Source organism: Actinocorallia populi (genome assembly GCF_002995495.1).
Classification (GTDB): Bacteria; Actinomycetota; Actinomycetes; order Streptosporangiales; family Streptosporangiaceae; genus Actinocorallia; species Actinocorallia populi.
Window position 1 is genome coordinate 508,235 of the sequence record NZ_PVZV01000002.1, and the last position, 56,718, is coordinate 564,952.

Genomic DNA, 56,718 nt, shown 5'->3' on the forward strand with positions numbered 1-56,718 from the left:
CGGCGTCATCAAGGCCCGCGCGGCGGCCGAGCTGCGGGTGCTGGCCGAGCTGACCGGCGCGCCGGTCGTCACCACGCTGATGGCCCGCGGCGCCTTCCCCGACAGCCACCCCCTGCACATGGGCATGCCGGGCATGCACGGCACGGTCGGCGCGGTCGGCGCGCTGCAGAAGTCCGACCTCATCGTCGCGCTGGGCGCCCGGTTCGACGACCGGGTCACCGGCGACCTGAACTCCTTCGCGCCGCACGCGGCGATCGTCCACGCCGACATCGACCCGGCGGAGATCTCCAAGAACCGGCAGGCGGACGTCCCGATCGTCGGCGACGCCCGCGAGGTGCTCGCCGACCTGATCGTGGCGGTCCAGACCGAGCACGCGGCCGGCCGGATCGGCGACTACACCGCCTGGTGGCAGCAGCTCAACGCCTGGAAGAGCACGTACGCGCTCGGCTACGACACGCCGGAGAACGGCGAGCTGGCCCCGCAGTACGTCATCGAGCGGCTCGGCGAGATCGTCGGCCCGGACGCGCTGTACTGCGCGGGCGTCGGCCAGCACCAGATGTGGGCCTCTCAGTTCATCTCCTACGAGAACCCCGGCCAGTTCCTCAACTCCGGCGGCGCGGGCACCATGGGCTACGCGGTCCCGGCCGCGATGGGCGCCAAGGTCGGCGCCCCCGGCAAGACGGTCTGGGCGATCGACGGCGACGGCTGCTTCCAGATGACCAACCAGGAGCTGGTCACCTGCGCGATCGAGGGCATCCCGATCAAGGTCGCCCTGATCAACAACGGCAACCTGGGGATGGTCCGCCAGTGGCAGACCCTCTTCTACGACGGCCGCTACTCCAACACCAAGCTGCACTCCAAGCGCATCCCCGACTTCGTGAAGCTGGCCGACGCCTACGGGTGCGAGGGCATGCGGGTGGAGTCGGCCGGCGAGGTCGACGCGGCGATCGAGAAGGCGATGGAGATCGACGACCGGCCCGTGGTCATCGACTTCGTCGTCCACGACGACGCGATGGTCTGGCCGATGGTCGCCGCAGGATCGAGCAACGACGAGATCAAGTACGCGCGCGATCTGGCGCCGAAGTGGGAGCACGAAGACTGATGAGCCGTCACACCCTCTCCGTCCTTGTCGAGAACAAGCCCGGGGTCCTGGTCCGCATAGCGGGCCTTTTCGCCCGGCGCGGGTTCAACATCGACTCGCTGGCCGTCGGCCCGACCGAGCACCCGGAGATCTCCCGGATGACGATCGTCGTCGACGTGCAGCAGGAGCTGCCGCTGGAGCAGGTCACCAAGCAGCTCAACAAGCTGATCAACGTGCTGAAGATCGTCGAGCTGGACCCGGCCGCCTCGGTGCAGCGGGAGCTGGTGCTGATCAAGGTGACGGCCGGCCCGGACGTGCGCTCGCAGGTCCTGGAGGTCGTGCAGCTGTTCCGCGCCAAGGTCGTCGACGTGGCGCCCGACGCGGTCACGATCGAGGCCACCGGCAACCGCGACAAGCTCGACGCGCTGTACCGTTGCCTCGAGCCGTACGGCATCAAGGAACTGGTCCAGTCGGGTGCGATCGCGGTCGGCCGCGGCGCCCGCTCGATCACCGACCGTTCGCTGCGCGCGCTCGAATCGCGCAGCGCGTAACCACCAGAAAGGCAGACAGCCCCACCATGGCTGAGATGTTCTATGACAACGACGCGGACCTGAGCATCATCCAGGGTCGCAGCGTCGCCGTGATCGGCTACGGCTCCCAGGGACACGCGCACGCCCTGTCCCTGCGCGACTCGGGCGTCGACGTCCGGGTCGGCCTCCCCGAGGGCTCCAAGTCCCGGGCCAAGGCCGAGGCCGACGGCCTGCGCGTCGTCACCCCGCGCGAGGCGGCCGCCGAGGCCAACCTCATCATGATCCTGGCGCCGGACCACCTGCAGCGCGGCATCTACGAGAACGACATCCTGCCCGAGCTCGCCGAGGGCGACGCGCTGTTCTTCGGCCACGGCCTGAACATCCGCTTCGGCCTGATCGAGCCCCCGGCGGGCGTCGACGTGGCCATGGTCGCCCCCAAGGGCCCCGGCCACCTGGTGCGCCGCCAGTTCGAGGCCGGCCGCGGCGTCCCGGTCATCGTGGCGGTGGAGAAGGACGAGTCCGGCAGCGCCTGGGCGCTGGCCCTGTCCTACGCCAAGGGCATCGGCGGCCTGCGCGCCGGCGGCATCAAGACCACCTTCAAGGAGGAGGCCGAGACCGACCTGTTCGGTGAGCAGGCCGTCCTGTGCGGTGGCACCGCCGAGTTGATCAAGACCGGTTTCGAGGTGCTGGTCGAGGCCGGCTACCAGCCCGAGGTCGCCTACTTCGAGTGCCTCCACGAGCTCAAGCTGATCGTCGACCTCATCTACGAGGGCGGCATCCAGAAGATGTACTGGTCGGTGTCCGACACCGCCGAGTTCGGCGGCTACACCCGCGGCCCGCGCGTCATCACCGCCGACACCAAGGCCGAGATGAAGAAGATCCTGGCCGAGATCCAGTCCGGCCAGTTCGTCAAGGAACTCGTCGAGGAGTTCGACGCGGGCCAGCCCAACCACCTCAAGTACCGCGAGGACCTGGGCGCCCACCCGATCGAGCAGGTCGGCGGCAAGCTCCGCCCCATGTTCGCCTGGCTGAACGACTGACCGTCGCGGCCTCTCGACCGCCCGTTCACCCCCGGTGGGTGAGCGGGCGGTCGTCTTTCGGGCGGACGGGGAAGAGTCCCGCGATCAGGGCGGCCGGCAGCGGGACGGCCACGAGCGTGCCGAGGAACAGCTGCCAGGGGAGGGCGACGAGCGGGCCGGGGTCGCTCCCGTCCATGGCCTCGCCCGGAGGCAGGTCGGTGAGGGTGATGGCCACGGCGATGCCCGAGGCGCTGCCGGCGAGGACGCCCAAGGCGCAGCCGAGGAGACAGACGAAGCCGGCCTGGTACATCGGGAACAGGCGCCGGACGCCGGGTTTCGCGCCGGCGGCGGCCAGGACGTCCAGACCGGGGCGGGCGCCGGCGGCCGCCGGCCGGGCCGCGGCCAGGGCCGCGCCGAGCACCAGCAGCAGGGCCGCGGCGCCGGACACGAGCAACTCGGTGGAGAGGCGGGTCTCCTCCGCACCCCGCTCGGTGTAGAGGTAAGAGGTGTCGTCGCGGATTTCCGTCATCTCGCGCTTCAACCTCCCGGACTGCTCCACGCTGACCGGAGTGCCGATCAGCAGCGCGCCGGGGCCGGTCTTCAGCCCGGTGCGGGCCGCCGCCTCCGGAGGGAAGATCGCGGTGGGGACGCCGCGCAGGCCCGTGGTGGCCCGTACGGCGGGGAGGTCGAAGGTCCGCACGATCTCCGGTGGGTCCTCCTCATGGAACCGGGTGAGCTCGAAGCGGGCCAGACCGTCCCGCACGACGCCCGGGCGGAAGACCACGACCTTGCCCTCGGCCAGGGCCGAGGCGACCGCAGGGTCGTCCCCGACCAGGATCCGTGCCGTCTTCGGATCCGCGATCAGAACCTGGTCGTGCATCCCGCCCTTGAGGCCGCACGGGCCGCTCATGCACAGGGTGTAGCCCTCGACGGGGCTCAAGAGGCTCTGGTCCGTCTTCTGCAGGTACTCGTCGAACCCATCGGCCTGCGCGGTGGGGACGCCCGGCAGTTCCCGCTCGATCACCGCCCGGACCTCGGGAGCGGTCCGGGAGGTCAGCCCTCCGACGATCGTGCTCCCCATCGGGTAGAGGCGGGAGTGCAGCGCGTCGTGCCGCATCTCGCTGATCCCGGCGATGGTGACGGCGGTGAAGCCCGCAGTCGCCGAGAGGACCACCGCGACGGCGGGGACGGTCCGGCCCCGGTTGCGGGCGGCGTCCCGGACGGCGAGCCGCGGGGCGGGCGGCAGCCGCCGTGCGGTCTTCCCGGCGACGGCCACGGCCGCAGGGGTGATCATGATGAAACCGAGGAAGAGGAGGAGCAGCCCGAAGAGCATGCCGAGCACCTGACCGGCATCCACCACCGGGCCGGCATTGAAGAAGACGGCAGCCAGGCCGCCGAGGACGCAGACCAGGCCGAGCACGTTCATGATCATCCTTCGGGGGGCGGAAGGCGGGAGAGGGCGGCCTTGGGGGGCGGGGCTCCGGCGATGGTCTTCCGTCGCCGCGTGGTGGTTCCGGGAGCGCCTCCGCCCGTGCACGGCCACGAACATACCGAGGAGCGGCTGCAGGGAGGGCGACGAGAAAAGCCGGGGCCGCTCCCGTCACCGATCTCGTCCGGAGACAGGTCGGTGACGGGAGCGGCCCCGGTTCGGACGGCCGCCGTGGTCAGGTGGCGGCGCGTTCGGGCAGGGTCTCTTCGCCGCGCACGGACAGGGCGGTCACCGCGGACGCCACCAGGGGGACGCCGGCGAGCACGGCGAGCAGGAACAGCCACGGTATGTCGATGATCACTCCGTGGGAGGGGACGCCCTCATTCGATCCGGTGGTGGTCAGTGGATAGGCCACCGCGATGCCCGGACCGGCGCCCGCCAGCAGGCCCAGCGCGCAGCCGAGGACCGCGATGTAGCCGGTCTGCGCCATGAGGAGCAGGCGGCGGGTGACGGGCCGCGCGCCGACGGCGGTGAGCGTCGCCAGGTCCGGCCGGGAGTCGGCGGCGGCGAGCCCGGTGGCGATCAGCGCCCCGGCCAGCACCAGCACGGCGGCCATGACGCCCAGTATCAGCAGCGGCAGGGCGAACGACTCGTTGAAGCCGCGCTCGGTGTACACCTCCAGGCCTCCGCTGATCTGCTCGATCTCCGCGGTGAGCCGACTCTGCTCCTTCTCGCCGAGGGGGGCGTCGACGACCAGCGCGAAGGGCGCGGATTCCAGCTCGGCCTCTTCGAGGGCCTTCGGCGGGATCAACACACCGGGAACGCCTTCAAAGGGCTGCACCTGCACAGCGGGCAGCTGCACGGTGCGTTCTTCTCTCTCGATGCCGTCGTACTGGTCGGCGGTGAAAGCCGCCTGACCGTCTCGTACCGCGCCGGTGGCGAAGACGACGACCTTGCCTTCGTCCAGCGCTTCGGTGACGGCCGGATCGTCACGGCCCAGCAGCAGCCGTGCCCCCGCCGAGTCGGTGATGACCTGGTTGTCACCGCGGGGGCCGGGATGGAACCGGGAGAGGTCGCAGGCCTCCTTTCCGCACAGCATCCACAGGAGCGTTCCCACTCCGTACCCTTCGACTATCGCGTGCCCCTGCCGGGAGCCAGGGGGCTCATAGGGCATGTACCCGACGCGGGCGGTGCTGCGGGAGGGCAGCATCCGCTGCACGGCGGCCTCCACCCGCTGGGCCTGCTCCTCCGAGACCAGCGGCTTGACGGTGGTCTGGCCCGCCTGCAGCCGCGGCCGGTATTCGACCCGCTCCTGGTCGAAGTCGCTGGCACCGCCGATCGCCAGGGCGGTCAGCGCGGCCGTGACCGCCATGATCGCGGCGATGGCGGGCGCGGTGCGCACCCGGTTGCGGTCGGCGTCGCGGACGGCCAGGCGCAGCGGCAGCGGCAGCCGGTCGGCGAGCCGGGCGGTCAGCGCGATGACGGCGGGGGTGGCCAGGACGAAGCCGATGATGAGCAGCGCCGCGCCGATCGCCGCGCTGAACTCGCGCAGGTCGTCCATGCCCAGCGGGATCACCGCGCCGCCCGCGGCGATCAGGAGCACCCCCAGGACCGGCAGGCCGCGCCGGGGCGACGGCGCGTTCCGGTGCCCGGAGAGGACCTCGGCGGTGTCCGTGCGGGACGCCTGGCGTGCGGGGGCGTAGGCGGCGGCCAGCCCGCTCAGCACGGCGGTGAGGACGATGGCGGCCATCCAGAGCCAGGGTGTCTCCCAGGGCGCGAGGTCCCCCCGGGGGCGGGTCTCGGCCAGGACCAGCCGTCCCGCCCAGCCGAAGAGGAGGCCGAAGCCGGTGCCGACCAGCCCGCCCAGACCGCCGAGCAGCAGGCCCGAGCAGAGCACCACGGCCCGCAGCTGGCCGGGGGAGCCGCCGGCGGCCGAGACCAGTGCCAGCAGCCGGCGCTGGCGGCGCAGCCCCACGGCGAAGGCGGGACCGGCCAGCAGGACCGTCTCCAGCACCACCATCGCGATGATCAGCGCGTTCACCGCGGTTCCCGCGGCGCCCCCTCCCACGAGCCGGGAAGTGCCCAGGAGCAGCGGGAGGGCGGTGAAGGCGGCGACCGGGAGGGCGATCATCGCGATGATCAGGGCGGAGCGCGGCCGGGAGTTCAGGGCGTCGCGCCAGGCGAGGCGCAGCGCCGCGCGCAGGCCGTTCATCTGTTCTCCAGAAGGATCTCGGGTCCGGGGGCGGGCTCGGTGGAGTCGACGGCCAGGCCGTCGCGCAGGAAGACCACGCGGTCGGCCCAGGCCGCGTGCCGGGACTCATGGGTGACCATCAGACACGCCGCGCCGGCGTCGCAGCGGGCGCGCAGCACCCGCATGATCTCCTCGCCGCCCCGGGAGTCCAGGGCTCCGGCGGGTTCGTCGGCCAGGATCAGCCGCCGTTCGCCGACCAGGGCGCGGGCGATGGCCACGCGCTGGCGCTGGCCGCCGGACAGCTCTTCGGGGAAGCGGCCCGCCTCGCCGACGAGCCCGACCTCGGCCAGCGCGGACATGGCGTCGGCGCGGGCCCTGCGGGTGCGCACGCCGTCCAGCTCGCGGGGGAGCATGACGTTCTCCGCGGCGGTGAGCGACGGGATCAGGTTGAGCTCCTGGAAGACGTAGCCGACGGCGCGGCGGCGCAGCGCTGCCCGCGCCGAGACGTCCATGCCCGTCAGGTCGGTCCCGGAGACGACGACCCTGCCCCGGGTGGGGGTGATCAGCCCGCCCGCCAGGTTGAGCAGCGTGGACTTGCCGGAGCCGGAGGGGCCCATCACGGCGACGAACTCGCCGGGCAGGACGGTCAGGGACAGGCCGCGCAGGGCCTGGACGAGGCCAGCCCCGCTGCCGTGCTCGCGGTGGACGTCATCGAGTTCGAGCACGCTCATCGGTCTCCTCGTCTACGGGGGGTGCGGCGGCGGGCGCCGGGGCGGGCGGAGCGGCGTGCAGCAGGGAGGCCTCGCAGTGGTCGAGCCAGCGGATCTCGGCCTCCGCCTGGAAGATCATCGAGTCCAGGACCAGGGGCCAGGCCGGTCCCTCGGCGGAGGACTTGAGGCGGGTCAGGTCGCGCATGGCGCGCAGGGTGGCCGAGCGCTGGGCCTGGACCACGGCGCGGACGTCGACGCCGGGGCTGGTCAGGGCGAGCGCGAGTTTGACCGCGAGTTCGTCGCGGGGCCGCTCGGTGCGGGTGAGGGGGGTGGCGAACCAGTCGCGGACCTCGGCGGCGCCCTTCTCGGTGAGGGTGTAGACCGAGCGGCCCTCCTCGTCCTGGCCCCCGCCGAGGACGAGGCCGTCGCGCTCCAGGCGGCCGAGGGTGGAGTAGACCTGGCCGATGTTGAGCGGCCAGGTGCTGCCGGTCGCCGCCTCGAACTCCGAGCGCAGCTGGTAGCCGTAGCGGGGCCCGCGGGAGAGCAGGGCCAGCAGGCTGTGGCGGATGGACATGCATACTGAGTATGCATACCGAGTATGCACGCCGCAAGGACTCTCGATTTTCGGTCCGTGTCGCTCCGGTGTTGCGGGTGTCCGCGGCAATACGGTTCAGGGATCTGGAAAGTCCCGGGGAGCCCGCAGAAGTGACCACACCCACCCGTAAGCCCGTTCTCAGCCTCACGCGCGACCTCCTACGCGTCTACGACCAGCGGTTCCTCCAGGTGGAGCAGCCCGTGCGGCGGCAGGTGGTGACGGCGACCAAGGGCATGCTCTGCGGTCTGCTCACCGCCGACCTGCGCCAGGAGCTCCCCGAGCGGGAGCGGCTGCGCGCCTTCTGCATCGAGAACGAGCTCTTCGACGAGCTGGAGCGGCTCATCGCGGACGAGGCCGCCGGGCGCAGGGAGGGCGCGGTCGTCGTCGGCGGCCGGGTCTACGCGGTCTACCCCTACCTGCGCGGGGTGCCCCGCCAGGACGCCGACATCACCGCCGAGGTCGGCGTCGAGCACCGCCTGGAGTCGATGGCCTGGAGCAAGGGGCTGCTGAAGGTCAGGGGATGGGCGAGAATCGCCCGAATCCAAGCAAAAGATCCGATGGTCCGGCTGCTCGCGAGCGACGGCAGGCAGGAGCTGCCGGTCGAGACCGAGCCCGACGGCGACGGATTCGAGGCGCTGCTGGACCTGCCCGAGCGCGGCTCCTGGACGGTCCACGTCGAGGTGCGGACGCTGGGTCTGCGCAGGTCGGCGCCGTTCGGCACCCACCTGGCCGAGGGGTTCCGGCTCCCCCCGGAACGCGAGGGTGCGTCCTTCGATCTCGACGAGGGGCTGCGGATCGCGTACGGGCCCCGCGAGGCGGTGAGACCCCGTCGTTCCTGGCGGTTCTGGCGTGGAGGTCAGGCGTGAGCCCCCGGCGGGGATAGACTTTGACGCGGGCGCGGCACGAGGGCGTGGCGGCCTCCAACCTGCAGAGACCTCTCACCCCAAGGAACCCCACGTTGAGTAAGCCAGTCGTCCTCGTCGCCGAAGAGCTGTCCCCGGCCGGTATCGCCGTCCTGGAAAACGACTTCGAGGTCAGGTACGTGGACGGTGCCGACCGTGACGCCCTCCTCCCGGCGGTCGCCGACGTCGACGCTCTGATCATCCGTTCCGCCACCAAGGCCAACGCCGAGGTGTTCGAGCACGCCAAGCGGCTGCGGGTCGTGGCCCGCGCCGGCGTCGGCCTCGACAACGTCGACGTCGAGGCGGCCACCAAGGCCGGCGTTATGGTCGTCAACGCGCCGACCTCCAACATCGTCACCGCCGCCGAGCACGCCATCGCGCTGCTGCTGGCCACCGCCCGGAACGTTCCGCAGGGCCACGCCGCGCTCAAGCAGGGCGAGTGGAAGCGCTCCAAGTACACCGGCGTCGAGCTGCAGGGCAAGACCGTCGGCGTGCTGGGCCTGGGCCGCATCGGCGTCCTGGCGGCCCAGCGGCTCGCCGGGTTCGACATGGAGATCATCGCCTACGACCCCTACATCCAGGCCGCCCGCGCCGCCCAGCTCGGCGTGCGCCTGGTCTCCCTGGACGAGCTGCTGCAGCAGTCGGACTTCATCACCGTCCACCTGCCCAAGACCAAGGAGACCCTGGGTCTCATCGGCGACCGCGAGCTGCGCCTGGTCAAGCCCGAGGTGCGCATCATCAACGCCGCGCGCGGCGGCATCGTGGACGAGGCGGCGCTCGACCTGGCGCTGACCGAGGGCCGCGTCGCCGGCGCCGGCCTGGACGTGTTCTCCAGCGAGCCGTGCACCGACAGCCCGCTGTTCAAGCACGACAACGTGGTCATCACCCCGCACCTGGGCGCCTCCACCCACGAGGCGCAGGAGAAGGCCGGCACCCAGGTCGCCAAGTCGGTGAAGCTGGCCCTGTCGGGCGAGTTCGTGCCGGACGCCGTCAACGTCCAGGGCGGCGCCGTGGCCGAGGACCTCAAGCCGGGCCTGCCGCTGACCGAGAAGCTCGGCCGCATCTTCACCTCCCTGGCCCAGGGCGTTCCGGTGCGCCTGGACGTGATCGTCCGCGGCGAGATCACCGCCCACGACGTCAAGGTGCTGGAGCTCGCCGCGCTCAAGGGCGTCTTCAGCGGGGTCGTCGAGGAGTCGGTGACCTTCGTCAACGCGCCGCTGCTCGCCGGCGAGCGCGGCGTCGAGGTCTCGCTGACCACCAGCGAGGAGTCCCCGGTGTGGCGCAACGTCATCACCGTCAAGGGCACCATGGCCGACGGCGAGGTCATCTCGGTCTCCGGCACCCTGTCGGGCCCGCGCCACCTGGAGCGCGTCGTGGAGATCAACGGCTTCGACGTGGAGCTCACCCCCGCCCCGCACATGGCGGTCCTGGGCTACGTCGACAAGCCGGGCGTCATCGGCGTCATCGGCAAGCTGCTGGGCGACCGCGGCGTCAACATCGCGGGCATGCAGGTCGGCCGCGACGCCAAGGGCGGCAAGGCGCTGACCGTGCTGACCGTCGACTCGGCGATCGCCCAGGACGACCTGGAGACCATCGCCGCCGAGATCGGCGCCGGCCTGGTCCGCCAGATCGAGCTCGCCGACTGAGGCGCCTCACGGCACCCGCACGGGTAGGCTGAACGCAGCCAGTACACGGACACCCTTCCGGCTTCGCCGGGAGGGTGTTTCCTTTTGCTCCGGTCCTTCCCTTTTCTCGGTGATCTCCGGAGAGGTCCGTGATCGACTCACTAGAGTGAGGCGCTCTCGGGGACGCGGAGCGAAAGGCAGGTTCATGAGTTTCGAAGTGAAACCGTCGGCCATTGCGAACTTCGGCGCCGATATGAAGGCCCTGTCCACCGACACCACGACGGCGAAGACCTATGTGCAGAACCACCTGGACATCACGGCGGGCGACGCCAGGATGTTCTTCACCGCGGCGGGCCAGGTGGAGCAGCTGCGGACCACGATCCTGAACACGCTCACCAGGCTGGAGCAGCTCGGCACCGCCTGCTCCACCGAGCTGGCCAACACCGCCGACATGTACCGCAAGGCCGACCTCGCGGCGATCCGCGAGATGGACCGGGTGATGGCGCGGACCGAGGTCACGCCCGAGCCGCCCCCGGCGAACCCGGCGGCAGGGCTATCCGAGCTTCCGGGCGCCAGGCTCACCGAGCCGGCGCCCAAGGACCCCATCCCCAAGGTCGCCGACATGTTCCTGTCCTGCGCCGACTACATCAGCCCCAGCCACTGGTTCCTGTGGGCGATGGGCAAGGTCTGCGGCGTCAACCCGGCCGAGTGGATCGCCAAGGAGCTCGCCGGGGACTGGGAGAAGCTCTCCAAGGCGGGAGCGGCGCTGGAGAACCTCTCGGAGTTCCACACCGTCTACGCCCGCGCCCTGGACACCGAGGCGGACAAGATGTTCGCGAGCTGGAAGGGGAACGCGGCCGACGCCTGCGACGCCTACTTCGACGACTTCGAGCAGCAGGTCCAGACCCTGGTGTCGCCGACCAGGAACGCCGGGTCGCAGTGCCAGTCGCTCGCCTACGGCATGTGGGGGATGGCCAAGAGCATCGTGAGCCTGCTCGAACTGCTCGCGGACGAACTGCTGTACATCGCGGTCGTCGCGGCGGCGGGCGCGGCCAGCTCGACGTTCAGCGCGCTGATCGGCCCGACGATCGCGCTGGGGGTCATCGCCTGGCGGATCAGCCGGGCCATCAAGATCTGGAAGCAGATCCTGGTGACGCACGGGGCCGCCTGGACGGCGGTGACGGGCTTCAGCGGCGTCATCGCCGGCTACATGGGCGGGATGAACGGGATGGAGACCCAGCGGCTGCCCGGATCGGGCTACGACCACCCGGCGGTGAACGCGTGAACGACGACGACCCCCTGCTGGGCTTCACCCGCGGTGACGTCGCCAAGGCCAAGATCCTGCGCGACTCGTTGCGGACGCTGCGCGAGAACAGCCAGGACCCCGCCTTCCGCAAGCTGATGGACGACGTGCTCGCCGGCCGAGCCACGTTGCGCCAGGCCACCGGTACGCAGGTGTTCGACCGGGAGGTGACTCCGCTGGTGATGAAGACCGCGGAGCGGATGGAGGAGCTCTCCGAGGAGGATATGGAGCGGCTGGCCGCCGAGGGCGAGGCCGTGGAGGCCGAGATCAACGCGCGTTACGAGGGGCGGGGCCGGTGAGCGAGGGGCCCGCGGAGTTCTCGCTGATGCAGGCCTCCTGGGCCGGGCGGTTCTTCCGGCGCGAGCTGGTGTTGTCGGTCCGGGGCGTGACGTTCAACGGCGAGCTCCTCGTCCCGGCCGAGCAGATCATCGCCTTCGGGCTGGTCCCGGTGCCGGGGCGGCCGTTCCAGGGGTTGCATTTGTGGCACAAGGGGCCATTGGCTCAGGAATTGCCAGGTTTTCTGCGCAGGGGAAGAAAAGGGCTCTCCGAGGGAGAAATACGATTGTTCTGGGTGGCGGACGACCCCGGGGCCTCCGGATTCCGTACGCGCGCCCATGTGGAACGGCTCAAGCAGTTCGTCCTGGCCGCCGGGATCGGCCGATGGCAGGACCAGTAAAAGCTCTGACCTGGGAAAAGGCAGGTCGATGAGCTGGTCTGAGAGCGTGTCGAAGGGTTTGTCGGTGATCGAAAAGGAGAGTTGCAAGCCCTAGGGTCGGGAAATCCGAACCGCTGCCGCGGGACGGGCGTCAGAAGATCCGAAGCCGTCGGAGCCGGTGCAGGGCGTGGACCCGAAGAGACAGCGGAAAGTTGAGGGCTGGTCGTGACGCGGTGGGGAATCTACGCTCCTGGTGTGGGAACGGCATGGCCATTCGCCGGGCGGGACGCCGAGGCGTCCGCCATCAGGGAAGCGCTCCTGGACCGGCGCGGACCCGGAGCGCTGGTCAGCGGCGCCCCCGGCTCGGGCAAGAGCCGGCTGCTCGCCGAGGTCGCCCTTGAAGGCGCGGGCGGGCTGCCGGTCCTGGAGGCGCGGGCCGGGCAGGCGCCCGCCGTGCCGTTCGGGGCCTTCGCCCATCTGCTGCCGATCCGCACCCCGGTACGGGAGACGGCGGCGGCGGTGGAGGCCGTCCTGGCCAAGGCAGGTCCCGGCGACTTCCTCCTGGTGGCCGACGACGTGCACGAGCTCGACGAGCGCTCGGCCCTGCTGCTGCACGCGCTGGCCGGGACCGGCCGGATGCGGCTGCTGGCGGCGGGGGAGTGCCTGCCCGAGCCGCTGGCCGCACTCACCCCCGTCCCGGTGGTGCTGGCGCCGCTCACCGACGTGACCCTGTTCGAGGAGGTCGACGAGCCGACCGCCGCCTACCTGGCCGAGGCGGCGCAGGGCGACCTGCGCCTGCTGTACGAACTGGTGCGCGTCGGCCGCTCCACCGGGGCGTTCTCCGACGGCCACTGGCAGGACCCGCCCGCGCGCACCGGCGAGAAGGCGGCCTCCCTGGAGGAGGCGCTGGCCCAGGCCGCGCTGCTGGCCGCGCTCGGCCGCGCCGGGGAGGCCGAGGAGCTGCTGGCCACGGCCCCGCGCCGGCCCGAGGACCGGGCCAGGGCGACCTTCGCGCGGGCCAGGGCCGCCAACCTCGCCTACGGGCTCGGCCTGGCCGAGGACGCCGACCGGGTGCTGGGCATCGCGCTGGAGACGGTCTCGCGGCCCGCCGAGCGCCGCCGGGTCCTGGCCCAGCGCGCCGAGTTCGCGCTGCACCGGGCCGACTGCCGCCAGGCGCTGGACCTGGCCGACGACGCCGCCTCGACCGGCGGCGCCCGGCCCGCGTCCGACGCGCGGATCGCCGCCGTCCAGGCCGTCACCGCCGCGCTGACCGGCCAGGCCGCCGCGGCGCTGGACAAGGTCCGCGCCGGGCTGCGCGAGCTGGACGCCTGGCTCCCGCGGGCGCCCGAGTGCGTCCCGCTGCTGGAGTTCGCCCGCGCCGGGGTGTGGCTGTCGGTCGGCGACCTGGACGCCGCCGGGGAGGAGGGCGCCCCCGCCGCCGACCCCGTCGCGCACGCCGCCGCGCAGGCGCGGGTGCTGCGGGCCCGCGGCCAGATCCACGCGGCGCTGCGCGAGGGCTGGGACGGCGCCCGGCTGCTGAGCCGGGGCCACTCGCTGTTCGCCGGACCGTGCCTGGGCGAGCTGGCGCACGCCGCCGCCCTCGCCGGGGACCTGGCCACCGCCCGCGACGCGCTGGCCGAGGCCGACCGGCGGGCCCTGCCGACGATGCGGGCGTTGTGGTTCCCGGTGGCGCTGGCCCGGCCGTGGCTGCTGGTCGCCCAGGGCGCGGTCGGCGCCGCGGTGCACGGGCTGCTGGACGCCGCGGCCGCCGCCGAGGCGCTGGAGCTGCGCCCGTACGCGGTGGCGGCGCTGCACGACGTGGTGCGGCTGGGCGCGGCCGGGGTGGTCGCCGACCGGCTGGGCCGGCTCGCCGAGGACTCCGAGGGCGATCTGGCCGCGCTGTGCGCCCGGCACGCCGAGGCCGCCGCGACCGGCGACTGGTCCGGGCTGATCGGAGTGTCCTTCGAGTTCGAGGGGCTGGGCATGACCCTGCACGCGGCCGAGGCCGCCGCCCAGGCCGCCGAGGTGCACTGGGACAAGCAGCAGGCCGCCGCGGCCGGCACCCGCGCCTGGGTGATGGTGCAGCGCTGCGACCAGGTGCGCACCCCGGCGCTGCGCACCGCCGCGGTGCCCGACCTCACCCGGATCCAGTACGAGATCGCCGAGCTGGTCGCCGGCGGCGCGTCCGAGGCGGCGATCTCCGAGCTGATGTCCCTGCCGGTCCGCACGGTCGCCGACCAGCTGGTGGAGATCTGCGCCAAGCTCGGCGTCTCCGGGCCCGAGCGGCTGGCCGTGCTGCTGGCGCCCGAGCCGTGATCCACCGCTTTCGTCCTGACATGTGAGATGGATGCCCGATGTGTGAGACGGATGCACTACGATGCCCCCATGGCTTCCCGCAACATCCGACTCGGCGTCATCGCAGGTGACGGTATCGGCCCCGAGGTCGTGGCCGAGGGTCTCAAAGTCCTTGACGTGATCGCCGGTCAGTACGACCTGGCGATCGAGAAGACCGCCTACGACCTGGGCGCCGCGCGCTGGCACCGCACCGGCGAGGTGCTGCCCGAGTCCGTGATCGAGGAGATCCGCGGACAGGAGGCCATCCTGCTGGGCGCCATCGGCGACCCGACCGTGCCCTCCGGGACGCTGGAGCGCGGCCTGCTGCTGCGGCTGCGCTTCGAGCTCGACCACTACGTGAACCTGCGTCCGGTCAAGCTGCTCCCCGGCGTGAAGTCCCCGCTGGCCGACGTCACCCCCGACGACATCGACATGATCGTCGTCCGGGAGGGCACCGAGGGCCCCTACACCGGGGTCGGCGGCGTGCTGCGCAAGGGCACCCCGCACGAGGTCGCCACCCAGGAGAGCGTCAACACCGCCTTCGGCGCCGAGCGCGTCATCCGCTACGCCTTCCAGATCGCCGCCACGCGCCCGCGCAAGAAGCTCACGCTCGTCCACAAGGACAACGTGCTGACCTTCGCCGGCGACCTGTGGCAGCGCACCCTGAAGAAGGTCGCGGCCGAGTTCCCCGACGTCGCCACCGACTACGTCCACGTCGACGCCGCCACCATGTTCTTCGTGAACAACCCGCAGCGGTTCGACGTCGTGGTCACCGACAACCTGTTCGGCGACATCATCACCGACATCGGCGCGGCGATCGCCGGCGGCATCGGCCTGGCCGCCTCCGGCAACGTCAACCCCGACCGCTCGGTGCCGTCGATGTTCGAGCCGGTCCACGGCAGCGCCCCCGACATCGCGGGCCAGTCCAAGGCCGACCCGACGGCCACCATCCTGTCGGTCGCCATGCTGCTGGACCACCTCGGCCTGCCCGAGGCGGCCCGCAAGATCGAGAAGGCGGTCGGCGCCGATCTGACCGAGCGCACCGGCCCGCGCGCGACCCAGCAGGTCGGCGACGACATAGCAAAGCGAGTAGCCGGGTAGGGCGGCAGCCACCCCGGTGAGTGACGGGTGCGCCGCGAACCGACGCGGCGTGCCCGTTTTTTGTGTGCACCGCGTCGCCGCAACGTGAGTTAGAGCACACAATGGAAAGAAGCCGGTAGGGTCTTTACCGGTGATCCGGGAGAGGTACAGACATGATCGAATTCGAGATCCAGCTCGTTGAGCGGCGCAAGAGCGCGCAGGAGCGGGAGGCCGTGCTGGCCGACCCCGGCTTCGGGCTGAACTTCACCGAGCACATGATCACGATCGAGTGGGACAGGGAGCGGGGCTGGCACGACGCGCGGCTGCGGCCGTACGGGCCGCTGTCCCTCGACCCGGCCACCAAGGTCTTCCACTACGGTCAGGAGCTCTTCGAGGGGCTCAAGGCCTACCGCCAGCCGGACGGCGCGATCGTCAGCTTCCGCCCCCAGGCCAACGCGGCGCGCTTCAACACCTCCTGCGACCGGATGGCCATGCCCCGGCTGCCCGAGGAGACCTTCGTCAAGGCGCTGGAGCTGTTGTGCGACGCCGACCGCGACTGGGTGCCCACCCGTGAGGGCCACAGCCTCTACCTGCGGCCGTTCATCATCGCCACCGAGACGGGCATGGGCGTCAACTACCCCTCGGCCAGGTACCTCTTCTGCGTGATCGCCTCGCCGTCGGCCTCCTACTTCTCCGGCGCGGTCAAGCCGGTCTCGGTCTGGCTGTCGCGCGACTACACCCGGGCGGCCCCCGGCGGCACCGGGTTCGCCAAGTGCGGCGGCAACTACGCCGCGGCGTTCGTCGCCCAGCAGGAGGCCGTCGCCAAGGGCTGCGACCAGGTCGTCTGGCTGGACGCCGCCGAGCACCGCTGGGTGGAGGAGATGGGCGGCATGAACCTCTTCTTCGTCTACGGCTCCGGCCCCGACGCGCGCCTGGTCACCCCGCCGACCACCGGCACCATCCTCCCCGGCATCACCCGCGACTCCCTGCTCAAGCTCGCCCCCGAACTCGGCGTCCCGGTCTCCGAGGAGCCGATCAGCGTCGAGCAGTGGCGCGACGACGTGGCCTCCGGCGCGCTCACCGAGGTCTTCGCCTGCGGCACCGCCGCCGTGATCACCCCCGTCGGCCGCGTCAAGGGCGAAGAGGGCGAGTTCACCATCCCCGAGCAGGGCGGCCCCGTCACCATGCGGCTGCGCGAGGAACTCGTCGGCATCCAGTACGGGCAGCGCCCCGACCCCTACGGCTGGATCACCGGGCTCGCCTGAGGCGTCGGTCCGCGGTGCGGAGGCGGGCCGGGAGCTCCCGGTCCGCCTCCGCCGGACCCGTCCGGCGTCCTTCGCGGCGCCGGCCCGCGAGCCGGTGCCGCTCGCCGTACCTCGCGCCCCGCCCGCCGTTTTTCGTGTCCCAGATCACGTGACCGGCATGTGACGGACGTATCGCGGGTGTGGCACACTGAGCCTGTTATGAGCACCGGCCTGATCATTATCAGACGGCGCGTCGGCTAAAGGGCATCGCCGGCGCGCAGACCTCTCACGTCCGTGGGGGGTCTTTTTGTTTCGCCGGGCTCTTCGCAAAGGGGCATCTCCATGAGCGACGGTTTCCACGTCTACGACACCACCCTGCGGGACGGGTCACAGCAGGAGGGCCTGAACCTCAGCGTTCAGGACAAGCTGGTCCTCGCCCGGCACCTGGACTCGCTGGGCGTGGGCTTCATCGAGGGCGGCTGGCCCGGCGCCAACCCCAAGGACACCGAGTTCTTCAGGCTGGCCCGGACCGAGCTGGACCTGAAGCACGCGCAGCTGGCCGCGTTCGGCGCGACCCGCCGGGCCGGCCTGAAGGCCGCCGACGACCCTCAGGTGGCCGCCCTGCGCGAATCACGTGCCCCGGTCGTCACCCTGGTGGCCAAAAGCCACGACCGGCACGTGGAGCTGGCCCTCCGCACGACGCTGGAAGAGAACCTCGCGATGATCCGCGACACCGTCTCCCACCTTCGCGCGGAGGGCCAGCGCGTTTTCGTCGATGCCGAGCACTTCTTCGACGGGTTCAAGGCCAACCGCGCCTACGCGCTGGAGGTCGTCCGGGCCGCCGCCGAGGCGGGGGCCGACGTCGTCGCGCTGTGCGACACCAACGGCGGGATGCTGCCGGACGAGCTCGCCGACGTCGTGCACGAGGTCGTCGACCTCGGCGCCCGGGTCGGCATCCACTGCCACGACGACTCCGGCTGCGCGGTGGCCAACTCGCTGGCCGCGGTGCGGGCCGGCGCCACGCACGTCCAGGGCTGCGCCAACGGGTACGGCGAGCGGTCGGGCAACGCGAACCTGTTCACCGTCATCGGCAACCTCCAGCTCAAGCGCGGCATGCGGGTCGTCGCCGACGAGCAGCTCGCCGAGATGACACGGATCGCGCACGCCGTCTCCGAGGTCACCAACGTGACGCTCAGCTCGCAGACCCCCTACGTCGGCCACTCGGCGTTCGCGCACAAGGCGGGACTGCACGCCTCGGCCATCAAGGTCGACCCCGACCTCTACCAGCACATCGACCCGATGGTCGTCGGCAACGACATGCGGATGCTGGTCTCGTCCATGTCGGGGCGGGCCTCGGTCGAGCTCAAGGGCAAGGAGCTGGGCTACGACCTGTCCGGCCAGAAGGCGGCCGAGGTCGTCTCCCGGGTCAAGGACCTGGAGTCCCGCGGCTACACCTTCGAGGCGGCCGACGCCTCCTTCGAGCTGCTGCTGCGCGAGGAGCTCGCCGGAGCCCGCACCTCCTACTTCACCGTCGAGTCCTGGCGGGTCATCGTCGAGCAGCGCCCCGACGGCGTCCAGATCAGCGAGGCGACCGTCAAGGTGCACGCCAAGGGCGAGCGGATCATCGCCACCGGCGAGGGCAACGGCCCGGTCAACGCCCTGGACACCGCGCTGCGGGTGGCGCTGGAGCGGCTCTACCCCGAGCTGGCCAACCTGGAGCTGGTGGACTTCAAGGTCCGCATCCTGGAGGGCTCGCACGGCACCGACGCGATCACCCGGGTGCTCATCGACTCCTCCGACGGCAAGGCCGAGTGGGGCACCGTCGGGGTCGGCGAGAACATCATCGCCGCGTCCTGGCAGGCCCTGGAGGAGGCCGTCACCTACTGCCTGCTGCGCGCCGGGTACGACGCCTCCTGACCGGGTAGACCAGGGGTGATGCCTCGGATCACCGACAACAGCGCCGCGTCCCGGTACGAGATCTTCACCGACGAGGGCGCCCTGGCGGGCTTCTCCACCTACACCCGCCGGGGCGACCACGTCGTGTTCTGGACGACGGAGATCTCCGCCGGGTTCGAGGGCCACAACCTGGGCGGCGCGCTGGTCCGCGGCGCGCTGGAGGACATCCGCGCCCGCGGCCTGAAGGTCGTGCCCCGCTGCCCGTACGTGCTGGAGTACCTGGAACGCCATCTGGAGTTCGACGGCCTGCGCGCGTGAGAAGGCCCGCGCCCCCTCGTATCAGGACGAGGGGGCGCGGGCCTTTCACCGTCTACTCGGGCTCGACCCTCTGGATCACCTCGAAGCCCCACAGCTCCGCCCCGGACGCGGCCGGACCGCCGTGGCCGTGCCCGTGGCCGTGTCCCTGGCCCGGCTGGGCGTCGGCGGCGGCCTTGGCGTGCCCCTGCGCGAACGCCTGGCTCTTGGTCCAGGCCTGGAACGCCTCCTCGCTGCTCCAGCGGGTGTAGACCAGGTACTTGTCGGTGCCGTCCACCGGGCGCAGCAGCTCGAAGCCCTCGAAGCCCTCCGAGCCCTCGACCAGCCCGGCCCGCGCGGCGAAGCGCTTCTCCAGCTCGGGGCCCATGCCCTCGGGCACGGTCAGCGCGTTGATCTTCACGACCGAAATCGTCATCGCCTCCTCCATCGGGACCTGACGTCGATCAGGTCGGCCACAGGTCTCCCACGGTACTGGGGCCCGGGGGCGGATGACCTTCACCCCGCCCCGGCGGCGGGGAGGTCCGCGGGGACCGCCGGACGGCCGGACGGTCGCCTCCGGCCGTCCGGCCGGGGAGCCGGTCCGCGGGAGCGGCGTCCCACCGCAGAGGTGCGGGTGGGAGAGAAGGGGTTGTGGACGGGCGGAGTTCGGGGAGAGGACGCGGTTAGTCTGAGACGGGTCACCCGGGGTCATCGGATCGGGGTGAACCGGGGGCCGGATCGCGACGTCCGAAACGAGAGATCGTTCGTGCCGGTGGAGAGGAACGACTTGGACGCGGAGGAAGAGCAGGCGGGTGCCGCGAGGCGGCCCGGGGCGGGGGAGCCGGAGGCGGAGCGGTGGCCGCCCGCGTCGCTCACCCTGTCCGCCAGGCCGCTGCCGGACGTGGTGTTCGGCGCCCCGAAGCCCGTCCCGTCCGCGCCGGGGGAGCCCGCCGGAGCGCCGCCGGGGGACGTGACGGGGCCGGGTGAGGTCACCGGGCCGCAGCCCGTGGTGGACGCGGCGTTCGCGGTGCCGCCCGCCGCGCCGGCCGACGAGCGGCCCGCCGCGCCTCCCGCGGGGGCCCATCGGCGGCGGATGGCGCTGCTGGTGGCGGTCGTGCTGGTGGGGGCGCTGGTCGTGGTGCTGGCGGCGGTGGCGGTGTGGCCGTCCGGAAGCGACGGAAAGGTGCGGCAGACCGGGACGTCCCCGGCGGCCCCGGGGCAGGCGGCGCCGGGGAACGGGACGGACGGTCCCGGCGGGCCGTCGCAGCAGGCGGGTCCGGCGGAGACGACGGGTCCCGGGAATTCCTCGGCTCCCGGGAGCCCTGCGGTTGCGGGGGGTCCTGCGGGCCCTGGTGATCCCGTGGAGCCGGGAGACCCTGCGGTCCCTGGAAACCCGTCGGATCCCGGGAGCACGGCGGGTCCTGGAAGTCCTGCGGACCCCGCGGCCCCCGGGAGTCCCGCGGACCCGGCGGGTCCGGAGGCCGCGGGCGGCTGGCCGGTGCTCTCCGGGACGACCTCGCAGGGGATCGAGGTGACGTACCGGACGGTCGAGACGGCGGAGGGGTACTTCGAGGGCGAGGTGAGGCTCGTCAACGCCACGGGCGCGCCGCTGCCGGCCTGGACGTTGTCGTTCGGCTATCCGGGGGCCTCGATCAGGAACGTGTGGGGCGGTGACTTCCGGCCGCGTGAGGACGGGAAGGTGGTCGTCACGGGGAACGAGGACAGCACGCCGGTCGCGGCGGGGGCGTGGGTGAACGTGCGGTTCGGCGGGGCGGGGACCCCGTCCCGGCCGCAGGGGTGCACCGTGAACGGGGCGGCCTGCGGTTTCTGAGCGAGGGTGTCGGTGCGGGTCCGTTCGGGTCGCCGTCCTCGCGGACCGGACCACCGGCGGCCTGCGGTCTCTGAGCGGGAGGCGCCGGTGTGAGAGGCTGAGATCGTGCGTATAGCAAGGTTTTCCGCAGGTGAGGAAGTGTCCTTCGGGGTCGTCGAAGGCGAGGAGATCGCGGAGGTCTCGGGCCACCCGTTCCTGGGCGAGATCCGGTTCACGGGGGCCAGGCACCGGCTGGAGGACGTGCGCCTGCTGGCGCCGATCCTGCCCAGCAAGGTGATCGCGATCGGCAAGAACTACGCCGAGCACGCCCGCGAGATGGGTTCGGAGGCGCCCGAGGAGCCGCTGTTCTTCATGAAGCCCTCCACGTCCGTGGTCGGGTCGAACGATGTGATCCGGTACCCCGAGAAGCTCTCCCAGCGCGTCGACTACGAGGGCGAGCTCGCCGTCGTCATCGGCCGGCTGTGCCGCGAGGTGCCCGTCGCCCGCGCCCAGGAGGTGATCTTCGGTTACACGTGCGCCAACGACGTGACCGCCCGCGACCTGCAGCGCAGGGACGGCCAGTGGACCAGGGCCAAGGGCTTCGACACCTTCTGCCCGCTGGGCCCGTGGATCGAGACCGTGCTCGACCCCGCCGACCTGGGCATCGAGACCCTGGTCAACGGCGAGGTGCGCCAGGTCTCCCGCACCTCCGCGATGATCCACGACATCCCCCACCTCATCGCCCATGTCAGCCAGGTGATGACGCTGCTGCCCGGCGACGTCATCCTCACCGGCACGCCGGAGGGCGTCGGCCCGCTGGAGATCGGCGACACGGTGAGCGTGCAGATCGAGGGCATCGGCGAACTGCGCAACCGCGTCGTCGCGCGCGACTGAGACCGCCGCGGGCGGGGGAGTCCGGCGCTTCGGGCAATCGTTTTGGCTAGTGCCCCGGAAGTCCTGTAAGCTTTCCGAGGTCGCCAGGGAACAGCCCGAAAGGGACAGACCCGAAGCGCAATGGGGTATGGTGTAATCGGCAACACGACTGATTCTGGTTCAGTTATTCTAGGTTCGAGTCCTGGTACCCCAGCAAGGCCCCCCGGATGCCATTCGGGTGAGACCGGTCCTGCCTCCGTCGTCTAGTGGCCCAGGACGCCGCCCTCTCAAGGCGGTAGCGGCGGTTCGAATCCGCTCGGAGGTACTTTTCCTCACAACTCCATAGCTTGCCTCCGTCGTCTAGTGGCCCAGGACGCCGCCCTCTCAAGGCGGTAGCGGCGGTTCGAATCCGCTCGGAGGTACCGGAACGAAAGCCCTCTCCCGTTTTTCGGGAGGGGGCTTTCGCCATTTCAGAGGGTGTCCTCCCTGCTCTTGTTGTTTATGACACCCGGTGCCATCATGGCTCGTGCACAACCAGCGAGAGGTGGGAACCATGGGTCGTCTGACGGGCAAGGTCGCGTTCATCACAGGTGCCGCACGCGGGCAGGGCAGGGCGGAGGCCGTCCGGCTCGCCGCCGAGGGCGCGGACATCATCGCGGTGGACCTCGTCGAGTCCGCCAGCCGGTACGTCAGGTACGAGCCCGCGACGCAGGACGAGCTGGCCGAGACCGTCAAGCTCGTGGAGGAGCAGGGTCGGCGGATCCTGGCGCGCAAGGCCGACGTCCGCGACCTGGCCGCGCTGGAGGCCGTCGTCAAGGAGGGCGTCGAGCTGTTCGGCCGGCTGGACGTCGTGGTCGCCAACGCGGGGATCGTGAACTACGGCCGCACCTGGGAGCTCACCGAAGAGCAGTGGCAGGACATGATCGACGTCAACCTCACCGGGGCGTGGAAGACCGTCAAGGCGAGCGTCCCCACGCTCATCGAGCAGGGGCAGGGCGGCTCGGTCATCCTCATCAGCTCGGTCGCGGGCCTGAAGGGACTGCCCTTCCTCGCCCACTACGCCAGCTCCAAGCACGGCGTCGTCGGCCTGGCCAAGGTCCTCGCCAACGAGCTGGGCGAGTACGACATCCGGGTCAACACGATCCACCCGCACGGCGTCCGTTCGGGCATGTCGGACGGCAGCATGACGGACTTCATCGAGAAGTCCCCCATGCTCGGCCCCATCTTCATGCCGACGCTGCCCTACCAGATGGTCGAGCCGGAGGACATCGCCAACATGGTGGCCTTCCTCGCCTCCGACGAGGGCAAGTTCATCACCGGCGCCGAGATGAAGGTCGACCTCGGCGCGCTCAACCGCTGACGCCCGCGCCGTCGAGCGTCGCCGACAGCCCGGCCGCCACCTGGTGGATGGCCTCGTCCATCAGGTCGGCCAGGGCCGTCTCCCCGGCGCAGGACAGCCAGTGCTCGTAGGCGGTGATGGCGGCGGTGAGGACGACGTTGCCGACCAGCCGCGGGACCATCGCCGTGGCCGGGAGGCCGGTGCGCCCGGCCACGAACGCGGTGACGGCGGCCCGCCACGAGGCGTAGCGCAGGGTCGCGTCGGCCTGCAGGGTCGGCACCTCGAGGATGAGCCGCATGCGCTGCCGGTGCCAGGGCACGTCCGCCGGGTCGAACCGGTTGAACTCCACGACGGCCCGGCGCACCGCGTCCATCATCGGCGCCCGCGGGTCCGACCCGTCCAGCAGTTCGCGCAGCTTGCGCAGCTGGTCCTCGAAGTCGCCCCACACCAGGTCGTTCTTGGAGGCGAAGTAGCGGAAGAACGTGCGGCGCCCGATCCCGGCCGCGGCCGCGATGTCGTCCACGGTGGTCCCGTCGAACCCCTGCCGGGAGAACAGCTCGAAGGCCAGCCGCTCCAGCGCGGCCCGCGAGGTCGCGCGGGGCCTGCCCGCGAGCCGCTGTGCGGCCTTCCTTCCATCGGACGTCACGGGCACCAGGTTGCCATGGCCCGCGCGTCCCCGTGACGGGGCGGCGCGTCAGGGGGCGCGGGACTCCTCCAGGGCGCGGAGGAGGGTCTCGGCGTCGAAGGGGCCGGTGTGGCGGCGGTCGCCGATGAAGAAGGTCGGGGTGCCGCGGGCGCCGCTCGCCTCCGCGCTGGAGATGTCGGCGCGGACGCGTGCGTCGGTGCACTCGTCGTCCAGGTCCCGCAGGAAGCGCTCGACGTCCAGGCCGAGCTCGGCGGCATAGCCCGCGAGGTCCTCGAATTCCAGTTCGTCCTGGTGGGCGAACATCAGGTCGTGCATCTCCCAGAAGCGGTCCTGGAACCCGGCGGCGACGGCCGCGCGGGCGGCGAGCTCGGCGTGGGGGTGCACGTCGGCCAAGGGCAGGTGCCGGAAGACGTACCGCAGGTCGGATCCGAGGCGTCTGTGCAGCTCCCGGGTGACGCCCGTGGCCTTGGCGCAGAAGGGGCACTCGAAGTCGCCGTACTCCACGAGGGTCAGGGGCGCGTCGACGCGGCCCCGGATCTGGTCGGTGTCCGGGTCGACGGGAGGGTCGAGGAACCGCGGCAGGTCGGCGTCCCCCTCGCCGAGGAACCGCGCGGAGACCTGGAACAGCAGCCAGCCGAGCGTCGTGGCCAGCACCGCGGCGATGAGGACGCCGACGACCGCCTCGTCCTGCATGATCCGGTCGTCGAAGGCGAGCCCGGCGATCAGCAGGGAGACGGTGAACCCGATGCCGGACAGGGCGGCACCGCCCAGCACGTGGCCCCTGCCGACACCCTGGGGCGGCCGTCCGGCGCCGAGCCGGAAGGCCAGCAGGGAGGTGCCCCCCACGCCGATCAGCTTGCCCAGGACCAGGGCGCAGACCACGCCCCAGGTGAGCGGGGAGGCGAGCGCCTCGGCCAGGACGCCGCCGCGCAGGTCGACACCGGCGTTGGCCAGCGCGAACAGCGGGACGATCACGTAGCCGGACCAGGGGTGCAGCCGCAGCTGCAGCCGCTCGTTGATCGACACCGCCTGCTGCAGCCCCTCGCGCGCCGTGCGGCCCACCTCGACCCGGGGCGACTGCCAGAAGGCGCGGAAGGAGCGGGCGGCCCGTTCGACGGCGGCGCGGGCCGGCTCGTGCGCGGCGATGAGCAGCCCGCCCAGCATGCCCGCGATGGAACCGTGCAGGCCCGCCTCGTGGGTGGCCAGCCACAGCCCGGCCCCGGCCAGCACGTACGGGGTGCTGCGCCAGACCCCGAGGCGGCTCAGCAGCCAGAGCACCCCGCACATGACCACCATGGCCACCAGGGCCGGGGGGTGCAGCGCGTCGGAGTAGACCAGCCCGATCACGCCCACCGCCACGATGTCGTCGATGACGCTGAAGACCAGCAGGAAGATCCGCAGCTGGGTGGAGAACCGGGGGCCGACCAGGGCCAGGGCGCCCAGCATGAACGCGGTGTCGGTGCCGATGACCACGCCCCAGCCTCCGGCGGCCTCGCCCGAGGGGTTGAACGCCAGGTAGATCAGGGCGGGGATGACGATGCCGCCGAACGCCGCCAGCATGGGGACGGCGACGCGGCGGGGCTCGGTCAGCTCCCCGACGGAGAACTCGTGCCGCACCTCCAGGCCGACGACGAAGAAGAAGACCGCCATCAGGCCGTCGTTCACCCAGTGCTCGAGGTCCATCGCCAGCGTGGCGCCACCGAAGGACAGGGACGCCTCCAGCCGCCAGAGGGACTCGTACAGGTGCGACCAGGGTGAGTTGGCCCACAGCAGGGCCAGGAGCGCGGCGGCGAGCAGGAGCCCCGCGCTTCCCGCCTCGGTGGCCAGGAAACGGCGCAGGGGGGCCGACAGCTGCTCCCGCAGCGCGCCTCCGCCGGCCTTCGTCTCGTTTCTCGTCGCCATGTCGTCGGAGAGTTACCCGCTCCGGCGGGGAAGATCACCGGATGGGGCTCCGGAGGTCCCGAATTACAAAAGTAGTATTTTGGGAACCCGACCAGGTCATCCGGCGTTGTAGCAGAGACCTGACCGACCAGAGAGACACATGGACTGCGACCTATCTACCGGCACCGCCTCCCTCGCCACTGAACCGCGGAAGGGGAACCGGTGATCACCGCGCTCTCCCTTGTGCTGGGCGTGGCCGTGGTGCTCGCCATCACCGCGCTGACGGGTTACTTCGTCGCCCAGGAATTCGCCTACATGGCCGTGGACCGCTCCCGGCTGAACGCCCGTGCGGGAGGCGGCGACGGCGCCGCGTCCCGCGCCCTGAAGGTGACGCGGCGCACCTCCTTCATGCTGTCGGGGGCGCAGCTGGGCATCACCGTCACCGGACTGCTCGTCGGCTACGTCGCCGAACCGCTGATCGGCGAGGCGTTCGGGGACATCCTCGGCGGCGCGGGCGTGCCCGCGGGCACCGGCGTCGCCATCGGGACCGTGCTGGCACTGGCCTTCTCCACGCTGGTGCAGATGCTGTTCGGCGAGCTGTTCCCCAAGAACCTCGCGATCTCCCGGCCCGAGCCCGTGGCCCTGCGGCTGGCGCGCTCGACGCTGATCTACCTGAAGCTGTTCGGCTGGTTGATCTGGGTGTTCGACCAGTCGTCCAACCTCCTGCTCCGGATGTTGCGCATCGAGCCCGTCCACGACGTGGAGCACTCGGCCACCGAACGGGACCTGGCGCACATCGTGGCCGACTCGCGCCGCAGCGGCGACCTGCCGCCGGACCTGTCGATCCTGCTCGACCGCATCCTGGACTTCCCGCAGCGGGACGTCGAGCACGCCATGATCCCGCGCTCCCAGGTCGGCACCGTCGACCACGACACGCCGATCGGCGAGGTGCGGCGCGAGATGGGCGCCGGGCACTCCCGCTACCCCGTGCTGGACGCCGAGGAGCGGATCACCGGCGTGGTCGACCTCGACGAGGTGCTGGCCGCGGCCGACCCGTCCCGCCCCGTGTCGACGATCATGAAGCCGCCGGTCGTCGTGCCGACGCTGATGACCCTGCCCGCGGTGCTGGACGAGCTGATCGAGCACCGGGTGCAGCTGGCCTGCGTCGTCGACGAGTTCGGCGGCTTCGCCGGGATCCTCACCCTGGAGGACCTCGCCGAGGAACTGGTCGGCGAGATCACCGACGAGCACGACGCGGACGAGGAGGAGCCCACGGCCACCGCCGACGGGGAGGCCTGGATCATCCCGGGCACCTTCCACATCGACGAGGTCGAGCGCACCATCGACCACCGGCTGCCCGAGGGCGACTACGAGACCATCGCCGGGCTGGTGATCGCCTCCTACGGGGCGCTGCCCGAACCCGGCACGGAACTGGAGATCGAACTGCCCGCCGACCCCGCCGACCTGGCCCACAGCGACGAGCCGCCGCGCCGGTTCGTCCGCGTCGAGGTGCTGGAGATCGACAACCACGTGCCGTCGTCCATCCGGCTGGAGATCGGCCGGGACGTCGACCGGGACGCCCTGGGGGAGGAGGAGCGCTGATGGAGAACCCGTGGACCGTCCTGGTGGTGACGGTACTGATCATCGCGCTGAGCGCCTTCTTCGTCGCCGTGGAGTTCGCGCTGATCGCGGCCAAGCGGCACCGGCTGGAGGACGCCGCGCACACCAGCAGGTCGGCGCGCGCCGCGCTGCGCAGCGCCTCGGAGCTGACCGTGCTGCTGGCCGGGGCGCAGCTGGGCATCACCGTCTGCACCCTGGCGCTCGGCGCGATCACCAAGCCCGCGGTGCACCACTGGCTCACGCCCCTGTTCACCTCCTGGGGCCTGGCGCCCTGGTCGGCCGACGTGGCGGGCTTCGTGCTCGCCCTGATCATCGTGACGTTCCTGCACCTGGTCGTCGGGGAGATGGCGCCCAAGTCGTGGGCGATCGCGCATCCCGAGAAGTCGGCGACGCTCCTGGCGCTGCCGATGCGCGGCTTCATGTGGCTGACCAGGCCGCTGCTGCGCGCGCTGAACGAAGGCGCCAACCGGTGCCTGCGCAAGGTCGGCGTCGAGGCCGCCGACCAGGTCGCGGCCGGGCAGGACCCGGAGGCGCTGCGGCACCTGGTGGAGCACTCCGCCAACGTCGGCGCGCTCGACAGCCGGTACTCCGCGCAGCTCTCGGGCGCCCTGGACCTGCAGGACCTGCGGCTGGGCGACCTGCTGCGGCCGGACGCCAAGCCCACCACCGTGCCCAAGGGCGCCACCGTCGCCGACGTCCAGGCAGCCAGCCGGGCCTCGGGCCACCTGCGCATCCTGGTGACCGATCCGGGCACCGCGTGGGGCGTCGTCCACGTCCGCGACACCCTCAACGAACCGGAGACCGGGGACATCTCCCACCTGACCCGTCCGGCCCACCGCATGCCGGTGGAGACCCCCGTCTACACCGCCCTCACCCAGATGCGCGAGACCAGCACCCAGCTGGCCCTCGTCACCGAGGGCGACCGGGTCGCCGGAGTCGTCACCATCATCGACATCCTCCGCCACCTGTTCCCCCGCACCGAGAGCGGCCGGACGGCCCCGGCCGTCCGCTGACGCCGGGCCGGCACCCGCCGGTGTCCGAACGCCTACGCCGAGAGCCGCGGCCGCCATCGGGGTGGCCGCGGCTCTCGTTCCGCGCGGCTCCTTGCGGCGCCCGTCCTAACGGCGTCCGGCGGTGACCGGGACGTCCACGGCGATCTCGTCGCCGAGCTCGTAGCCGTCGGCGAGGTCGAGGGAGTCGCCGCTCCAGAAGCGGCCCGGGTCGTACCAGTTGGGGCGCCGCCGCTTGGGGAGCAGGCCCATCGCGCCGTAGGTGAGGGCGACGACCTCGGCGCAGTAGGCGCTCTCCAGCGCCTGCTTCTCCCTGAGGAACGGGACGCGGCCCTTGAACCAGCGGGTGGTGAGGCGGGCGGTGGAGGGGAAGGGCGTGCCGTCCAGGCGGGCGATCATCCTCAGCGCCCCGTCCTCCATCTCGCGGGTGACGGGACGGTCGAGCTGGCGCAGCCAGGCGCGCTGGCCGTAGCGGGCCGCCCACTGGCAGACGGCGTCGTGCATGTCGTGGAGCTGGACGCCGCGGTGCTGGGTGCCCGACCACAGGTCGGGGAGCGACCTGCCCAGCTCGGCGTGCCACATCAGCGGCGGCAGGTCGTCGACGACCAGGGATATGCCGACGTGGTTGACGGGGCTGTTGGTCAGCGTCTGGATCGCCCGGTCGGCGGGCGACCGGCCGCGGAAGACCCAGATGTCGCCGGTCCGGGTGAGTTCGAGTGCTCTCTCCAGGCTGATGGCCGTCATATCTCGTAGCCTAAGCGGATGAAGCGTATGAACTGGTGGAAAGTTCTAGGCCTGGCGGGTCTGGCGGGCGTCGCCGCCACCGGCGCCGTCATCGTCCGCTCCGAACGCCGCCGCCGCGCCTACACCCCCGAGGAGATCCGGCGGCGCCTGCACGAACGGCTCGCCGAGGCCGGGACGCGGGGCGACCCCGAGGCGTGACCGGGGGCGGCGCCGCCCTCACCGCGGGCGGCCCGTCCCCGCCGCTTCGGAGTCCGGCTCCCGCTCCGCACGCCGGGGAGCCGCGGTGTGGCGGGCGATGAGGAAGTCGGCGTAGTCGGCCAGGAGGTCGAGGCGGGCGTCCTCGACCGCGGGGTCGGGGGCGACGGTGCGGGAGATGGCCTCGCCGTCGAAGAGGTTGCGGACGGAGGAGACGAGCAGGTGGAGGGCCTCGTCGGGCAGGGGGGCCAGGGCGGGGACCTCGCGGGCGAGCCCGGTGATCTCCGCGAAGAAGTCGCAGGCCACGGGGGCGAGCCGGGCGCGGAGGTCGGCGTCGGCGCGGGCGGCGACCATGAGCTCGAACCAGACGGCGTTCTCGTCGTCGCGGTGGCGTTCGCGCATGAGGGCCAGGGCGGCGCGCAGGTCGCCCGGGGGAGCGGCGGCCAGGCGGCGGCGGGCCAGGGCCAGGTGGCGGCGGGCGACCTCCTCGGCGGCGGCGACGACGAGCGCGAGCCGGGAGTCGAAATGGCGGAACAGCCCGCCCTTGGAGATGCCGGAACGCGCGCAGACCTCGCCCACGGAGGTGCCGGCGTAGCCGGTCCGGGCGATGGAGGCGATCGTCGCGTCGACGAGGCGGGCGACGGTCGCCTCCCTGCGTTCGCGCTGGGTCCGGCGTTTCGGGGGCGGCTGTTCCGTGCTCACTCAGGCCAGGGTAGCGTCCCGGCCCCCCAGGGTGCGCGGGTCCACGGTGCCGGGCGCCTCGCCGACCCGCAGGAAGCGGCCGGTGCGGCGGCGCCCCAGGTCGGGCGCGTACTCACCGCCGCCGAAGACGCGGTTGCCCGCGACGTAGGCGGCGACCACGGTGGCGTCGTTGCGGTTGACCATGCGCATCATGCCGCCGAACGACTCCACGGGCGCCTCGTGCGTCTCGTCGAGTTCCGGGCCGAGGCGGTCGGGGTCGACGATGACGAGGTCGGCGCGGTCGCCCTCGCGCAGGTGCCCGGCGTCGAGCCCGTACCAGGAGGCCAGCTCGCCGGTGAGGCGGTGCACGGCGCGCTCGATCGTCATGAACCCCTCGTGGTGGGCGCGGCGCAGGAGGCGCAGCGGGAAGTTGTAGAACGCCATGTTGCGCAGGTGGGCTCCGGCGTCGGAGAAGCCCATCTGCACCTCGGGCAGGGAGCTGAGCCTGTTCAGCGCCCTGGGCCGGTGGTTGGAGATCGTGGTGTGCCAGCGGATCTTCGTGCCGTGCTCGACGACGAGGTCGAGGAAGGCGTCGACGGGGTGGATGCCGCGCTCGTCCCCGACCTGGCCGAAGGTCCTGCCGACGACGGATCCGTCGGGGCAGCCGACGATGTGGGCGTCGTGGAAGTCGCGGTGCCAGACGCGGGGCGTGAACCTGTTCTCGTACTCGCGGCGGAACCGGCGGCGGTAGGACTCGTCCTGGAGCAGCACGTTGCGCTCGACCTGGTCCTTCAGGTGCAGGGCGGCGGCGCCCGCGCCGAACTCCTCGAAGACCACTAGGTCGATGCCGTCGGCGTGCACCTGGAACGGGACGGGCAGGTGCTGCCAGCGGAAGTCCGCGCCGAGCCGGTTCACCAGCCGGGCGACGGGGCCCATGACGTGCATGATCAGCGGGTTGGCCTTGACGTCGGCGGCGGTGAGGTAGCTGGTGCGCAGCGGCTTGTCCTTCCCCCAGCCGATCGCCGACCACAGCGCGGGGATCAGCGCGACGGGCAGGGAGAGGTTCGGCACCGACTGCAGGACGCGGCCCGAGCTGCGCAGGATCCGGTACAGGCGGCGGCGTTCGGCGCGGCCGGCGTACGTCGAGGGCAGGGTGCGGGAGCGGTACCGGTCGCCGTCGAGCTTGTCCCAGGGGTTGTGCATCTCCGACATGCCGAGCATCCCGGCGCGGAGGGCGTCCACCAGGAGCAGCTCCATCCTGCGGATCTCGCCGTCGGACGGCCTGGCCCCCTCGTCCGTGGCCCGGCCCAGCCCCATCACCGCCGCCCGCAGGTCGGAGTGGCCGAGGAACGCCGCGACGTTCGGGCCGAGGGCCAGGCCTTCCAGCGCCTCGATGTACTCGCGGGCGCTGGTCCAGGTCTTCTTCTCCTCCAGCGTGGCCAGGACGTGCTCGCGCGGCACGGCCTCCACGCGGCTGAACAGGTCGGCGGCGTCCAGCGGGTCCACGTGCACGGTGCTCAGCGAGCAGGATCCGAAGACCACCGTCGTCACCCCGTGCCGCACCGACTCCCCGAGTCCCGGCTCGGTCAGGACCTCCGCGTCGTAGTGGGTGTGGATGTCCAGGAAGCCCGGCATCACCCACTTGCCGACGGCGTCGACGATCTCGGCCCCGTCCCCGTCGAGCCCGGCCGCCGAGACGGCGGCCACCCGGCCGTCCTTCAACCCCAGGTCCCGGACGGCCGAGGGCCCGCCCGTCCCGTCGAACCAGCGCGCGCCGCGAATGATGACGTCATAGCCCATGCCAAGATAGAAACCGATCGGTCTCTATGTGTCAAGGCCCGGTTTCACCCCGCGGCGCTCTCGTCAGGAGTCGGTGTAGTTCGCGGGGCGGCGCTCCAGGAAGGACGTGATCTGCTCGGTCATGTCGCGGGTGTAGGAGGTGAGGATCTGGGTGCGGTTCTCCAGGTCGATGCCGGCCTGGAGGCTGGGGATCTCCAGCTGGCTCCAGGCGACCTCCTTGGTCATCCACACGCCCATGGGGCTGTTGGCGCAGATGAGGGCGGCGGTCTCCAGGGCGGATGCGACGGCCTCGCCCTCTTGGACGACGCGGTTGACCAGGCCGATGCGCAGGGCCTCGTCGGCTTCGACGAACCGGCCGGTGAGCAGGAGCTCGTGGGAGAGCCCGGCGCCGATGAGCCGGGGGAGCAGCCAGCTGACGCCGATGTCGCAGCCGGACAGGCCGATGCGGACGAACGCGGCGTTGAACTTCGCCGTGGTGGAGGCGACGCGGATGTCGCTGGCCAGGGCGAGGGCGAGGCCGCCGCCGGAGGCGGGTCCGTTGACGGCGGAGATGACGGGCTGGCGCAGGTTGCGGAGCTTGGGGACGAGCGAGGCGATGGCCTGCTGGACGTGCATGCCCGCCTGGGGGCTCTTGCGCCAGGCGATCTCTTCCGGCGAGGCCGGTTCGGAGGTGTCGCGTCGCGGCGGGTCGTGCAGGTCCAGGCCCGCGCAGAAGGCGCGTCCCGCGCCGGTGAGGACGACGACGCGGCAGGAGTCGTCCAGGGCGACGGCGTCGAGCGCGGCGTGCAGGTCCTTGATGAGCTCGCCGGACATCGCGTTGAGCCGTTCCGGCCGGTCCAGGGTGAGCAGCCGGACGCCGGGCGCGGGCTCCTCCACACGCACCGTCTTCCCCGAGGCGGGGGTGTCGCGCAGATAGGCGTCGCCGTTGGTCAGCATGGGTCTTCCTTCGTTCTGGGGCGGGAGGTCAGCGGGTGACGAGGCCGCCGTCGGCGTGGAGGACCTGGCCGGTGACGAAACTGGCGGCCTCCGAGGCGAGGAACAGCGCCGGGCCGACCATCTCGTCCGGATCCGCGATGCGCTTCTGGAGGCTGGCCTGGGCCATGTGCTCCTGGAACTCGGGCGGGTTGTTGCGGACCATGTCGGTGTCGACGGAGCCGGGGGCCAGGGCGTTGACGCGGATCCCGCGGGGGGCGAACTCCGCGGCCATGGAACGGGTGTAGGCCACCATGGCGGCCTTGCCCGCGGCGTACATGGAGACGTAGGGGGAGAACATGAACGCGCCCGCGGAGACGACGTTGATGACCGAGGCGTGCGGGCTCGCGGTGAGATGCTCCAGCGCCCGCTGCACCAGGAAGACCGGGCCGCGGACGTTGACGTCCTGGGACTTGGCGAACGCCTCCGGAGTCAGGGAGCCCAGCGGCAGCGCGAGGGCGTTGGCGGCGTTGTTGACCAGGACGTCGATCCCGCCGAAGGTGTCGGTGGTGCGTGTCACGAGGGCGTCGAGGGAGTCGAGGTCGCCCAGGTGGGTGGGGACGCCGAGCGCGGACCCGCCCATTGCCTTCAGGTGCGCCTCGGTCTCGGCGCAGGCCTCGGGCTTGCGGCTGGCCACGACGACGCTCGCCCCGGCGGCGACGAACCCCTCGGCGATCGCCCGCCCGATGCCGCGGGTCCCTCCGGTGACGACGGCGACCCTGCCCGTCAGATCGAACAGCGACCGCAACCGCTCGGCGTCCATGTGCCCTCCTGCTCCTTCGGCCGGGGAACGCGGAAGGCCCCCGGCCCTGTGCTGATCAGGACCCTCTAGTAAATGGGCACTGACTGTCAATATCCGGGGGCCCGGGACGTCGTCCCGTGCCGGGGGGCGGACCGTCACTGGCGGCCGGGACACCGGGGGCGGCACCGTGGCGGTGGCTCAGGAAAGCCGCGAGGAGAGGGGAAACCATGAACGCTGCCGGGACGGCGCAGAGCGGGACGCGGACGGCGGGTCCGCTGTGGGCCTGGGCGGGGGCGGCCGCCGGACTCGCCGGAGTGGTCGCGGTGCAGGTGAGCGGCGGCATCACCGCGGCCTACGACGAGGAGTCCGCCGGTGACGTGAGCGCCGTCGACCAGGCGCTCCTCGCGCAGGCAGACTCGCTGCTGGCCCTGCACACGGCCCTGATGGCCGCGACGGTGCTGCTGCCGGTGTTCGCGGCGGGACTGTGGCGGCGCCTGCGCCCCGCCGTTCCCGGTGACAGCCTGCTGCCCGCCGTGGCGGCCATGGGCCTGGTCCTGACGGCGGTGGCGACCCTGCTCGGCAGCGGCCTGAACACCGAGCTGTACTTCGGGCTGATCTCCCCCAGGGGCGACCTCGCCCCGGAGTTCGCCCTGATCGGCGCCCACTGGGTCGGCACGATCCCGTGGTTGTGGGTCGGTGCGGGCATCACGGGCGTGGCCGTCGCCGCCGCGTCCCTCAGGTACCGCGCGGTACCGCTGTGGCTCGGCTGGACGAGCGCCCTGATCGGCGGCCTCACCCTCGTCGCCGGGATCTCACCCCTCCAGTACACGGCGGGATACACCGGCCCGGTCTGGGTCCTGATCGCCGGGATCGGCTTCGCCCTCTCCCGCCCGGCGGCCCGGTGAGGCGCCGAACGTGACGGGGCCGCCACCCGGAGAACAGCGGCGAATTCCCTTCCCGAGCGGCCGGACGGCGGTTCGGGTATGTCGCCAGGAAGGGCTGGATACTTTTTGGGTATATCGCAGATATTCTGCGGCCGCGTGGAATTCTGCTCTTTCTTTTCATCTCTTCGTGATCTAGTTTTTCGGCAGGAAAGGCCTGATCGACGACAGCCCGCGAAGGCGGGCGGGAGAGTGATGGAAATGCTCAAGAAGACGACGTCGGTGCTGGCCGCGGCCTCGGTTCTCGCCCTGGGAGGCCAGGCCGCTCCGGCACTGGCCGCGGCCACGACCTGGACGGTGGCCAATCCCAATGCCGACGGTTCCTTCACCGCGGAGTCGGGTCCGCTGACGGTGAAGAACAGCGCCGGCCGAACGCTCTTCACCTGCCAGAGCGTCGACGCCCTGGGCACCATGCCCAGCAGATCCGTCACCAGTGACGCCGGCCCCGGCCTGGGCCAGTTCACGTGGGCCAGTGCGAACGCCTGCACGGGTGGTGACGGCAGCGCGTGGAACGGGCAGCTGGGCGGTTCCTCGGCGTTCCACTACTTCAACGCCACCAAGTTCGCCGCCGCGACGGGGACGACCACGTTCGACCAGACCCATCCCTCGTTCTTCACCTTCTACACCCCCGGCTCCAACCGCTGCCTCTTCATCATCAAGGCCAAGGGAATGACCTACACCAACGCCACCTCCACCCTGAAGACCACGAAGGCGGAGGTCCTGGTGGGCAACAAGCAGGACGGCACGCCCAGCTGCCAGGGCCTGCTGACCCAGGGCGAGACCATCACGTTCGCCACCGAGTACGAGTTCACCCCCGCCATCAAGATCACCGCGACCTCCTGCCCGGTCTGATCCGGCCGGGGCCGCTCCCCGGTACCGCGCGAGGGCGGCCATGATGCGTTCGGTCTGACGGTCAGGGGACGGGAGCGGAACACGTGGAGATCACCGAACGGGAACTGCCGGGGCTGCTCCGCGAGGCCGTTGCCAGGGACGGTGACGCCGAGCTCTACACGCGGGTGTGCGCGCTGGCCCGGCTGGCCGTTGCGGTGCTGCCCGCGGACTCCGACCGGGGCCGCGCGCTTCTCGACCGGGGAAAGGCCATCGCCCTGTCCGACTTCTTCCACGGCCGGGATATGGCCCTGGCGGAACTGGCACGTGCCGCGGTCGAGGGCGGCGACCGCGCCAAGGCCCGGGAGCTCGTCCTCGCCAACCCCGACGAGGACCGGCGGACGGCGGAGTTCCTGAAGCTGATGAGGGCCACCGCGCCGGACGGCGTCGCCCTGCTCGCCGACGAGGCGGAGGGCCTCATCTGGCACCTGCCCGCCGAGGACCGTGCCGCTTCGCCGGCCGCCGAACTGGCCGCGCTCCTGGCCCCTCGCGACTCCCGCCGGTCCCGCGCCCTCGCCGAGTACGCCGAGGCCCTGCTCCCGTCGATCATCGACCCGGAACGGGCGGCCTGGGTCCTGGCCGGACTGGCGAGGGCGGCGGTGGCCCTCGGCGACCCGGCATACGCCTTCACCTGCATCGACCGTTCGGAGGCGCGCAACGTCGGCTATCCCGAGGACCGGGCCCTGCTGCTGACGGAACTGGCGGAGGCCGCCGCCGCAGCGGGTGACCGGGACATGGCCGCGCTCCTGCTGGAGGACGCCCGCACCCTCCTCGCGGAGACGCCCGATCCCTACATGCGTTTCCTGGGTTCACTGGAGGTGGCCCACTCCGCGCGGATCGCCGGCGAGCAGCGGACGGCCCGCGAGGCCCTCCGGGAGGCCGAGCTCACCGCTCCCGTCATCGACGACCCCTACCAGCAGGCGCTCGCCTGGACGGAACTGGCGAGGACCGCGCCTGCCGGACCCTTCGCCTCCCGTGCCCGCGCCCTCATCCCGTCCATCGAAGCCCCGCGGTCCAAGCTCGAGATCCTGTCCCGAGCGCCCGCGCCGGGCCCCGTCCGCGACTTCCTCTTCCAGGAGCTTCCCACCGCTCCTTGGCCGGTCTGCCTGACCGCGGCTCTTCTCGCCTTCCCCGCTCCGGCGCCCGAAGTGCTGCTGCGCATCGCGGACGACTTCCTCACCACCGCCTTCTGACCGGCCGGACGGCGGGTAGAGCCTGCTCCATGCCGAGGATGGTGGAAAGGGCATCCGAAAGAAGAGGGACGTCCTTCCACTTTCAAGCTATAGCGCACAGGGGGGCTTGCCACAAGACCCGGGGGCTGAAGCAGAATCGCAGGCCGAACGCCGAATCTGGGAAAAAGGGGGGCGCGGAATGCGTGTTCTGCTGTCTGTTTGCGGGTCGCGGGGGGACGTCGAGCCGTTGGTGGCGCTCGCGGTGCGGTTGCGGGAGCTCGGAGCGGAGGCGCGGGTGTGCGCGCCGCCGGACGAGGAGTTCGTCAGGCGGTCGGCCGAGGCCGGAGTGACGCTGGTGCCGGCGGGGGCGCCGATGCGTGAGTTCGTGAATCGGGCGAGGTCGCGTCCGGCAGGCGGGTTCCAGGAGGTCGTGGCGGAGCTGGTCGCCACGCAGTACGAGGCGGTCGCCGCGGCTGCCGACGAGGGGTGCGATCTGGTGGTGGCGACCGGCCTGATGCCCGCCGCGGCCGCCGCGCGGGCGGTCGCCGACCAGAAGGGTGTCCCTTACGTGCTCGCGGCCTACTACCCGTGGATCCTGCCGTCACCGCACCACCCGCCGTTCTCGTATCCGGGACGGCCGCTTCCCCGGGACGTCACCGACAACCGGGTGTTGTGGGAGCTGGACCGCGAGAACATGAACATCGTGTTCGGCGGGCCGCTGAACGCCCACCGGGTGTCGGTGGGGCTGCCCCCGATGGAGAGCGTCCGCGACCACGTCTTCACGGACCGGCCGCTGCTGGCCGCAGATCCGACCCTGGCCGCCTGGCAGGAGCCGGCCGACCTCGGCGTCGTGCAGACCGGCGCGTGGATCGCCCCCGACGACCGCCCGCTCCCGCCCGAGCTGATGGCCTTCCTGGACGCCGGAACGCCGCCGGTGTACGTGGGTTTCGGCAGCATGTCCATGAACACCTCGAACGACACGGCCCGAGCCGCCATCGAAGCGGTCCGCGACCACGGCCGCCGCGCCGTCGTCTCGCGGGGCTGGGCCGACCTGGGCCTGATCGACGACGGAGACGACTGCTTCCTCGTCGGCGAGGCCAACCACCAGGCGCTGTTCGGCCGCGTGGCCGCCGTCGTCCACCACGGCGGCGCGGGCACGACCACGAAGGCCGCCCTCGCCGGAACCCCCCAGGTGCTGGTCCCCCAGCTGGTCGACCAGCCGTACTGGGGCCGCCGCGTCACCGAGCTGGGCATCGGCGCGGCCCTCGACAACCCCACCCCGACCGCCGAGACCCTGTCCACCGCCCTCGAAACGGCCCTCGCCCCCAAGACCCGCTCACGCGCGTCCGGCCTGGCCGGCGAGATCCGCACCGACGGCGCCGCCAAGGCCGCCCGCCTGCTCCTCGACATGATCGGCTGACCCGCCGGTCCTCCTCGCCAACCCCGAGGAGGACCGGCGGGCGGCGGATCCGGAGAGCACGCACCCGGCCCGTGGCGGGTGCGTCTTCACCGGGGACAGAACGCGCTACGCCGCCTGGGCACCGGCCGGCTCGGACGGGCGCCGCAGCGAGAGGAGGAAGCGGACGACGACGAAGACGATGCCCGCGGCGGCCGCGACCCCCACGACCCACTGGCCGATGGCCGTGATCACCTCGTTCCTGCCCGGCGGGATCAGGGCCATCTGCACGGCGGCGCCGACCGGCACGGTCAGCCGCGCGAGGAGACCGATCACCCCCGCCCGGTGGGCGCAGGCGCCCACGGCGCCCAGCGGCGCCCCGAAAAGGAGACCGGCGACCCACCACACGAGCTGCTCGTTCCCGACGAAGGAGGTCAGGGCGCCGCCGCCGGCGATCGTCTCCCCGAACGCGTAGGCCGCCACGGCCGCCAGCAGGGAGAGGACCCCGGCCGCGGCGCCCCGGGCCGGTGCCAGGGGAGCGCCGTTCTCGGCGCGGGTCACCAGCCAGCCGGCGGCGACCGCCAACCCTGCCCACGCCCATCCCGAGTCCATCACCACAGCGAGGATTTCCGCGTACGACCAGCCGCTGGTCGTATAACTCGTACTTTCCAGATCCGCGAATCGGTTCGAGAGGGCGTTGGCCCCCGCGGTCGCGGCCCCGAAAACCACTCCGAAGACAAGAGAACCCACCATCGCCTTGACCAGACCCGTCGTGTTCATCGGTCCTCTTTTCGCAGGCCTTACCGTCGATCGCCCTTCACGGACGCCTCCTCACCGCGCTCACCGCACGTCTTCGGATCCGTCACCGGCGGGCGGGAACACCACGATCCTATAGACGGGTGATCACGTCGATGGCCTGCCGCCGTGGTGCCCGGAACCGGTTTTGAGCCCGCCGCGGCGCGGTCGGGCGGCCATTCCCGGTGAGAGGAAGAATTGTCGTCCTGTGGATCCGATGATTCGCTTGAATTGTTGCGTGATCGCATGGGCGCGTCGAATGAGGGGCTCTTGGCGCCCGTCGGCAGGGCGGACATCGCATCTCGTCCGGGCATCGGACGCATCAGGGATGCGGCTGCGTGGCCGGTCCGTGGACGGTGGCCGGGCCGATCCGGCTGGAGGAATCCCCGGTAGGGGGGACGGGTGTCCCTGGTGGGCGGGAGGGAGGGCCGTGACGATGGTGGGACGCCGAGTCGCGGGAGGCCGAGATGCCGTCGGGTTTGTTGGTCATGGCTGGGACCATGCTTTTCTTTGCCGGCGCGTTCGCGGCGCTGGTGGGCTTCGTCGTGGCGTGGGCGCGTTGGGAAGAACACCGGGTGATGCGGCAGCGGAGGAGGCAGGGGCTCGGGGAGGCGGGGAGCCGCGGACCGGGATCGGTGGTCTGCGCTGTGGAGGGGAAGGTGCGGGCGGGGGCGGACGGAGAACTGCGGGCGCCTTTCTCGGGGAACCCGTGTGTCTGGTACCGGGTGGTCGTCACGGAGCGGACAGGGCTCATGGGCAAGAAGCAGATCCTGCAGGAGACGTCGAAAGGCACGTTCCTGCTGGAGGACGCGACCGGGGTGGGCGTGGTCGTACCGCATGACTCGGAATGGGAGCAGGTGAGGGGATCCGGGAGGTCCTTCGACCGGAGGCTGACGGCCGAGGAGGAGCGGGGGCTGAGCTTTTCGGTGAAGAACGACGGCGGCGTCGAGAAACGGCGCCGCTATCAGGAGTGGACGCTTTCTCCGGGAGACCTGCTCTACGTGTGCGGACGGGTGACGTTCGACGGCCGGCGAACGGTCGTGGAACGTCCTTTTCCTCCGGTGAACAAGCTGGAGGGCCTGGAGCGGGAGATCGCTGCGAAGAACCCCTACCTGATCGGCGCGGGGAGCGAACGGGAAGTGCAGCGGCGCACGCTGCGCGACATGGTGTTCGGCTCCCTGGTCTGCGTGATCGGCACGGCCACATCACTCGCGCTGCTGCTCGTGGTGTTCGTGAAGGATTTGGACTGACGCGGCCCGGACAAGGCCGGCCCGCCGCCGAACCAGGGGATTCCCGTGCCGATGCCGAGGAACTGGCGGAGGTCACTGTTCGTGAATTCGGTCAGGGTGGTCGATACGGCCGTCGAGGTAGGCGATGAGTCGGACCTCGCTGCGTTCGAGGCGCTCACGCTGGTCCTGGCCGAGGTCGGCCAGGGCGTCGTCGAGTGTCTTGTCGCGGGGCACGTGGACCATCGCGCCGGTGTAGACGCGGCAGGGGGAGCACCAGGAGAGTCCGATGCATCGTTCGTACAGGTCTGATGCGGCCGGGTGGAAGCGGTAGCGGTACGAGCGCACCGGGGTTCGGCAGGCGGCGCATATCCGGTGGCCGCCGTCGGGGAGGGTGGCCCAGGTGCCGACCTTGCGCCAGCGCCGCCCGGCCGGTGCGCGCTTCAAGGCGTAGGAGGGTCGGCGGGGGTGCCCGGCTGGGAGGCGATCTGGTTGAGGGTCGCGAGGTGCCGGGTGAAGGCGTCTCTGCCGTCGGGGGTCGAGGACAGCCAGGTGGTGGTGCGCCTGCCGGTCTGGGCCTTGCGGATGGTGATGTAGCCGGCCTTCTCCAGGGTGGTGAGGTGCTGGGACAGGGCCGAGTCGCTGATCTGGACGGTGTCGCGGACGAACCGGAACTCCGCGCGTTCCACCGAGGCCAGGAGCGCCATGATGGAGAAGCGGGCCGGGGTGTGGATGACGGTGTCCAGCCGGTGGCGGGGGTGGGTGGTCATGACCGGCGGGCCGTCCGGGCGGCGGCGGCGAAGAACGGCAGGGCCATGACGGTGGCCGCGGCGATCCAGCCGGGCAGGGAGGTCTCCATCTTCCAGCGGACCATCGGGCCGATGACCAGCAGGTACAGGGTGAACCAGACGATCGCGGAGATCATGAACCGCCGGGAGGCGCCCGCGGGGAAGACCCTGCGCCGCTCGGCCCACAGGGAGGCCAGGAGGAACGCCAGCGCCCCTCCGGCGGCCGTGTAGGTGCGGGCGGCGCCGTCGGGCCACACCGCCTCCAGCAGCGTGATCCACGCGATCGCGCCCACGCCGAGCGCCGCGAGGTATCCGCTGAACCAGCGGCCCGACCGTACGGCCCGGCCGCGTACCCGTTCCGCCTCCGCCAGTGCCGTCCGAGCCGCCCGACCCTCGTTTTCGTCGTGCATATCCTCTTCCCTTCCATGTAACTACTTTAGTGATGCTAAAGCAGTTGAAGGGTGCTGGCAAGCCGCTGCGGCAGGGTCGGCGCGGAGGCCGCGTCGAGCGTTGGCAGGGCGCGAAGGGTGGTGTGAGGGCGCACGCATCCGCGTGCCGTTTTGAAACCGGCCTGCGCCGCCGCTCTGCCGGCCGACACGTACGGGAAGGCCACGGTGGCTCTGCCTGTCGATGGCCTCTCACCGGGCCTGGCAAAGGGTCGTCCGACCATGGCGAGGCAGGCGTCGTGCGATCTCGGCCTCTGCGGGTTCGCGGCCGGTGCTCCTCGCGCGCCCACGGCGAGAGCCCGTGGCCATGGGCCGCACGGCACGGCTTCGCCGAGTGCCGGAGAAAGAGTGGTGAAGAAGAGAGGGGAAAGATGAAACGCCGGACGGGGAACAACCGATATACCCGTGGTCGTTCGACACTCTGCGAGAAGGCAGAGTCTTCCTCTCACCAGGAGTATATCACACATGCCCATCCATGCCCTAGAGGAAGAGCAGAGGAAAGTCACGTGGCTGTACGGGTTGCTGGACGCGGCGCGGGCGAGGGCCGAGGGGTCGGCGCGGATCGAGGCCGGTGGCGGCGGAGGGTTCCAGCAGCGGGTGGACCGGGAGACGGCCGTCCATGAGCGGGAGAAGCGGCTGGCGCAGTACGCGGCGGTGGAGCACGGATTGTGTTTCGGGCGGATCGACGGCAGGGACGACACGCTCTACATCGGGCGGATCGGGCTCCGGGACGAGGAGGGGGAGCCCGCGCTGATCGACTGGCGGGCTCCCGCGGCGCGGCCGTTCTACACCGCCACGGTCGCCGACCCGGGGGATCTCGTGCGGCGGCGGCACCTGCACACGCGGGGGCGGAAGGTCGTCGACCTGGACGACGAGGTGTTCGATCTGGAGGCGATGAAGCCGGGGGACAAGGCGAACCTGGTCGGTGAGGCCGCGCTGCTCTCCAGCCTCCGGCGGGGCCGTACGGGGCGGATGAGCGATGTCGTCGCGACGATCCAGGCGGAGCAGGACGAGGTCGTGCGGGCCGGGTTCCAGGGGATCCTGGTGGTGCAGGGAGGGCCGGGGACGGGGAAGACCGTCGCGGCGCTGCACCGGGCGGCCTTCCTGCTCTACACGTACCGGGAGACGCTGAGCCGGCGCGGGGTGCTCATCGTGGGGCCTAATCCGACGTTCCTGCGGTACATCGAGCGGGTCCTGCCGGGGCTGGGCGAGACCGACGTGGCGTTGTGCACGCTGGGGTCGCTGTATCCGGGCATCCATGCCACGGCCGCGGACACCCCGGAGGTCGAGGCCGTCAAGGGCGACGGGCGGATGGCCGAACGGTTGGAAGAAGCCCTGAAGGCGAGGCAGCGAGTCCCGGAAGAGGACGTGACGGTCGAAGCCGACGGGATGCCCGCCACGCTCACCCGGGAGGCCGCACTGCGGGCGCGCGAGCACGCCCGTAACGTTCGTGCGCCGCACAACATCCAGCGGCGCGTGTTCGTCCACGACGTTCTCGCGGCGCTCGCCGAGGACCAGCTGGAACGGATGGAACGCGAGACCGACGAGCCGTTGCAGCAGCTTCTGGCGGAAGGCGGGCTGAGCAAGGAGCTGCAGGAACTGCTCGAAGAGCCCTCCCGCCTGCGCGAGGACCACGACCTGGAGCTGGCCAAGGAGACCCTCTGGGAGGACCCGGAGGTGCGGAGGCTCATCGAATCCCTCTGGCCCGAGCTCACCCCGGAACGTTTCCTCACCGACCTGTACGCCGACCCCGAGGCCCTAGACCACATCGGCTGCCCGGAGCTGCGAAGGGAACCAGGCGCCCCCTGGACGGTCGCGGACGTTCCTCTGCTCGACGAGGCGGCCGAGCTGCTGGGCGTGGACGACAGCGCGGACAAGGCCGCAGAACGTCGTGAAGAGCAGCGCCGCCGCGAGGAGGAGCGCTACGCGCGGGGTGTTCTGCAGATCTCCGGGATCACGGAGGTGGACGCCGCGATGCTCGCCGAACGCCAGCGGGAGGATCGCGGGCCCGTCACGGCCGCCGAAAGGCTCGCCGACCGTGAGTGGGCGTACGGACACGTCATCGTGGACGAGGCGCAGGAGCTCTCCTCCATGGCGTGGCGCGTGGTGATGCGCCGGGTGCCCGCCAAGTCCATGACGGTCGTCGGCGACCTGGCCCAGACGGGCAGCGCGGCAGGCGCCCGCGACTGGGGGGAGATGCTGGAGCCGTTCGTGGAGGACCGCTGGCGGGAGCTGCGCCTGCTGGTCAACTACCGGACACCCGGCGCGATCATGGCGGTGGCCGAGGACGTCCTGGCGAGCGTCGACCCCGGCGCCAAGGCACCCCGCTCGGTACGCGAGGAGGGGGACCCGCCCCGAGCCGTCCGGATGGACGCCCTGGACGCCCTCCCCGCCCTGGTCGAAGCCGAGCTGGAAACGATCGGTGAAGGCCGCCTCGCCGTCATCACCTCCCGCACCCGCCGGAAGGAGGCGATCGCAGCCCTCCCCGAAACCCCGTCGGAGGTGACTCCCGAAGCCCTCGACCAGCCCGTCGTGATCCTGACGGCGACCGAGTCCAAGGGCCTGGAGTTCGACTCCGTCGTGCTCGTCGATCCCGAAGGCATGCTCGGCGAGTCCCCGAACGGAGGCCACGACCTGTACGTCGCCATCACCCGTGCGACAAGGCGCCTGACCGTCGTGCACTCCGGGAGCCTCCCGCCGGAGCTGGCGCGGCTCGAAGGCTGAGCGGCGTCAGCGGCGGCCGATGGTCCTGGCGGCGCCCGCGGCGATGGTCGTCGCCAGGATCCAGCCCGCGGCCACCAGCAGGTAGGAGAACCACTGGTGGAGGTCGACGGGGTTGAAGGCCCGCTCCTGGCCGAGGTCCACGATCGGCAGGAGGAGGTCGACGGTGTACATGACGGGGTTGAAGTCGGGGTGCTCGTCCTTCTTGATGGGGCGCGGCTCGGAGACCGAGAACACCACCGAGCCGATCGCCACGAGGAGGGCGAGCCAGGCGGCGGCGCGGGCCGGCTGGTAGCCGTAGCCGACGGTGACGTCCTGGAGGCGGCTCCAGATCCGGCCGGCGCCGGAGGCTCCGCGGCCCTGGCGGCGTTCACGGGCCAGCAGGACGGTCTGGGCGTGGTGCTGCTGGCCCAGGGCGGTGTAGTGGGCGGCGAGCTGCTCGTACGGCTGGGGCTGGAAGCCGCGCGGGTCGCGGCTCAGCCAGTCCAGCCGCGCCTGCGGGTCGGTCCGGGGCTCCAGCGCCTCGTAGACCAGGCCGTCCAGCTCCATCGCCTCGGGCCAGCGCGACGGGTCGTCCTCCAGGATGCCGAGGCGGGCGTGGCTGAGCTGGACGGTCCCCGCCAGCCGGGCGGGCTTCAGCACCAGGCGGCCCGCCTGCAGGCCCTTGGCCTCCAGCACGCGCCCGTCCGGCTGCTCGTGGACGGTTTCGCGGAGCTGGAGGGTCCGGCCGATGCGGGCCTCGGCGACGCGCAGCGTTCCGGTGAAGGCCGTCCGCTCCAGGAAGACGTCACCGACGACCTCGGCGCGCGACAGCCGCAGTGCCACCCCGCCGGGGTTGACGAACTCCGCCTCCCGGGCGAAGAGCTGGTCGGTGATCTGGGCGACGCGCAGGTTGACCTCCCCTTCGAAGCGGGCGCCGTGCAGCCGCAGGGTGCGGGTGTGCAGGCCGTCGGCGACGATCGCGTTCTCCCCGTCTCCGGTCAGCCGGGCCCCGTCCAGGTAGGTCTGGCCGTTGACCTGGCTGCCGCGCAGAACGATCCGCCCCGTGGCGGTGAGGCCGTTCAGCAGCAGCCCGCCCGCGGTCACCCAGCTGGCCAGCAGCGCCGGGTCCGTTCCGGCCGCGGTGAGGTGGGCGTCGGCGAGTTCGATGACGCCGGAGAAGTGGGAGCCGCGCAGCGACACCTTCCCTTGGGCCCGCAGCCGCGCCATGCGGGCGTTGACCGCGGTCAGCCCCTCGCCGCTGAACGCGCGGCCTTCGGCGTCGCAGACGAGGACGGCCTCCTCGGCGGACAGGTCGGCGGTGATCTGGGCGTTGCGCATGGCGATGCGGCCCCGCGCGTGCAGCCGGTTGAGCAGCACCTGCCCGGCGCCCAGCCCGTTGCACAGCAGCGCCATCCCGCCGAGATCGCAGGAGACCCGCGCCCCGATCAGCCGGAAGTCCCCGGCCACCTGGGCGCCGCGCAACGAGACGCGGCCCTCGAACTCGGCTCCGTCGGCGATGAAGTGCACCGCGTGCAGGCCGGCCGCCGACACGGCCCGGCCCTGGTCGTCGGCGCCGACCCGCGCTCCGGCCAGCAGCACGTCCCCGGCGATCTGGACGCCCAGCAGCGACACCCGCCCCGCGGCGGCCAGCCCGTCGGCGGCGAGTTCTCCGGCCGCCAGCCCGTCGGCGGACAGGGAAAGCCCGTCCCCGTCCGCGCCCAGCTTCGTGTCCTTCAGCTCCAGCTCCCGGGTGAGCTGCGCGTCGTCGAAGACGACCGGGCCTCCCGCCTCCAGCCCGCGGGCCAGGACGCCGCCCGCGGTGAGCCCGGCGGCGCTGAGGGACGTGCCGAGCCGCGCGTCGGCGATGTCGAGTTCCTGGGTGATCCGGGCGTTGTCGAAGGCGACGTGGCCTTCGGCGTGCAGCCGCCGGGCCTGGACGCCGCCCGCGGTGAGGCTGAGGGCGTCGAGCGCCCGGTCCCGGGCGTCGAGGCGGGCCCCGGCGAGATCGAGGTCGCCGGTGACGCGGGTGCTGACCAGGGAGACGAGGCCCCCGGCGTGGAGGCGGGGGAGGAGAACGTTGACGGCCTCCATGTTGTCGGCGATCAGGGACTGGCCGTCGGGGGAGGGGACGAGGCGGCAGTCGCCCATCTGGACGTCGCCGGTGAAGGCGGCTCCGCGCAGCAGGACGCGGCCTTCGGCATGCAGGAAATCGGCGGTCAGGCCGCCGGAGCGCAGGCGGTCGGCGCGCAGGGCGTGGCCGTCGGGACCGGCCTCCAGCCTGGCGCGGGTGAGGTCGATCTCGCCGACGCCGCCGTTGCGCAGGGAGACGCGGCCCTGCGCGGTGAGGCCGTCGAGGCGGGCCGTCGTGGCGGTCATGCCGTCGGCGGCCAGCGCGATGCCGTCCTGCGCCGCCGTCACCCGGGCGCCGGAGAGCTCCAGATCGCCGGTGAGGCGGGCATTGACGAGCCGGATCTGCCCGCCCTCGACGACGATCCCGGGGGCGTGCAGGCTGCTCACGGAAGCGGCCTCGAGGTTGAGGGAGGCGTCCTTGAGCGACGCGTCGGACATGGTGAGGGGCGCGTGCAGCGTGGCGCCGATGAACCGCACCTCGCCCACGGCGCTGAACCCGTGGTTGAGCCAGAGCGCCCCGTCGGACCGCAGGCCGCCCGCCGCGATCGCGACGCCGCCCGGGTTGGAGACGGAGGCCGAGCGCAGCGTGAGGCTCCCCGCGATGTGGGAGTTGTCGAGGGTCAGCGCGCCCCACTGCCCGGTGGTGCTGATCACCGCGTCGGAGAAGCGCAGCATGCTGCCGAACCGGGCGTGGGGCAGACGTACGCCGCCCGTCGAGGTGAACCCCCGGTCGAAGCAGGCGACGCCGGTGACCTGCAGGCCCTCGGCGTGCAGGGCGTCGCCCGCCGGACCGGCGCTCAGCGTGGCGCCGGACAGGTGGAGCTCGCCGTCGATCTGGGCGTGGTCCAGGTCCACCCGGCCGGTGATCACGGAATCCTTGAGGGAGAGCGCCCCGTCCAGGCGCAGCCGGGCCAGGCCGAGGCCGGGCATCCGGCAGCGCGTGAACCGCAGGGTCCGGGTGATCGACTCCATGAGCTGCGGCGGTTCGTCGAACTCGCACTCGGTGAAGACGAGGGGGTGGTCGATGACGGTGCCGCGCAGCCGCAGCCTGCCGGTGACGCGCGCCCCGCGCAGCCGCAGTCCCGGCACGCCGTCGGGCGGGGGCGGATCGTGCAGCAGGAGGGTGAGGGCCGAGGCGCGCACCTCGCGGTCCGCGGCCCCGGTGAGGTCGACCGGGCGCCCGTCGGCCACCGCGGCGTAGAGCCGGAGTTCGGTCTCGGTGAGATCATCCGGTCCCATACGCCCTATCTTGCAGAAGATCGCGTAGAACGTCCATGGATGTGGGCGGGCACGGGACGCGGCGGGTCGAGCCGGGGGTCGGGCTCGGGCGTGCCGAAGACGGTGCGGACGGGCAGCACCCCCGCCCAGACGGGCAGCGCGTAGTCCTCCTCGTCGTCGACCGGGGGAGCGTCGCGGATCTTCACCGAGGCCTCGTCCAGGCCGAGGGCCAGCACGGCCGTGGCGGCGATCTCCTTGCGGTTCGGGCGCCGCACGACGTCCCACTGGCCGGGGGCGAGCTGCTCGGTGACGGCCTCGAGCGCGGCCATGTGCTCGTCCGGGTCGGTGACGGGACGGGGCGTGCCGTAGACCATCGCGGAGCGGTAGTTCACCGAGTGGTGCATGGCCGAGCGGGCCAGGACGATGCCGTCCAGGAGGGTGACGGTCACGCAGACCTCGCCCTCCGCGCGCAGCGAGCGCGCCCCGGTGGATCCGTGCAGGTAGAGGGTGTCGCCGACGCGCGCGTAGGCGGTGGGCACGACCCGCGGCGCGCCGTCCACGACGACGCCGAGATGGCAGATCATCCCGGCGTCGAGCACGTCGTACAGGTCGTCCCGGTCGGTCCTGGCGCGGTTCTTGCCCCGCCGGACACGGGTGCGTTCAGTGGTGGAGAGCATGCTCCTAGAGTGGAACGGAAGTGGCACTGCCACCATGGCCACTTCACCCGAGAAACGGAAGACCACTTTTGCCACGCCCCCGCGCCGACCTGCCCCTGCACCTCGACCGCGACGCGTCCGAGGCGCTGAACGTCCAGCTCTCCCGCGCGCTGCGCGAGCTGATGCGCGCCGGGGTGCTCACCCCCGGTGAGCGGATGCCCTCCAGCCGCGCGCTCGCCGCCGAACTCGGGCTCAGCCGCACCGTCGTCACCGAGGCCTACCAGCAGCTCTACGCCGAGGGCTGGCTGGAGGGCAGGCACGGCTCCGGCACGTTCGTCGTCCATGTCGAGAAATCCGGACACGCCGTCCCGCGACGCCCGCCGCGTGAGGATCCCCCGGTCGGCGGAGGCTTCGTCTCGCGGACCGAGGCGCGGGCGGCCGGCCTGCTGGACCTGCGCCCCGGCGCACCCTGGGTGCACGACGTGGACCGCGCGGCCTGGAAACGCGCCTGGCGCCGGGCGGCCGCCGAGCACCCGCCGGACGACGACCCCGACCCGCGGGGCCTGCCGTGGCTGCGCGAGGTCCTCGCCGGCCACCTGCGCCGGGCCCGCGGCATGGTGGTGCGCCCGGAGAACCTCGTGATCACCCGCGGCACCGGCCACGGGCTCGACCTCGTCGCCGCGCTGCTGGCCGCGGGCGGGCGCGCGGGCGTGGAGGACCCCGGCTACGAGCGCGCCCGCAACATCCTGCAGGCCAGGGGAGCCGAGGTGGTGCCCTGCCCGGTCGACCACGAGGGCGTCGTCGTCGACCGGCTGCCCGACGGGCTGCGGCTGCTCTACACCACTCCGGCGCACCAGTACCCGCTGGGCGGCCGGCTGCCGATCGCGCGGCGGGAGCGGCTGCTGGCCTGGGCGCGCGCCACCGGGACGCAGATCGTGGAGGACGACTACGACGCGGAGTTCCGCTACGACGTGGCGCCGCTCCCGGCGCTGCACGGCCTGGACCCCGAACGCGTCATCCTGCTGGGGACGCTGTCCAAGACGCTGACGCCCGACCTGGGCATCGGCTGGATCGTCGCGACGCCCGAACTGGCGACCCGGCTGGCGGCCCTGCGCCGCAGGCTGGTCGACCGCACCGGCGGGACCGTCCAGTACACGACGGCGGTCCTGCTGGAGAACGGCGACCTGGACCGGCACCTGCGCCGGATGCGCCTGGAGTACGCGCGCCGCCGTGCGCTGGTCATGGAGCACCTGGGGGAGTGGGCGGTCGGCGACACCGCGGGCCTGCACGTCCTCCTGCCGCTCGGCGCCGCCCGCACGGCCGAGATCAAGGCGAAGGCCGCCTCGCGCGGCGTGCTGCTGGAGGACCTCACCCGCTACACCCGGGGCGAGCCTTCCGTGCACGGGCTGATGGTGGGCTACGGCTCGGTCGCCCCCGCGGGGCTGCGGCGCGGCTGCGAGATCCTCGCCGGCCTGCTCCGGGAACCATGACCGTCATGGCGCTGACCCCGGCGCTCTCCTGCGGCGCGGGCGACCTCTCTGGCGGGGCGGCCTCCCGCCGCGCCGCCGCCCTGCCGGGGCTCCTGGGACGGCGGGCGGCCGCGGCTCGCGCAAGGTTCGGACCGCCGGCGGCCTTGACAGGGGTGGTGTCGGTCACAGGAGGATGACCCTCGCGTACCGCCTGGGAGGTAAGTAATGGTTTACTGTCGCCCAGGCGCGACAAGGAGGACTCCGGGATGACCCCGCAGCTTGACCTGGCCACTGTCTTCGAAGCGATCGCCGAGGCCGTCCCCGACCGGGACGCGCTCGTCTGGCGCGGCCGCCGGTGGACGTTCGGGGAGATCTCAGGGAGAGTGCGGGCGCTCGCCCGCGTCCTGCACGACCACGGCCTCGGCCGCAACGGCGAGCCGGGCGAGGCGTGGGAGTCCCACCACGACCACCTCGCCCTGTACCTGCACAACAGCCAGGCCTACCTGGAGGGCCTGGTCGGCGCGCACCGGGCGCGCGTGGCGCCCTTCAACGTCAACTACCGCTACGTCGGCGACGAGCTGGAGTACCTGTTCGCCGACGCCGGGCCGAAGGCGATCCTCTACCACGCGACCTACGCGCCGACCCTGGCCGAGGTCCTGCCGAAGCTGGCCACGAGGCCCCTGCTGCTGCAGGTCGCCGACGACTCCGGCAACGCCCTGCTGCCGGGCGCGCTGGACTACGAGGAGGCGCTCGCCGCCGCCTCCGCCGAGCCGCCTCCCGTCACCCCGAGCGGCGACGACCTGCACATCCTCTACACCGGCGGCACGACCGGCATGCCCAAGGGCGTGCTGTGGCGCATCGCCGACCTGGTCGACGGACCGCTGGGCCTGCGCCGCCGCGACGGAGACCCCTACGCCTCCGTGGCGGAGGCCGTCGAGGCGGCCGAGGCGCGCAAGACCGCCAAGGTGCTGGTGCTGCCGCCGATGATGCACGGCTCGGGCACCTGGGTCTCGCTCGGCGGCTGGCTGGGCGGCGCGACCGTGCTGCTGCCCGACGTCGTCGACCGGCTCGACATCGCGAGCGCCGTGGACCTCCTGGAACGGGAGGGCGTCTCCCGGATGCCCGTCATCGGCGACGCCTTCGTCCGCCCGCTGGTGGCCGAGCTGGAGAGCAGGCCGCGGGAGCTGCCCCGGCTGCGCCAGATCGTCAACTCCGGCGCCGCGATCAACCCCGTCACCAAGGCGCGGCTGGCCGAACTGCTGCCCGGCACCCGCATCATCGACATCGTCGGCTCCTCCGAGAGCGGCTTCCAGATCACCCGGACGGGCGGCGCCGACACCCCCTTCCTGCCGACCCCCGGGGCCGCGGTGCTCAGCCAGGACCGCACCCGGAAACTGGAACCGGGCGAGGACGAGCTGGGCTGGCTGGCCAAGGGCGGGTCCATCCCGCTGGGCTACCTGGGCGACCCGAAGAAGACGACGGCGACCTTCGTGCGGATCGGCGACTACCGCTGCGTCATCCCCGGCGACCGGGCCAGGCTGCGCGCCGACGGGTTCGTCGAGATGCACGGCCGCGACTCCATGACCATCAACACCGGCGGCGAGAAGGTCTTCGCCGAGGAGGTCGAGGCGGTCGTGCGGGCCGTCCCCGGCGTGGCCGAGGCGCTGGTGCTGGGCCGTCCCAGCGAGCGCTGGGGGACCGAGATCGTCGCCGTCGTCCGGCTCGCCGAGGAGCTGAGCGACGAGCACCTCAGGCAGGCCTGCGCCGCCCGCCTGGCCCGCTACAAGGTGCCCAAGAGCTTCATCCGGACCGAGGACGGCCTGCGCCTGCCCAACGGCAAGGCGGACTACGCCGCCGCACGCTCTCTCATCCAGTAGCAGAGAAACTCCAACCGCAGGAGCGAGCATGTCCCCCACTCCCAGGACCCTGGTCGAGGCGTTCCACCGGACCGCGGACGCGTTGCCGGACGCGGTCGCGCTGCGCACTCCCGGTGACGCCGCCGTCTACACGTGGACCCAGTACGCCGCCGAGGTCGAACGGACCGCACGGGCCCTGCGCAGGCTGGGGGTGCGGGCCGGCGACCGGGTCGCGATGATGCTGACCAACCGGCCCGAGTTCCACTTCGTGGACAGCGCCGCCCTGCACCTGGGCGCGATCCCGTTCTCGGTCTACAACACCAGCTCGCCCGAGCAGATCGCCTACATCATCGGCCACGCCGGGCCGAAGGTCGTGGTGGCCGAGGAGCAGTTCATCGGCAGGATCACCGAGGGCGGCGCCGCCTCGACCGACCACCTGATCGACGTGGCGGACCTCGGCTCGCTGGAGACCGACGACGAGTTCGACTTCGAGGCCGCCTGGAAGGCCGTCGACCCCGAGAGCGTCGTCACCCTCATCTACACCTCCGGCACCACCGGCCCGCCCAAGGGCGTCGAGGTCACCCACCGGACGGTGCTGGCCAACATCGAGGCCTTCCAGAAGGGCTACCCCGTCCGCCGGGGCGACAACGTCACCTCCTACCTGCCGGCCGCGCACGCCGTGGACCGCATGGGCAGCCACTGGATGCACATGTGGCAGGGCACGGTCGTGACCTGCGTCGCGGACATGACCGGGATCCTCGGCGCGCTCACCGAGGTCCACCCCGACGTCTGGGTCGCGGTCCCGCGCGTGTGGGAGAAGATGAAGAACGGCATCCAGGCGATGCTGGCCGGCGCCGAGGAGGACAAGCGCAAGGCCGTCGAGGGCGCCTTCGAGGTGGGCCTGCGCAAGGTCGCCCTGGAGCAGGCCGGCGAGGAGGTGCCCGAGCAGCTGCTGGCGGAGTACGAGTTCGTCGACGAGGTCGTCTTCGCCAACATCCGCGCGCTGCTGGGCCTGGACCGGATGCGCTACGCCTTCTCCGGCGCGGCCGCCATCCCCAAGGAGACCCTGGAGTTCTTCCTGGCGATGGGCCTGAACATCGTCGAGGGCTGGGGCATGACCGAGGTGACCTCGGTGGCCACCTGCAACCCGGTCGGCAAGGTCAAGGTCGGCACCGTCGGCGTCCCGCTGGACGGCATGGAGGTGAAGCTCGGTGAGGACGGCGAGCTGCTCGTCCGCGGCCCGTGGGTCATGAAGGGCTACCGCAACGACCCGCAGAAGACCGCCGAGACCATCGACGCCGACGGCTGGCTGCACACCGGCGACATCGCCACGATCGACGGCGACGGGTACGTCACCATCGTCGACCGCAAGAAAGAGATCATGATCAACGCGGCCGGCAAGAACATGTCGCCGTCGAACATCGAGAACACCATCCGGGCGAACTCCCCGCTGCTCGGCGGCATCGTCGTCATCGGCGAGGCCAGGCCCTACAACGTGGCGCTGCTCTGCCTCGACCCCGACGCGGCGGCCCTGGTGGCGGCGAAGTACGGGCTGGAGGCCGATCCCGCCGTCCTGGCCAAGGACGCCCGCGTGCTGGAGGAGGTCCAGGCCGGCGTCGACGCCGCCAACGCCAGGCTCTCGCGGGTCGAGCAGATCAAGAAGTTCACGATCCTGCCGTCCTACTGGGAGCCGGGCGGCGAGGAGCTGACCCCGACCATGAAGCTGCGGCGCCGCCCGATCGCCGAGAAGTACACCGCGGAGATCGACGCCCTCTACGCATAGTGAACGCTTAGTGGCGCTCGCGTCACGCAGGGTGTACGAATTCTGCATGACCTACACGCGCCGTCAGCGTTCCAGCCTGCTGTACCAGATCCAGTACGCGATCCGGAATCCCGACCGGATCCGCCCTTACGTGAGCCGGTACGCCCGCGACCTCATCCTGCGCGCGGGCGCACCGGACCATGTGGCCTACTACCGCGAGGTCATGCGGTCGGACGTCACCGAGAAGAGCCCGTACAAGGCGGTCGGCAGCCCGACCGAGGAGAGCTGGCTGCGCAACGGCCTCCTGCAGTTCGAGTACCTGGTGTCGCACGGCCTGGAGCCGCACCACCGGGTGCTGGAGATCGGCTGCGGCAACCTGCGCGCCGGCTGGCGCATCATCGAGCACCTGGACGCAGGCAACTACTACGGCCTCGACATCTCGCCCGACATCCTGCTGGCCGCCAACGACACCGTCATCCGCTACGAGCTGCAGGACAAGCTGCCGAACCTGCACCTGGTCAAGGACCTCACCTTCGGCTGGCTGCCCGACGCGCACTTCGACGTCGTGCACGCGCACAGCGTCTTCTCCCACACCCCGCTGGAGATCGTCGAGGAGTGCTTCGCGCACGTCGGCCGCATCCTGAGCCCGGAGGGGTTCTTCGACTTCACCTTCGACCGCACCGAGCTGGCCGAGCACCAGGTGCTGCGCGAGGACTTCTACTACCGCACCGAGACCCTGGTCGACCTGGCCGCCAAGCACGGCCTCCAGGCCAGGTTCATGTACGACTGGGAGAAGAACCCCCACAAGCAGAGCAAGATCCGGATCACGGCGCTCTGAGCACGGGCGGCCGCGGGGGGCGGCCGGGGGCCGCCCCCGGCACGTCAGGCCACCTCGGCCTCGGACGCCTCGCGGGAGCGGGGGAGGGCGCGGACGAAGGCGCCGATCTCGGCGATGGACGCGAGACCCTCGGGGCAGAGGTCGGCGAAGATCTGGAAGACGTGCGGCTGGCGGTCCCAGAGCGTCAGCGTCGCCGGGACGCCCGCGGCGGCCAGGCGCTCGGCCATGAGCTCGGCGTCCGCCCGCAGGATCTCGGTCGAACCCGCGTGGATGAGGACGGGCGGGAGGTCGGCCAGGGCGCCGTTGACGGGGGAGTGCAGCGGGTCGGGCACCATGTCGCGCAGGACCAGCTCGCGCAGCACGCCCAGCCTGGTGCCGGGGATGAAGGCGTCCAGCCTCAGGTTCTCGTGCGCGAGCTTGGCGGCGTCGTCCAGGTCGGTCAGCGGTGAGATCGCGACGATGCCGCCGGGCGCGGGCAGCCCTTCACTGATCGCCTTCAGCGGGGCGGCCAGGGACAGGAAGCCCCCGGCGGAGTCGCCCGCGACGATGATCTGCTCGGGCCGGTAGCCCCGGTCCAGGAGGTGGCGGTAGGCGGTGACGCAGTCGTCCACGCTGCCGGCGAGGTTGGCCTCCGGGAGCTGGCGGTAGGCCACCGACAGCGCCGGGGCGCCCGCCGCGGCGGAGATCCGCGAGACCAGCCGGCGGTGGGTGTTCAGGCCCGCGACCATGAAGCCGCCGCCGTGGAAGTAGAGGATGATCCGGTCGGCGCCCTTGACCCCCGGCCCGCAGACCAGCTCGGCCTTGAACCCGTCGAAGGCCACCTTCTGCTTCCTGGTCCCGCGCGGCGAGACGAAGAAGAACGCCAGCGCGTCGACCAGGTACATGTAGCGCAGGACGCGCGGGGTGAAGGGCGCGTGGAGCATCAGCGGCCGGAGGGTCAGCCGCAGGAAGCGCACGAACAGCCGGGCCCGGAGACTGATGCCCTTCCGCATCTCGACGACGGGTTCCACGGGGGCCTCCAATTATCGAACGCTCATCGCATATCGTCTGCGCCGGAGCGTCCCACCTATTGGACGGCCAGTCAATGTGCCGGGGGTCACGCCCGCCCTAGGCCTGGGCGCCGCGCCGCATCGCCTCGCTGATCCGCTCCGCGGCGGCGACGACGGGGGCCGCGTGCACCCGGCCGGGGGAGCGGCTGAGCCGCTCCAGCGGGCCGGAGACCGAGATGGCGGCGATGACCCGGCCGCCGCTGCCGCGCACCGGGGCCGAGACCGAGCCCACCCCCGGCTCGCGCTCGCCCACCGACTGCGCCCAGTTGCGGCGGCGCACCGAGGCCAGGGCCGCGGCGGTGAACTTGGCGCCGCGCAGCCCCCGGTGCAGCCGGTCGGGCTCCTCCCAGGCGAGCAGGATCTGCGCGGCCGAGCCCGCGGTCATGGGCAGCGCGGCGCCCACCGGCACGGTGTCGCGCAGGCCGCTGGAGCGTTCCGCCGCGGCGACGCACACCCGCACGTCGCCCTGCCTGCGGTAGAGCTGGGCCGACTCGCCGGTGAGGTCGCGCAGCTGGGTCAGGACGGGCTGGGCGATGGCCAGCAGCCGGTCCTCGCCGGCCGCCACGGCCAGCTCGGCCAGCCGGGGGCCGAGGATGAACCGGCCCTGCGTGTCGCGGTGGACGATGCGGTGGTGCTCCAGCGCGACGGCCAGCCGGTGGGCGGTGGGGCGGGCCAGGCCGGTCGCGCTGACCAGCTGGGCGAGCGACGCGGGGCCGGCTTCCAGGGCGTTGAGGACCAGAACCGCTTTATCCAGTACGCCGACTCCGCTAGAGTTGTCCATACCTCGATATTGCCGTCTCGATACTTGAGACGCAACTCGGGGTGACCTGGAAGGGTCGCAGCGAACGCAGCCGGACTCGACGGAGAGGTGGGAACGATGGGCCGCACACTGGCCGAGAAGGTTTACGACGCACACGTCGTGCGTCACGTGGAGGGCGAGCCGGACCTTCTCTACATCGACCTGCACCTGGTCCACGAGGTCACCTCGCCCCAGGCGTTCGACGGGCTGCGCCTCACCGGCCGCAAGGTCCGCCGCCCGGACCTGACCATCGCCACCGAGGACCACAACGTCCCCACCCAGAACATCCACCTGCCGATCGCCGACCTGGTCTCGCGCACCCAGGTCGAGACGCTGCGCAAGAACGCCGCCGAGTTCGGCCTGCGCCTGCACCCCATGGGCGACGCCGGCCAGGGCATCGTGCACGTCATCGGCCCGCAGCTGGGCCTGACCCAGCCCGGCATGACGGTGGTGTGCGGCGACTCCCACACCTCCACCCACGGCGCGTTCGGCGCGCTCGCCCACGGCATCGGCACCTCCGAGGTCGAGCACGTGCTGGCCACCCAGACGCTGCCGCAGGTCAAGCCGAAGATGATGGCCGTCACCGTCGAGGGCGCGCTGCCGCCGGGCGTCACCGCCAAGGACCTGGTCCTGGCGGTCATCGCCGAGATCGGCACCGGCGGCGGCCAGGGCTACATCATCGAGTACCGCGGCGAGGCCGTGCGCTCCCTGTCGATGGAAGGCCGCATGACGGTCTGCAACATGTCCATCGAGGCGGGCGCCCGCGCCGGCATGATCGCCCCCGACGAGACCACCTTCGCCTACCTCAAGGGCCGCCCCCACGCGCCCCAGGGCGCGGACTGGGACAAGGCCGTCGAGTACTGGAAGACCCTGCGCACCGACGACGACGCGGTCTTCGACAAGGAGGTCGTCATCGACGCCTCCACCCTGACCCCGTTCGTCACCTGGGGCACCAACCCCGGCCAGGGCGTGCCGCTGGGCGCGACCGTGCCCTCGCCCGAGGACTTCGAGGACCCGATCCAGAAGCAGGCCGCCGAGCGCGCCCTGGAGTACATGGGCCTGCAGGCCGGCACCCCGCTGCGCGAGGTCGCGGTCGACACGGTCTTCGTGGGCTCGTGCACCAACGGCCGCCTGGAGGACCTGCGGGCCGTCGCCGAGGTGCTCAAGGGCCGCAAGGTCGCCGACGGCGTGCGCGCGCTGATCGTCCCCGGCTCGGTCCAGGTGAAGAAGGAGGCCGAGGCCGAGGGCCTGGACAAGGTCTTCGTCGAGGCGGGCGCGGAGTGGCGCGAGGCCGGCTGCTCGATGTGCCTGGCGATGAACCCCGACAAGCTGACCCCGGGCGAGCGCAGCGCCTCGACCTCCAACCGCAACTTCGAAGGCAGGCA

At 71.9% G+C, this 56,718-nt stretch carries 50 protein-coding genes and 3 tRNA genes (2 of these 53 only partly in view); 33 read left to right on the forward strand and 20 right to left on the reverse strand.

The genetic code is table 11. The features are described from left to right. The 3 genes in view from C2865_RS09290 to ilvC are tightly spaced (at most 35 nt apart) and all read left to right on the forward strand, a layout consistent with a single transcriptional unit that may run on beyond the window. Positions 1-1,102: the 3' portion of an acetolactate synthase large subunit gene (locus C2865_RS09290; RefSeq protein WP_106397950.1), read on the forward strand. 641 nt of this gene lie to the left of the window's left edge; the window shows 1,102 of its 1,743 coding nt (coding positions 642-1,743); its start codon lies off the left edge, out of view; its stop codon occupies positions 1,100-1,102. Next, complete coding sequence (gene ilvN / locus C2865_RS09295; protein ID WP_106397951.1) at positions 1,102-1,632, forward strand: acetolactate synthase small subunit; 531 nt, start codon at positions 1,102-1,104, stop codon at positions 1,630-1,632. Before C2865_RS09290 ends, ilvN begins: the two co-directional genes overlap by 1 nt. A gap of 35 nt (positions 1,633-1,667) precedes the next feature. Then, positions 1,668-2,651: a ketol-acid reductoisomerase gene (gene ilvC, locus C2865_RS09300; protein WP_198653118.1), complete on the forward strand. Its 984-nt coding sequence runs from the start codon at positions 1,668-1,670 to the stop codon at positions 2,649-2,651. 25 nt (positions 2,652-2,676) lie between these two features. Here the strand turns inward: ilvC and C2865_RS09305 are convergent, their stop codons facing one another. From C2865_RS09305 to C2865_RS09320, 4 genes are all read right to left on the reverse strand, one after another. Beyond that, positions 2,677-4,056, reverse strand: coding sequence for an ABC transporter permease family protein (locus tag C2865_RS09305; RefSeq protein ID WP_106397953.1), 1,380 nt, complete (start codon positions 4,054-4,056; stop codon positions 2,677-2,679). Positions 4,057-4,294: 238 nt separating this feature from the next. Beyond that, on the reverse strand, positions 4,295-6,271 hold the full coding sequence (locus C2865_RS09310; protein WP_106397954.1) for an FtsX-like permease family protein: 1,977 nt from the start codon (positions 6,269-6,271) through the stop codon (positions 4,295-4,297). Beyond that, entirely contained in the window at positions 6,268-6,981 is a 714-nt protein-coding gene (locus tag C2865_RS09315; protein WP_106397955.1) for an ABC transporter ATP-binding protein, read from the reverse strand. The genes C2865_RS09310 and C2865_RS09315 overlap by 4 nt, the downstream gene beginning before the upstream one ends. Continuing rightward, the gene (locus C2865_RS09320; RefSeq protein ID WP_106397956.1) at positions 6,959-7,534 is read right to left on the reverse strand and encodes a PadR family transcriptional regulator; all 576 of its coding nucleotides are present in this window, start codon (positions 7,532-7,534) and stop codon (positions 6,959-6,961) included. The genes C2865_RS09315 and C2865_RS09320 overlap by 23 nt, the downstream gene beginning before the upstream one ends. 131 nt (positions 7,535-7,665) lie before the next feature. On the opposite strand from C2865_RS09320, the gene C2865_RS09325 reads away from it, so the two are divergent. The 10 genes from C2865_RS09325 to C2865_RS09370 all read left to right on the forward strand — a co-directional run bounded on the left by C2865_RS09325 (position 7,666) and on the right by C2865_RS09370 (position 18,912). Next, entirely contained in the window at positions 7,666-8,421 is a 756-nt protein-coding gene (locus tag C2865_RS09325; protein WP_106397957.1) for a hypothetical protein, read from the forward strand. Between the two features lie 92 nt (positions 8,422-8,513). After that, positions 8,514-10,103 carry a phosphoglycerate dehydrogenase gene (serA, locus tag C2865_RS09330; RefSeq protein ID WP_106397958.1) on the forward strand — a complete coding sequence of 530 codons (1,590 nt, stop codon included), beginning with the start codon at positions 8,514-8,516 and terminating at the stop codon, positions 10,101-10,103. A 184-nt stretch (positions 10,104-10,287) separates the two neighbouring features. Next, the gene (locus tag C2865_RS09335; protein WP_157963639.1) at positions 10,288-11,367 is read left to right on the forward strand and encodes a hypothetical protein; all 1,080 of its coding nucleotides are present in this window, start codon (positions 10,288-10,290) and stop codon (positions 11,365-11,367) included. Next, the gene (locus tag C2865_RS09340; protein WP_106397960.1) at positions 11,364-11,684 is read left to right on the forward strand and encodes a hypothetical protein; all 321 of its coding nucleotides are present in this window, start codon (positions 11,364-11,366) and stop codon (positions 11,682-11,684) included. Before C2865_RS09335 ends, C2865_RS09340 begins: the two co-directional genes overlap by 4 nt. Next, positions 11,681-12,061 carry a hypothetical protein gene (locus tag C2865_RS09345; protein ID WP_106397961.1) on the forward strand — a complete coding sequence of 127 codons (381 nt, stop codon included), beginning with the start codon at positions 11,681-11,683 and terminating at the stop codon, positions 12,059-12,061. Before C2865_RS09340 ends, C2865_RS09345 begins: the two co-directional genes overlap by 4 nt. Before the next feature lie 234 nt (positions 12,062-12,295). Next, on the forward strand, positions 12,296-14,356 hold the full coding sequence (locus C2865_RS09350) for an AAA family ATPase (RefSeq protein ID WP_106397962.1): 2,061 nt from the start codon (positions 12,296-12,298) through the stop codon (positions 14,354-14,356). 69 nt (positions 14,357-14,425) lie between these two features. Further along, on the forward strand, positions 14,426-15,475 hold the full coding sequence (locus tag C2865_RS09355) for a 3-isopropylmalate dehydrogenase (RefSeq protein ID WP_106398648.1): 1,050 nt from the start codon (positions 14,426-14,428) through the stop codon (positions 15,473-15,475). Positions 15,476-15,627: 152 nt separating this feature from the next. Next, positions 15,628-16,719: a branched-chain amino acid aminotransferase gene (locus tag C2865_RS09360; RefSeq protein WP_106397963.1), complete on the forward strand. Its 1,092-nt coding sequence runs from the start codon at positions 15,628-15,630 to the stop codon at positions 16,717-16,719. 321 nt (positions 16,720-17,040) lie between these two features. Next, entirely contained in the window at positions 17,041-18,615 is a 1,575-nt protein-coding gene (gene cimA, locus C2865_RS09365; protein WP_106397964.1) for a citramalate synthase, read from the forward strand. An 18-nt stretch (positions 18,616-18,633) separates the two neighbouring features. After that, the gene (locus C2865_RS09370) at positions 18,634-18,912 is read left to right on the forward strand and encodes a GNAT family N-acetyltransferase (RefSeq protein ID WP_106397965.1); all 279 of its coding nucleotides are present in this window, start codon (positions 18,634-18,636) and stop codon (positions 18,910-18,912) included. A gap of 52 nt (positions 18,913-18,964) precedes the next feature. On the opposite strand, the gene C2865_RS09375 is transcribed toward C2865_RS09370, so the two are convergent. Further along, positions 18,965-19,318, reverse strand: coding sequence for an antibiotic biosynthesis monooxygenase family protein (locus tag C2865_RS09375; RefSeq protein ID WP_106398649.1), 354 nt, complete (start codon positions 19,316-19,318; stop codon positions 18,965-18,967). Between the two features lie 357 nt (positions 19,319-19,675). Between C2865_RS09375 and C2865_RS40635 the strand changes: the two genes are divergently transcribed. The 6 genes from C2865_RS40635 to C2865_RS09405 all read left to right on the forward strand — a co-directional run bounded on the left by C2865_RS40635 (position 19,676) and on the right by C2865_RS09405 (position 22,931). Next, a complete protein-coding gene (locus C2865_RS40635; RefSeq protein ID WP_232835476.1) occupies positions 19,676-20,719 on the forward strand; it encodes a cellulose binding domain-containing protein in 1,044 nt (347 codons plus the stop codon). Positions 20,720-20,824: 105 nt separating this feature from the next. Next, positions 20,825-21,592 carry a fumarylacetoacetate hydrolase family protein gene (locus C2865_RS09385; RefSeq protein ID WP_106397967.1) on the forward strand — a complete coding sequence of 256 codons (768 nt, stop codon included), beginning with the start codon at positions 20,825-20,827 and terminating at the stop codon, positions 21,590-21,592. 121 nt (positions 21,593-21,713) lie between these two features. Beyond that, positions 21,714-21,785 (forward strand) — tRNA-Gln (locus C2865_RS09390). A 38-nt stretch (positions 21,786-21,823) separates the two neighbouring features. Next, positions 21,824-21,896, forward strand: a tRNA-Glu gene (locus tag C2865_RS09395). Between the two features lie 24 nt (positions 21,897-21,920). Then, positions 21,921-21,993 (forward strand) — tRNA-Glu (locus tag C2865_RS09400). Positions 21,994-22,124: 131 nt separating this feature from the next. Further along, the gene (locus tag C2865_RS09405) at positions 22,125-22,931 is read left to right on the forward strand and encodes a mycofactocin-coupled SDR family oxidoreductase (RefSeq protein ID WP_106397968.1); all 807 of its coding nucleotides are present in this window, start codon (positions 22,125-22,127) and stop codon (positions 22,929-22,931) included. Here the strand turns inward: C2865_RS09405 and mftR are convergent. Together mftR and nhaA are read right to left on the reverse strand one after the other, a co-directional pair. After that, positions 22,921-23,556: a mycofactocin system transcriptional regulator gene (gene mftR, locus C2865_RS09410; protein ID WP_232835477.1), complete on the reverse strand. Its 636-nt coding sequence runs from the start codon at positions 23,554-23,556 to the stop codon at positions 22,921-22,923. The genes C2865_RS09405 and mftR overlap by 11 nt on opposite strands. 48 nt (positions 23,557-23,604) lie before the next feature. Beyond that, positions 23,605-25,458: a Na+/H+ antiporter NhaA gene (gene nhaA / locus C2865_RS09415; protein ID WP_106397970.1), complete on the reverse strand. Its 1,854-nt coding sequence runs from the start codon at positions 25,456-25,458 to the stop codon at positions 23,605-23,607. Between the two features lie 201 nt (positions 25,459-25,659). Here nhaA and C2865_RS09420 point away from each other — a divergent pair, with 201 nt between their 5' ends. After that, entirely contained in the window at positions 25,660-27,039 is a 1,380-nt protein-coding gene (locus C2865_RS09420) for a hemolysin family protein (protein WP_106397971.1), read from the forward strand. After that, complete coding sequence (locus C2865_RS09425; protein ID WP_106397972.1) at positions 27,039-28,070, forward strand: hemolysin family protein; 1,032 nt, start codon at positions 27,039-27,041, stop codon at positions 28,068-28,070. Before C2865_RS09420 ends, C2865_RS09425 begins: the two co-directional genes overlap by 1 nt. A 105-nt stretch (positions 28,071-28,175) precedes the next feature. On the opposite strand, the gene C2865_RS09430 is transcribed toward C2865_RS09425, so the two are convergent. Continuing rightward, positions 28,176-28,811: a hypothetical protein gene (locus C2865_RS09430; RefSeq protein ID WP_106397973.1), complete on the reverse strand. Its 636-nt coding sequence runs from the start codon at positions 28,809-28,811 to the stop codon at positions 28,176-28,178. Positions 28,812-28,829: 18 nt separating this feature from the next. On the opposite strand from C2865_RS09430, the gene C2865_RS39315 reads away from it, so the two are divergent. Next, positions 28,830-29,009: a hypothetical protein gene (locus C2865_RS39315; protein ID WP_157963642.1), complete on the forward strand. Its 180-nt coding sequence runs from the start codon at positions 28,830-28,832 to the stop codon at positions 29,007-29,009. Between the two features lie 18 nt (positions 29,010-29,027). Here the strand turns inward: C2865_RS39315 and C2865_RS09435 are convergent, their stop codons facing one another. The 4 genes from C2865_RS09435 to C2865_RS09450 all read right to left on the reverse strand — a co-directional run bounded on the left by C2865_RS09435 (position 29,028) and on the right by C2865_RS09450 (position 33,222). Then, entirely contained in the window at positions 29,028-29,708 is a 681-nt protein-coding gene (locus C2865_RS09435; protein WP_106397974.1) for a TetR/AcrR family transcriptional regulator, read from the reverse strand. Next, a complete protein-coding gene (locus C2865_RS09440) occupies positions 29,709-31,487 on the reverse strand; it encodes an N-acyl-D-amino-acid deacylase family protein (RefSeq protein ID WP_106397975.1) in 1,779 nt (592 codons plus the stop codon). Positions 31,488-31,550: 63 nt separating this feature from the next. Beyond that, positions 31,551-32,423, reverse strand: coding sequence for an enoyl-CoA hydratase/isomerase family protein (locus C2865_RS09445; RefSeq protein WP_106397976.1), 873 nt, complete (start codon positions 32,421-32,423; stop codon positions 31,551-31,553). 28 nt (positions 32,424-32,451) lie between these two features. After that, positions 32,452-33,222, reverse strand: coding sequence for an SDR family NAD(P)-dependent oxidoreductase (locus tag C2865_RS09450; RefSeq protein WP_106397977.1), 771 nt, complete (start codon positions 33,220-33,222; stop codon positions 32,452-32,454). Between the two features lie 206 nt (positions 33,223-33,428). Here C2865_RS09450 and C2865_RS09455 point away from each other — a divergent pair, with 206 nt between their 5' ends. The 4 genes from C2865_RS09455 (at position 33,429) to C2865_RS09470 (ending at position 37,622) form a co-directional block, all read left to right on the forward strand. Then, entirely contained in the window at positions 33,429-34,106 is a 678-nt protein-coding gene (locus tag C2865_RS09455; RefSeq protein ID WP_106397978.1) for a hypothetical protein, read from the forward strand. 237 nt (positions 34,107-34,343) lie between these two features. After that, on the forward strand, positions 34,344-34,994 hold the full coding sequence (locus tag C2865_RS09460) for a hypothetical protein (protein WP_106397979.1): 651 nt from the start codon (positions 34,344-34,346) through the stop codon (positions 34,992-34,994). 83 nt (positions 34,995-35,077) lie between these two features. Beyond that, entirely contained in the window at positions 35,078-36,223 is a 1,146-nt protein-coding gene (locus C2865_RS09465) for a hypothetical protein (RefSeq protein ID WP_106397980.1), read from the forward strand. A 178-nt stretch (positions 36,224-36,401) separates the two neighbouring features. Next, positions 36,402-37,622 (forward strand): glycosyltransferase, encoded by a 1,221-nt coding sequence (locus C2865_RS09470; RefSeq protein WP_106397981.1) that lies wholly within the window; start codon positions 36,402-36,404, stop codon positions 37,620-37,622. Positions 37,623-37,727: 105 nt separating this feature from the next. Here C2865_RS09470 and C2865_RS09475 read toward each other — a convergent pair whose 3' ends face one another. Further along, positions 37,728-38,213: a hypothetical protein gene (locus tag C2865_RS09475; protein WP_198653120.1), complete on the reverse strand. Its 486-nt coding sequence runs from the start codon at positions 38,211-38,213 to the stop codon at positions 37,728-37,730. Positions 38,214-38,860: 647 nt separating this feature from the next. Here C2865_RS09475 and C2865_RS09480 point away from each other — a divergent pair. Continuing rightward, the gene (locus C2865_RS09480; protein WP_106397983.1) at positions 38,861-39,643 is read left to right on the forward strand and encodes a hypothetical protein; all 783 of its coding nucleotides are present in this window, start codon (positions 38,861-38,863) and stop codon (positions 39,641-39,643) included. 72 nt (positions 39,644-39,715) lie between these two features. Here C2865_RS09480 and C2865_RS09485 read toward each other — a convergent pair whose 3' ends face one another. Genes C2865_RS09485 through C2865_RS09495 form a run of 3 tightly spaced genes read right to left on the reverse strand, consistent with a single transcriptional unit; the run spans position 39,716 to position 40,817 of the window. Continuing rightward, positions 39,716-40,066 (reverse strand): hypothetical protein, encoded by a 351-nt coding sequence (locus C2865_RS09485; RefSeq protein ID WP_106397984.1) that lies wholly within the window; start codon positions 40,064-40,066, stop codon positions 39,716-39,718. After that, entirely contained in the window at positions 40,063-40,389 is a 327-nt protein-coding gene (locus tag C2865_RS09490) for a winged helix-turn-helix domain-containing protein (RefSeq protein ID WP_106397985.1), read from the reverse strand. Before C2865_RS09490 ends, C2865_RS09485 begins: the two co-directional genes overlap by 4 nt. Beyond that, entirely contained in the window at positions 40,386-40,817 is a 432-nt protein-coding gene (locus C2865_RS09495) for a hypothetical protein (protein ID WP_106397986.1), read from the reverse strand. Before C2865_RS09495 ends, C2865_RS09490 begins: the two co-directional genes overlap by 4 nt. Before the next feature lie 501 nt (positions 40,818-41,318). Here C2865_RS09495 and C2865_RS09500 point away from each other — a divergent pair. Further along, on the forward strand, positions 41,319-43,577 hold the full coding sequence (locus tag C2865_RS09500; RefSeq protein ID WP_106397987.1) for a HelD family protein: 2,259 nt from the start codon (positions 41,319-41,321) through the stop codon (positions 43,575-43,577). Positions 43,578-43,583: 6 nt separating this feature from the next. Here the strand turns inward: C2865_RS09500 and C2865_RS09505 are convergent, their stop codons facing one another. Next, complete coding sequence (locus tag C2865_RS09505) at positions 43,584-46,925, reverse strand: translocation/assembly module TamB domain-containing protein (RefSeq protein ID WP_106397988.1); 3,342 nt, start codon at positions 46,923-46,925, stop codon at positions 43,584-43,586. A 5-nt stretch (positions 46,926-46,930) separates the two neighbouring features. Further along, complete coding sequence (locus C2865_RS09510) at positions 46,931-47,581, reverse strand: pyridoxamine 5'-phosphate oxidase family protein (protein WP_106397989.1); 651 nt, start codon at positions 47,579-47,581, stop codon at positions 46,931-46,933. Positions 47,582-47,649: 68 nt separating this feature from the next. Here C2865_RS09510 and pdxR point away from each other — a divergent pair, with 68 nt between their 5' ends. From pdxR to C2865_RS09530, 4 genes are all read left to right on the forward strand, one after another. Beyond that, the gene (gene pdxR, locus C2865_RS09515; RefSeq protein WP_106397990.1) at positions 47,650-49,050 is read left to right on the forward strand and encodes a MocR-like pyridoxine biosynthesis transcription factor PdxR; all 1,401 of its coding nucleotides are present in this window, start codon (positions 47,650-47,652) and stop codon (positions 49,048-49,050) included. Positions 49,051-49,295: 245 nt separating this feature from the next. Further along, positions 49,296-50,906 carry an AMP-binding protein gene (locus C2865_RS09520; protein ID WP_106397991.1) on the forward strand — a complete coding sequence of 537 codons (1,611 nt, stop codon included), beginning with the start codon at positions 49,296-49,298 and terminating at the stop codon, positions 50,904-50,906. A 28-nt stretch (positions 50,907-50,934) separates the two neighbouring features. Beyond that, positions 50,935-52,668 carry an AMP-dependent synthetase/ligase gene (locus C2865_RS09525; protein WP_106397992.1) on the forward strand — a complete coding sequence of 578 codons (1,734 nt, stop codon included), beginning with the start codon at positions 50,935-50,937 and terminating at the stop codon, positions 52,666-52,668. A 46-nt stretch (positions 52,669-52,714) separates the two neighbouring features. Beyond that, positions 52,715-53,485: a class I SAM-dependent methyltransferase gene (locus tag C2865_RS09530; RefSeq protein ID WP_106397993.1), complete on the forward strand. Its 771-nt coding sequence runs from the start codon at positions 52,715-52,717 to the stop codon at positions 53,483-53,485. A gap of 44 nt (positions 53,486-53,529) precedes the next feature. Here C2865_RS09530 and C2865_RS09535 read toward each other — a convergent pair whose 3' ends face one another. Beyond that, complete coding sequence (locus tag C2865_RS09535; protein ID WP_106398650.1) at positions 53,530-54,495, reverse strand: alpha/beta hydrolase; 966 nt, start codon at positions 54,493-54,495, stop codon at positions 53,530-53,532. 97 nt (positions 54,496-54,592) lie between these two features. After that, positions 54,593-55,315 (reverse strand): IclR family transcriptional regulator, encoded by a 723-nt coding sequence (locus C2865_RS09540; protein WP_106397994.1) that lies wholly within the window; start codon positions 55,313-55,315, stop codon positions 54,593-54,595. Positions 55,316-55,411: 96 nt separating this feature from the next. Here C2865_RS09540 and leuC point away from each other — a divergent pair, with 96 nt between their 5' ends. Further along, positions 55,412-56,718, forward strand: the 5' portion of a protein-coding gene (leuC, locus tag C2865_RS09545; RefSeq protein WP_106397995.1) for a 3-isopropylmalate dehydratase large subunit. Its footprint extends 91 nt past the window's final position; the window shows 1,307 of its 1,398 coding nt (coding positions 1-1,307); its start codon is at positions 55,412-55,414; its stop codon lies beyond the right edge, outside the window.

Coding starts and splice junctions, on each gene's coding strand:
- ilvN (WP_106397951.1), top strand. CDS start 1,102: ATGAGCCGTCACACCCTCTCCGTCCTTGTCGAGAACAAGCCCGGGGTC.
- ilvC (WP_198653118.1), top strand. CDS start 1,668: ATGTTCTATGACAACGACGCGGACCTGAGCATCATCCAGGGTCGCAGC.
- C2865_RS09305 (WP_106397953.1), bottom strand. CDS start 4,056: ATGAACGTGCTCGGCCTGGTCTGCGTCCTCGGCGGCCTGGCTGCCGTC.
- C2865_RS09310 (WP_106397954.1), bottom strand. CDS start 6,271: ATGAACGGCCTGCGCGCGGCGCTGCGCCTCGCCTGGCGCGACGCCCTG.
- C2865_RS09315 (WP_106397955.1), bottom strand. CDS start 6,981: ATGAGCGTGCTCGAACTCGATGACGTCCACCGCGAGCACGGCAGCGGG.
- C2865_RS09320 (WP_106397956.1), bottom strand. CDS start 7,534: ATGTCCATCCGCCACAGCCTGCTGGCCCTGCTCTCCCGCGGGCCCCGC.
- C2865_RS09335 (WP_157963639.1), top strand. CDS start 10,288: ATGAGTTTCGAAGTGAAACCGTCGGCCATTGCGAACTTCGGCGCCGAT.
- C2865_RS09355 (WP_106398648.1), top strand. CDS start 14,426: ATGGCTTCCCGCAACATCCGACTCGGCGTCATCGCAGGTGACGGTATC.
- C2865_RS09360 (WP_106397963.1), top strand. CDS start 15,628: ATGATCGAATTCGAGATCCAGCTCGTTGAGCGGCGCAAGAGCGCGCAG.
- cimA (WP_106397964.1), top strand. CDS start 17,041: ATGAGCGACGGTTTCCACGTCTACGACACCACCCTGCGGGACGGGTCA.
- C2865_RS09370 (WP_106397965.1), top strand. CDS start 18,634: ATGCCTCGGATCACCGACAACAGCGCCGCGTCCCGGTACGAGATCTTC.
- C2865_RS09405 (WP_106397968.1), top strand. CDS start 22,125: ATGGGTCGTCTGACGGGCAAGGTCGCGTTCATCACAGGTGCCGCACGC.
- nhaA (WP_106397970.1), bottom strand. CDS start 25,458: ATGGCGACGAGAAACGAGACGAAGGCCGGCGGAGGCGCGCTGCGGGAG.
- C2865_RS09425 (WP_106397972.1), top strand. CDS start 27,039: ATGGAGAACCCGTGGACCGTCCTGGTGGTGACGGTACTGATCATCGCG.
- C2865_RS09430 (WP_106397973.1), bottom strand. CDS start 28,811: ATGACGGCCATCAGCCTGGAGAGAGCACTCGAACTCACCCGGACCGGC.
- C2865_RS39315 (WP_157963642.1), top strand. CDS start 28,830: ATGAAGCGTATGAACTGGTGGAAAGTTCTAGGCCTGGCGGGTCTGGCG.
- C2865_RS09440 (WP_106397975.1), bottom strand. CDS start 31,487: ATGGGCTATGACGTCATCATTCGCGGCGCGCGCTGGTTCGACGGGACG.
- C2865_RS09445 (WP_106397976.1), bottom strand. CDS start 32,423: ATGCTGACCAACGGCGACGCCTATCTGCGCGACACCCCCGCCTCGGGG.
- C2865_RS09450 (WP_106397977.1), bottom strand. CDS start 33,222: ATGGACGCCGAGCGGTTGCGGTCGCTGTTCGATCTGACGGGCAGGGTC.
- C2865_RS09455 (WP_106397978.1), top strand. CDS start 33,429: ATGAACGCTGCCGGGACGGCGCAGAGCGGGACGCGGACGGCGGGTCCG.
- C2865_RS09460 (WP_106397979.1), top strand. CDS start 34,344: ATGCTCAAGAAGACGACGTCGGTGCTGGCCGCGGCCTCGGTTCTCGCC.
- C2865_RS09470 (WP_106397981.1), top strand. CDS start 36,402: ATGCGTGTTCTGCTGTCTGTTTGCGGGTCGCGGGGGGACGTCGAGCCG.
- C2865_RS09480 (WP_106397983.1), top strand. CDS start 38,861: ATGCCGTCGGGTTTGTTGGTCATGGCTGGGACCATGCTTTTCTTTGCC.
- C2865_RS09490 (WP_106397985.1), bottom strand. CDS start 40,389: ATGACCACCCACCCCCGCCACCGGCTGGACACCGTCATCCACACCCCG.
- C2865_RS09495 (WP_106397986.1), bottom strand. CDS start 40,817: ATGCACGACGAAAACGAGGGTCGGGCGGCTCGGACGGCACTGGCGGAG.
- C2865_RS09500 (WP_106397987.1), top strand. CDS start 41,319: ATGCCCATCCATGCCCTAGAGGAAGAGCAGAGGAAAGTCACGTGGCTG.
- C2865_RS09505 (WP_106397988.1), bottom strand. CDS start 46,925: ATGGGACCGGATGATCTCACCGAGACCGAACTCCGGCTCTACGCCGCG.
- C2865_RS09510 (WP_106397989.1), bottom strand. CDS start 47,581: ATGCTCTCCACCACTGAACGCACCCGTGTCCGGCGGGGCAAGAACCGC.
- C2865_RS09520 (WP_106397991.1), top strand. CDS start 49,296: ATGACCCCGCAGCTTGACCTGGCCACTGTCTTCGAAGCGATCGCCGAG.
- C2865_RS09525 (WP_106397992.1), top strand. CDS start 50,935: ATGTCCCCCACTCCCAGGACCCTGGTCGAGGCGTTCCACCGGACCGCG.
- C2865_RS09530 (WP_106397993.1), top strand. CDS start 52,715: ATGACCTACACGCGCCGTCAGCGTTCCAGCCTGCTGTACCAGATCCAG.
- C2865_RS09540 (WP_106397994.1), bottom strand. CDS start 55,315: ATGGACAACTCTAGCGGAGTCGGCGTACTGGATAAAGCGGTTCTGGTC.